This window comes from Streptomyces glomeratus, assembly GCF_021462825.1.
Lineage (GTDB): Bacteria > Actinomycetota > Actinomycetes > Streptomycetales > Streptomycetaceae > Streptomyces > Streptomyces glomeratus.
On sequence record NZ_JAKEEB010000039.1, the window covers coordinates 1 to 56,225 of the forward strand.

Below are 56,225 nucleotides of genomic sequence, written 5' to 3' on the forward strand. Positions count from 1 at the left end.
GGAAGCTCCTATAGATCGTCAAGCGGCTTGTGTGAGCTGTTCAGCGGTGATTTGAGGGCGGGGCAGGTGGCGGTAGACCTCACGGGCGACGAACCGTTTCAGGCAGCGGACGATGTCCTTCTTCGTCATGCCTTCGGCGGTGCGTCTGGCGACGTAGTCGCGGGTCCGCTGGTCGTAGCGCATGCGGACCAGCACGATGGTGTGCAGGGCCCGGTTGGCCTGCCGGTCGCCTCCCCGATTGAGCCTGTGCCGGTTGGTGCGGCCCGATGACGCCGGGATCGGGGCGGCGGCGCACAGGTGCGCGAAGGATGCCTCCGAGCGCAGGCGGTCGGGGTTGTCGCCCGCGGTGGTCAGCAGCTGGCCCGCGGTCTCGGGGCCGACGCCGGGCAGGGCAACCAGCCGTGGTGCGGCCTGGGTGACCAGCGGGCCCAGGTCTGCGTCGGCTTCGGCGATCTCCTCGCAAAGCCGCTGGTAGCGGCGGGCCAGGCGCCGCAGCGTGACCCTGGCCGCGTGCTGCGGATCGGCGAGGTCGCCGATGGGACGGGAACGGGCCAGCGTGTCGATCAGCTCGCTGGTGGCCAGACCTCGCAGCTTCTCGCGGACCGCCGCGGGCGCCGTCACGATGAGATTGCGGATCTGGTTGATGGTCTGGGTGCGGGCCTTGACCGCCGAGCTGCGGGCCACTCGCAGGGTGCGGATGGCCTCCACGATCCCGTTGCGGGTCTTCGGCGTGCCCGAGGCTCGGCCGGACAACACGGCGGTGGCAGCAGCATAGGCGTCAACCGGGTCGGACTTGCCGTTGTCCCGTCGGGCCTTGCGGTCGGGGCGGTCGACCTCGATGACAGCGACGCCGTTGGCGGTCAGGAAGCGGGCGACCTCGGCTCCGTAGGCGCCGGTGCCCTCCAGGCCCACCGCCAGTAGTTCGCCGTGCGAGCGCAGCCAGTCCAGCAAGTGCTGGTAGCCGTCCGGGGTGGTGGAGAACGCCTCGGTGGCCAGGTGCCGGCCGACCGTGTCGATCACCGCGGCCTGGTGGACGTCGGTGTGTGTGTCGATGCCGCCGATGACCGCTATCTCGTTGGCTGCCATGCTGGAGCCTGGTGTCCTTCCGTACGACGCGTGCAGGAGGGCACGCGCCGGTCGGGCAGACGGACAAGACAGTGATGGGACCTTTGGCCGGGCTCCTATGAAGTCACAGATGCCCGACCGGCCACGCGCGCTGTGGCTCCGCCCGGACGGCCGACGAATCCACCCAAGGACAGCCGAAGCGCCAGTCAGTCCTGGAGTCAGACCCCCGGCCGGAGCCACAGCAATCATCACTGTCAGTCCTGTGAGGGCGCGAGGCGGGCGGGGAAGCCGCCGGTCGCCACCGGGCCCCACCTCACCGGGGTGATCCGGATGATCGACTTGCCCTGCCTGACCATGGCCTCCCGGTACTCGTCCCAGTCCGGGTGCTCCCCCGCGACGGTGCGGTAGTACTCGACGAGCGGCTCGACGGAGTCCGGCGCGTCGATGACCTCGGCGGTGCCGTCGATCTGGACCCACGGGCCGTTCCAGTCGTCGCTGAGCACGATCACACCGACCCGCTCGTCCCTCTTGGCGTTGCGCGTCTTGGCCCGCTCCGGGTAGGTGGAGACCACGATCCGTCCCGAGCCGTCGACCCCGCAGGTCAGCGGGGAACCCTGGGGGCCTCCGTCGGCCCGCCGCGTCAGCAGGATCGCGCGGTGCCGGGGGCGGACGAAGTCCAGCAGCTCCTCCAGCGATACGGCCGTGTTCGTCGCGATGTTGGGTGCCATGGGACGGCAGCCTAGGCGTTCACGCGGCCCGGGAGGCCGACCCCGCCGTGTCTACGCCTGCGGGAGTGACCCGCCCTGCACCGCCTGGATGTCCAGCTCCACCCGCAGCGTCGTGCCGATCGCGGCGATGCCGGCCTGGAGGACCTGGTTGTAGTTCATCGCGAAGTCCTCGCGGCGCAGTTCGGCCGTGGCGCGGAAGGCCGCGCGGGTGCCGCCCCATGGGTCGGCTCCGGTGCCGAGGTAGGCGAGGTTCAGGTCTACCGGGCGGACGACGCCGCGCATGTGCAGCTCTCCGTGGACCGTCCAGCGGTCGGAGCCGGCGGCGGTCAGGCCGGTGGAACGGTAGGTGATCAGCGGGTACGTCCCGACGTCCAGGAAGTCGGCCGAGCGCAGGTGGTCGTCGCGCATGCCGTTGCCCGTGTCGATGGACGCGGCGCTGATGACCGCCTCGACGCGGGACTTCCGCAGCTCGTCCGGGGCGATCTCGATGCGCCCGGAGAACTCGGTGAACCGGCCGTGCACGCTGGAGATGCCCAGGTGCTGGGCGACCGCACCCACCGAGGAGTGCGCCGGGTCGATGGTCCACGGTCCGGGCGGCGGCAGCTCGGCGCCGCCCTGCCGGGCCAGCGTCACGGCCCCGATCTCGGCCCGGCCGCTCGCGGTGACGATCGCGCTGGAGGCGGCGGGCGCGTACCCGACCGCGGTCACGATCACCGTGTACGCGCCGGGTGCCAGTTCGGTCGTGTCCCGGACGGCCCCCTCCGTGTCGGCTTCGGCGCGCAGCACCTGCGTGCCGGTCATGTCGGTCACGGTGACGACCGCGTGCGACACGGCCCAGCCGTCCCGCGTACGGATCCGTGCGGTCAGTGCCATCGTGTGGTCTCCCTCTAAATCCTTGAAAATCCCCGTAGAAGGCTCAAAAAATCCGGCCCGTGGGGGCGCACCTCCGCTCAGGGCGCGCCCCCACGGGCCGGGGTCCGGCCTACTCGCCCGGGTGGGCGAGTTCGATGTCGTGGTCGTCGACGCCGCGGCCGCTCACCGTCACGGCCGTGGCCACCGGCGGGTAGCCCGTCGCGATGACGGTGTACTCGCCGCCGTTCAGGTCGGTGAAGGCGTACGCCCCGTCCGCGCCGGTCGTGGCCGTGCCGACCACGTTCCCGGCCGCGTCCACCAGGGTCACTCGGGCGTCCGCGAGCGGGCCGTGCGGGGCCCGTACGACGCCCTGGACCTGGGCCCCGGAGTCGAGGTCGACCTCGATCCGGGTGACCCCGGTGCCGCCCACCTCGACGGGCAGGGCCCGCGGCCGGAAGCCGGCGGCGTTCACCGCGACGGTGACGGAACCCGGCACCAGCTCGGCGAAGGAGAAGTCGCCCTGCTCGCCGGTGGTGGCGGTGGCCAGCAGATCACCGCGGACGTCCGTGACGATCACCATCGCGTCCTTGACCGGCAGTGCGGTCTCGGCGGCCCGGACGACACCGCTCAGGCCGCTGGTGCCGCTGAGCAGGATGTCGTACGCCACCGGCTCCTCGTTCACCACGATCGTGGACGCCTGCGGCTGGTGGCCGTCGGCGGAGGCGATCAGGACGTACGAGCCCGTGCCCGGCGCGTCCACGCCGTAGGAGCCGTCCGCCGCGGCGACCGACCGGCCCAGCTGGCGTCCCCCGAGGGAGATCAGCGTGACGGCTGCGTGCGGGACCGGGGCGCTCTCGGCGCCGCGGACGAAGCCGCGCACCGGGATGCCGCCGGACGCCGGGGACTCGCCGGGTGCGGCGAGGGTGGCGATGGTCGCGAGCTTCTGTGCGGCCGTGCCATCGGGAGCGGCCTCGGTGCTCGCCACGGCCCAGCTGGGAACCTTCTCCTCGGCCGGGGCGGGCGCCGCGGCGGCGGTCGCGGTGGCCGCCTCCTTGGCCACGGCCGCCGCGGCCTGCGCCAGGCCACCGCGGGTCTTCAGCGGGACCTCCTTGATGAACAGCGTGATCACGAAGGCGAGGAACGCCAGGCACGCGGCCACCAGGAAGACGTCGCCGATGGCGTGGCCGTACGAGCTCTCCATGAGGGTCCGCAGCGGGCGGGGCATCTTCGCCAGGTCCGGGATCGCGCCGTCGGAACCCGAGTGGGCCGCGAGCCTGCGGTACTTCGGGCTGAGGTCGGCGAGGCCGTCCATGAAGTAGTGGGTGATCCGGTGGGTCATGAAGGCGCCGAGCGCGGAGACGCCGATCGCACCGCCGAGGGACCGGAAGAAGGTCACCGTGGAGCTGGCCGAACCGAGGTCGGTCGGCGCCACCTGGTTCTGCGTGGACAGCACCAGGTTCTGCATCATCATGCCGATGCCGAGACCCATCAGCGCCATGAAGACGGCGGCCTTCCAGTAGGCCGTGTCGTAGCGCAGGGTGCCGAGCAGGCCCAGACCGGCCGTGACGAGCACGCCGCCGCTGACCAGCCATGCCTTCCACTTGCCGGTCTTGGTGATGACCTGGCCGGAGACCGTGGAGGAGACGAACAGGCCGCCGATCATCGGGATGGTCAGCACACCGGACATCGTCGGGGACTTGTCGCGGGCCAGCTGGAAGTACTGGGCGAAGAACACCGTGCCGGTGAACATCGCGACACCCACGAAGAGCGAGGCGAGGGACGACAGGGTGATGGTGCGGTTGCGGAACAGGCGCAGCGGGATGATCGGCTCGGCGGCCTTGGTCTCGACGAGCACGAAGACCAAGCCGAGGACGACGGCGCCCGCGACCATGGTGTACGTCTGCCACGACAGCCAGTCGTACTTGTCTCCGGCGAAGGTGACCCAGATCAGCAGCAGGGAGACGGCGGCGGAGATGAAGAGCGCGCCTGCCCAGTCGACCTTGACGTCCCGCTTCACCACGGGCAGGTGCAGGGTCTTCTGGAGCACGATCAGTGCGAGCACCGCGAAGGGCACGCCGACGTAGAAGCACCAGCGCCAGCCGAGCCAGGAGGTGTCGGTGATGACGCCGCCGATCAGCGGGCCGCCGACGGTGGCCACGGCGAAGGTGGCGCCGAGGTATCCCGAGTAACGGCCGCGCTCGCGCGGGGAGATCATCGCCGCCATGACGATCTGCGCCAGGGCGGACAGACCGCCGACGCCGATGCCCTGGACTACACGGCAGGCGATGAGCATGCCGGGGTTCTGTGCCAGACCCGCGGCCATCGAGCCCAGGACATAGATGACCAGGGCTATCTGGACGAGTGCCTTCTTGCTGTACAGGTCCGCGAGCTTGCCCCACAGCGGGGTGGTCGCGGTCATGGACAGCAGCGACGCGGTCACGACCCAGGTGTAGGCGGACTGGCCGCCGCCGAGGTCGCCGATGATGTGCGGCAGAGCGTTGGAGACGATCGTGGACGACAGGATCGCCACGAACATGCCGAGCAGGAGCCCGGACAGGGCCTCCATGATCTGCCGGTGCGTCATCGGAGCGCCGTCCGGGGAGCCTCCCCCGTGCTTGGCGTGAGCCCGCACACCGGCTGGTGTGGTCGTTGCCATGGGCTTCCTTTTCTTACGTCTATGCGGGTGTACGGGTGGTCCGGTCGGCAACGGGTTGCGCCGAGGGTTCCGACGTGGGGGCGGAGTGCGCGAGCCGAGGTGCGGAGCGGCAGTCGCCGAAGCTCTCCCGCAGCCGTGCCATCAGCTGGATGAGCCGGCCGATGTCGTCGTCCGGCCAGTCGCCGAGTCGCTCGGCCAGCAGTTCGGTGATGCGCCGGGACAGTTCGTCGAGCTGGGCCCTGCCGGCGTCGGTCAGGCGCAGGATGCGGGAGCGTTTGTCCACCGGGTCGGGGGAGCGCTCGATCCAGCCGCGCTCCGCGACGTGCGCGACATGGCGGCTGGTGACCGACATGTCGACGGCCAGCAGTTCCGCGAGCTTGCTCATGCGCATGTCGCCATGACGTCCGACCAGGGTCAGTACGGCGGCGGAGCCGCCCGGGCACTCGGGCGGCAGGATCCGCGCCAGGTCCCTCTTCACGGCACCGATGGCGCTGAGCTGACGCGCCAGCTCTTCGTACTGCGCTCGCCCGGCCATCACACCTCCCGATAATTCGTTGCCTGGAGCAACCGTAAGGATATTGGTTGCTGCAGGCAAATGAATCATGGGCCCGATGCGCAAAAAGTTGGCAAAGGCAAGTATTGGCGAATGTAAATCACGAGGTGAGAGCCGGGGAGGCGGACCCGCCCACCGGGCGCGGATCAGGCCGTTCCGCCCGAACCGGGCATGAGGACGGAGCCCCCCACTTGGGCGGCCACCGCGGATTCGCTAGGGTCTCGGGCCATGGCTAACACCCAGGGCCCCCAGGGCAACCACGATCCCGCCGGCAACACGCAGATGTTCCGCGCGTTCGTCGACGAGGCGCCGCAGGGCAGGCAGTCGGCCCCCGCTTCGGCAGGGCCGCGCATCGGCCTGATCGTCGGTGTCATCGCCGCCGTGGTGATCGTCGCCGCGGTCGCCTGGCTCGCGCTGAAGTAACCGGCCGGGAGCCGGACTCCGGACGGAGACGGCCCCCGGGCGCTCTCTCGAACAGGCCGAAGCGGCCGGCGAGCCGGGCTGACGTGCCGTCAACCAGGCCGCGGCCGACGGGACTAGTCCGAGATCAGGCCCTCCCGCAGCTGCGCCAGCGTGCGGGTGAGCAGCCGGGAGACATGCATCTGGGAGATGCCGACCTCCTCGCCGATCTGTGACTGCGTCATGTTCGCGAAGAAGCGCAGCATGATGATCTGCCGCTCACGGGGCGGCAGTTTGGCCAGCAGCGGCTTGAGGGACTCGCGGTACTCCACGCCCTCCAGCGCCGAGTCCTCGTAGCCGAGGCGGTCCGCGAGCGAGCCCTCGCCGCCGTCGTCCTCGGGCGCGGGCGAGTCCAGTGAAGAGGCCGTGTACGCGTTGCCGACGGCGAGGCCGTCGACGACGTCCTCCTCCGACACCCCGAGCACGGAGGCCAGTTCGGTGACCGTCGGCGAGCGGTCCAGCTTCTGCGACAGCTCGTCGCTGGCCTTGGTGAGAGCCAGGCGCAGCTCCTGGAGCCGGCGCGGCACCCGCACCGACCACGACGTGTCCCGGAAGAACCGCTTGATCTCACCGACCACCGTCGGCATCGCGAACGTCGGGAACTCCACGCCCCGTTCGCAGTCGAACCGGTCGATCGCCTTGATCAGACCGATCGTGCCGACCTGGACGATGTCCTCCATCGGCTCGTTGCGGCTGCGGAAGCGGGCTGCCGCGTAGCGCACGAGCGGGAGGTTCAGCTCGATGAGCGTGTCCCGGACGTAGGCGCGCTCCGGGCTGTGCTCGTCGAGGGTGGCGAGCCGCAGGAAGAGGGAGCGGGACAGGGTGCGGGTGTCGATGGCCTCCGAGGACGGAAGGTCCGGAGCCTCGGGAGCCGGAAGGATCTCGGCACCCGGGAGGTCCTGAGGGGCCTGAAGGTCCTGGAGCACGTCGGGCGCGGGGTCGCTCTGCATGAGCGTGAGCACCTTCGAGCTGCCCTGATCTGCGGACATGCCACCCCCTTTGGGTCGCGGGACGGTCGCGGCGGACGCTCCCGTCGTGAGGAACGCAGCCTCCGACTGAATACCGGCCACGAGGCTGCGGCAAACGCGCTCCCGGAAGAATGTCACATGTCGGCAACACGCTGTAGCGACATGTCGACATGTACGGGCTGAATGCGCCCTGGTTGGAAGGGTTCTGAGTGGCTTTCAGCGCAGAACTGTCGGGAAGATCCCTTGGGAATGATTCGCTCGCGCGAGTTAGGCATCGATCTTGTTTGCGGATCTCAGTCGCGCGAAGCTCCTGGCGAGGAGCCTTGACACATGCATCTGGGAGACCCCCAGTTCGGCGCTGATCTGCGACTGGGTGAGATTGCTGTAGTAGCGCAGCAGCAGGATCCGCTGTTCGCGCTCCGGCAGCTGGACGAGCAGATGCCGTACGAGGTCCCGGTGCTCGACCCCGTCGAGGGCCGGATCCTCGTAGCCGAGCCGGTCCAGGAGCCCCGGCAGCCCGTCGCCCTCCTGGGCGGCCTCCAGCGAGGTGGCGTGGTACGAGCGGCCCGCCTCGATACAGGCCACCACCTCCTCCTCGCTGATGCGCAGCCGCTCGGCGATCTCGGCGGTGGTCGGGGAGCGCCCGTGCGTCGTCGTCAGGTCCTCGGTGGCGCTGTTCACCTGCACCCACAGCTCGTGCAGCCGGCGCGGGACGTGGACCGTGCGGACGTTGTCGCGGAAGTAGCGCTTGATCTCGCCGACGACGGTCGGCATCGCGAAGGTCGGGAACTGAACGCCCCGGTCGGGGTCGAAGCGGTCGATGGCGTTGATCAGACCGATGGTGCCGACCTGGACGACGTCCTCCATGGGCTCGTTGCGGGAGCGGAAACGGGCGGCGGCGTAGCGCACCAGCGGGAGGTTCGCCTCGATCAGCGCCCCGCGCACGCGGTGGTGCTCCGGCGTGCCCGGCTCGAGGTCCTTCAGCTCCGCGAAGAGCACCTGGGTGAGGGCCCGGGTGTCGGCGCCGCGGCGCTTCGGGGCCGTGGTCGCCGAGGCGGGATCCAGAGGCGGGGAGGAGGTGCCGTCGGGGGGCTGGGGGTCGCTGGAGGGTGAGGGGGCGGTGTCGGGCGGCCGGGGGGCCGAAGGGGCGGTGGAGGCGTTGGGGGCGGAGGAGGCCGGTGTGGGGGTGCTGTCGGGTTCCCGGGGCTCCGGGGAGGTGGTGGCGGACTCCTGGGGTCGTGCGGGAGCCGTGGTGGCTGTCCGGTGCCGGCCGGGACTCGGGCGCGGAGCCTCCTCGTCCTGGGGTGGCGCAGTACTGGCCGACACGGTCAACGCCACCTCTTCGTCCACTAACGCCTCTGTCAACTCGCCGTCAAAAGCGGTCATAGCATCACAAGAAATGGACACACTGTGCAAGCACCGCATAACACCGTGTTGAGGGAGAGTTGGGGCACAAGACACAGGAGAGCCCCCCACCGTTCCGGTGGAGAGCTCCGTGAGGGGTGTCGCGCGGAATCCGTGCCCGCTGTCGCTCAGATTTCGTAGTCGGCGATCACCCAAGTGGCGAACTCGCGCCACAGCGCGACACCCGCCTGGTGCGCCGGGTGCTCGAGGTAGCGCCGCAGCGCGTCCGTGTCATCGACCGCCGAGTTGATCGCGAAGTCGTAGGCGATGGGCCGATCGGTGATGTTCCAGGCGCACTCCCAGAAGCGCAGCTCGTCGATCTGGTCGCCGAGGGCCTCGAAGGCGCGCACCCCGTCCACCACGCGCGGGTCGTCGCGCCGGACACCCTCGTTGAGCTTGAAGAGGACCAGGTGGCGGATCACGGGCGCTCCCAGGGGTGTGACGGTGGCCGCCCGGCCCGGGGGAACGTCACTTGGCTCCGTCGGCGATCCATGTCATGAAGTGGCCGATGGCCTTGGCGGCACTGGAGATGCCCTCGAACCCTATCTGGACGTAGCCCGCGGCCTTGGCGGGGTCGGTGATGATCACGTAGAGCACGAAGACCACGAGCGCGTACAGCGCGACCTTCTTTCCCTGCACCGCCACCGCGGCCTCCCCCGTCTGCTGCGCCTCGCAGGCCCGTTCGCCGGCGGTGAGTGTATCTCGGCCGGGTGTTCGCATCCCGCAAAAGATCACGAATGCACCAGGTCCTCACCCGACCCTTTCCCGGACGCACGAAGGGCCCCGTCTGTCGACGGGACCCTTCTCGAGCGGTAGCGGAGGGATTTGAACCCTCGGTGACTTGCGCCACACTCGCTTTCGAGGCGAGCTCCTTCGGCCGCTCGGACACGCTACCGAGGGAGACCCTACCCCAAGGTGGGCCGTGGTCCGAAATCCATATTCGGCGTTCGCCCGGGCCGGGGTCCTCAGCGGGCCCGGAAGAAATCCGTGAGGAGCCGGGCGCACCGGTCGGAGAGCACGCCGCCGACGACCTCGGGGCGATGGTTGAGGCGCCGGTCGCGCACCAGGTCCCACAGCGACCCGGCCGCGCCGGCCTTGTCGTCGCGCGCGCCGTAGACCAGCCGGTCCACCCGGGACTGCTGCACCGCGCCCGCGCACATCGTGCAGGGCTCCAGCGTGACGACGAGCGTGCAGCCGGACAGCCGCCACTCGCCGAGCGCGCTCGCGGCCCGGCGGAGCGCGAGGATCTCCGCGTGGGCCGTCGGATCGCCCGTCGCCTCGCGTTCGTTGTGACCGGTGGCCAGCACCGAGCCGTCCGCCGACAGCACAACGGCGCCGACGGGCACGTCACCGCCCTCGACGGCCTTGCCGGCCTCGTCCAGGGCGAGACGCATCGCGGCCCGCCACCGGTCGCGCACCGGATCGGGGGCCGGCGTCCCGTCCTCGGTCACCCGGAGCTCCTAGCGGACGGTCTCCAGGACCTCCGAGGCGCCCAGGGCCTCGGCGATCGAGCTGAGCGCGTCGTCGGCGTCCAGGGCGCGCAGCTCCTTCTCGCCGACGCCGAGGTCGTCGAGGATCTCGCTGTCGCCCACGGGTCCGTGCGGCACGGCGGTGTCCGAACCCGTCGCGTCATCGTCGTCCTCGGGCTCACCGTCCTCCGTGCCGTCGAGGTCGAGGGAGTCCAGGTCGGCGCCGTCGTCGCCGGGCTCCCTTCCGAGCAGTTCGTCGGTGAGCAGGATCTCGCCGTACGAGCTGCGGGCGGCGGCCGAGGCGTCCGAAACGTAGATACGAGGGTCCTCCTCGCCGTCCACGCGGACGACGCCGAACCACGCGTCCTCCTGCTCGATGAGTACGAGCACCGTGTCCTCGTCGACCGAGGCGTCGCGGGCCAGGTCGGTCAGATCCGACAGGGTCTCCACATCGTCGAGCTCTGTGTCGCTCGCTTCCCACCCGTCTTCGGTGCGCGCGAGCAGTGCGGCGAAGTACACCGTGACTCTCCCACTGGTCATAGGCGTGCCGGTTGGGGGTCCCCCCGGCGGAGGTTCTGGGCGGGGAGCGTTTTCTCCGAGCCCCACCCACTCGGAATCGTGGCAGAAACAAGGCGTTCAGGGGACGTCTTCGGCTCCCTGTGTCTGGCCGTTTCGATCGAGGATGCTCCGATCGAACACCCCGGTCGAAGCGGTCCACTCACCAGCGCACTCATTGCCGCCACCAGCGGATCGTACGCGGCCGGGGCCGTTGTGGCCGCACGGCCACCCCCGAGGCGGCCGCGTCGCTACCAGCGGAAGGTGCGCATGCGCATGACGTGACGCAGGCGCGCGGCCTTGGCACGGCGGGGCTGGACGCGGTCACGCAGCTCCCGGGCCTCCGCGAGTTCGCGCAGGAACCGGGACCGGCGCCGCCTGCGCTCGGCGTCCGTGTCCTGCGTTTCGGGCTCCTCCTGGGATTCCCCGTCGGGCATAGGCACACCACCCCCGTTCCGTCCCTCCCACTTTCCCCCTGATGGGGGGTTCGATGCCAGGGTGCGAGCGGTCCGCCGACGAGCCGCCGGCCGGGTGGCGGCGGTGCGGCGGTACGGCCGGGCGGCGGTCGCGGAAAGCCCGGTTACTGTTAGGGACATGCGTCTCCACGTCGTCGACCACCCCCTGGTCGCCCACAAGCTCACCACGTTGCGCGACCGCCGCACCGACTCCGCGACCTTCCGTCGGCTCGCCGACGAGCTCGTCACCCTGCTCGCCTACGAGGCCACGCGGGATGTGCGCACCGAGCAGATCGACGTCGAGACCCCGGTCGCCGCCACCACCGGCGTCAAGCTCTCCCGTCCCCGCCCGCTGGTCGTGCCGATCCTGCGGGCCGGCCTCGGCATGCTCGACGGCATGGTCCGGCTGCTGCCGACCGCCGAGGTGGGCTTCCTGGGCATGATCCGCAACGAGGAGACGCTCCAGGCCTCCACGTATGCGACGCGCATGCCGGAGGACCTGTCGGGGCGCCAGGTGTACGTCCTGGACCCGATGCTCGCGACCGGCGGCACGCTCGTCGCGGCGATCCAGGAGCTGATCAGGCGCGGGGCGCGCGATGTGACGGCCGTGGTGCTGCTCGCCGCCCCGGAGGGCGTCGAGGTGATGGAGCGCGAACTGGCGGGCACACCGGTCACGGTGGTCACGGCCGCCGTCGACGACCATCTCAACGAGCACGGCTACATCGTGCCGGGCCTCGGAGACGCGGGCGACCGGCTGTACGGGGCAGCGGAGTAGACGGCGCACGCCGGGCGGGGGTCGCCGATGGCGGCCGCGCCCGGTGACTTCCGTTCGCGTGGTGACGGGCATATCCGGTGCGGTGTACGTCCCGCCGCGGTGCTCGGTCCCCGGCCGCCGCGGCCGGCCGCTCAGCAGCTCTTCTTGGCGTTCTTGCCCGGGGACGGCGACGGGGCGGTCAGTGACGCCAGGGCCTTGTCCGCGTCCGGCTTGGCCGTCAGGGACTTGAAGCCGTCGCCCAGAATGAGGTCGACGGCCGTACCCGTGCGGGCGTCGGTACGGCGCTCGGCGTCCGCGAGCTGTGTGCCGAGCACCGGCAGCGCGGTGTCCAGGGCGGCCTTGGGGCCGAGCAGCACCCCGGTGCCCTTGACCTTCTTGTCGTAGTCCTGGCTTGCGTTGCCCACCGTGCCGATGCGGAAGCCGCGCTTCTTCAGCTCGTCCGCGGTCTCCTTCGCGAGGCCGGTGCGCGCCGTGGCGTTGAAAACGTTGACGGTGATCTGGCCCGGCTCGGGCAGGGCGCTGGCGGCCGTCGTGGGTGACGCGCTCTGCTTGATGGCGCAGCCCGTCTTCGAGCCGGCCGCCAACGTCCTGCCGCCGCCGGTGAAGACATCGATGAGCTGCAACGTCCCCCAGCCGATCAGGCCGACGGCGGCGACCGACGCGACGACGGCGAACACGAGCCTGCCGCGGCGTCGGGGCCGGCGCATCCTCGGATACTTGTCCCCCGTGATTCGGTACTGGCCGCCCATGCCTGGGGGAGTCAGCATGCTCATGGGCGCAGCGTAGTGCTCCCGGGCGGCAATGCCTACTAGATGATCATTGGACATCCCGGTCCAACCCGAACGGGTCACGGGAGGGGCGCGCCGCGTGAGCCGGAGCCCTCCGCACCAGGCGGGCGGGCTGCGGACATCAGCCGAGTTCGAGCACTCTCGCGTGCAGCACCTGCCGCTGTTGCAGCGCCGCGCGCACCGCGCGGTGGAGGCCGTCCTCCAGGTAGAGGTCGCCCTGCCACTTCACGACGTGCGCGAAGAGGTCGCCGTAGAAGGTCGAGTCCTCGGCGAGGAGAGTCTCCAGATCGAGCTGCTGCTTGGTCGTCACGAGCTGATCGAGGCGGACCGGGCGCGGCGCGACGTCCGCCCACTGCCGGGTGCTTTCCCGGCCGTGGTCGGGGTACGGCCGGCCGTTTCCGATGCGCTTGAAGATCACACGGAAAGCCTACCGGGCCAGACGTTCCGGGCGCAGCCATGGCGACGGAGTGCGACGCGGGAAATGACGCAGTAAACAGGTGCAAAACGGAAGCAGGGCTCGCGAGGAGCGACCGCCGGCCGGTGCACGGGACCATCGCGTCCGAGCCCCAGTGGAGTGCTCCAGGGCCTCTTCGGAGGCCCTGGAACAGCCTTCGGTCACGCATCGCGGGGTCGGCCCCGGAGCACCGCGCGGTGGCGCGGAGAGGGGCGGCCGCCCGGTGGGGCGGCCGCCGTGCGCTACTCGGGGTCACCCTCCCGGGTGCGGGCGGGCGGGGGTTCCTCCCCGGGTTCGGCTTCGGGTTCGGATTTCGGTCGCTGTTTCGTGCTGCGGAGGGCCTCGGCCCGCAGCAGGGCGATGAGGGCCGCGTACGGATCTCTGGGCATGACGTCGTCCTCGCGTTGCTGAGGTTGCCGGCCTTGGCGGCGGCGGGTGATGGTCCGGAGGCGGGACCGGTCAGCAGCGCAGGACGACGGTGCGCAGGGCGGACAGGGCGGGGAACAGGGGTGCGCTTGCGGGCGACGGGGCCGGGCCCGGCGGTTGGGACGGTCCGCCGGTCCCCCGTGGCACCGGCCGCAGCGGCGCCGGGGCACGGGGGCCCTGGGCGCTGGCCGGCCGCAGCGTCGCGACGAGCTCCTCGTGATCCGCGTCGCAGACCTGAACCGCGGACACCTCGTCGTTTTCGGCCGTCACGGCCTCGGCGTGCGCACCGACCGCGAGCAGCGCGAGGAGCACCAGGAGCACCCGCAGCCAGACACACCGACGAGCGGTGCGAGGGGGGTGCGGGGTGGTGCTCACAGGGGTCATCTGCCCGTCGACACGGCGCCGTTCATCGCATCGGCCGCGAGAATCGCCCGCTCGAGTGATGTGCGCGGTGTGCGGTTGACGTGGGTCACACGGTGCGCGGGATCCGCTCGGCGCGGCCGCGGATCCGGAACGCCGTGATCAGCTCGACGACACCGACCACGACCAGCCACCAGCCGGCGACCAGCACCAGAACGGCGATCGACTTGAACGGCGAGACGATCAGCACGATCCCGGCGACGAAGGTGACGATGCCGAGGAAGATCTGCCAGCCGCGCGCGGGCACCGAGGGGTCGTGTGCGGCCGCCACGGTCTGGGCGATTCCGCGGAACAGCCAGCCGATCCCGATCCACAGCGCGAGCAGCAGGATCGACTCCAGGGGGCCCCGGAAGCAGAACAGTCCCAGCACGATCGACAGGGCGCCGCTGAGGAACCCGAGGACCCGCAGCGAGGTGGCCCGGTGGGTGCCGAAGGCGGACGCCACCTGGAGCATGCCGCTGGCGATGAGGTAGATCCCGAACAGGACCCCCGCGGCGAGCAGGGACGGGCCCGGCCAGACCAGCACCAGGATCCCGAGGATCAGGGACGCGACCCCGGTGACCAGGACGGCCTGCCAAGCGGTGCGGGAGAGCAGGTGCAGAAGGCCCTCGACGGGTGGCTCCAGGCCGTCGGAGGGCCTCGGCGCGTGCGGATCGCGCGAGGCGTGGACGTGGCGGTCGTCGTACTCGGATCCCCACGGGGAACCGCTCGGTGCGTCGGTCATGGTCCATGCTTGGACCGGTCACGGACGACCCGCCACCGGGGCGGTCCGATCGACTGACCGGCGCGCACGGACCGGCGACTGCGTACCGGCCGTGAGTACGGGGGTTGCGGTGGGCGGCGACTGCGTGCGTTGCGGCCGGGCGACCGTGTGCGCGACGGCCGGCGGTTGCGTGCCGGGTGCCGGCGGTCGCGTGCGCGCCGGCCGGCGGTTACGTGCCCGCGGTCTTGGCCGCCTTGGCCGCCTTCGCCGCCGCCTTCATCTCCTGCTTGTGCGCGCGGACCTTCGCCAGCGAGTCGGGGCCGGTGATGTCGGCGACGGAACGGTGGGAGTCCGCCTCGCCGTACGGCCCCGCGGCCTCGCGCCAGCCCGGGGGCAGCACGCCCAGCTGCTTGCCGAGCAGTGCGAGGAAGATCTGCGCCTTCTGCTTGCCGAATCCGGGCAGCTCCTGGAGCCGCCTCAGCAGCTCCCGCCCGCTGTCGGCGTCCTTCCAGAGGGTCTCGGCGTCCCCGTCGTAGTGCTCGACGAGGTAGCGGCACAGCTGCTGGATGCGCCCCGCCATCGAGCCCGGGTAGCGGTGCACCGCGGGCTTCTCGGACAGCAGCGCGGCGAAGGCCTCCGGGTCGTACGCCGCGATCTCGTGCGCGTCGAGGTCGTCCGCACCGAGCCGCTGTGCGATGGTCCACGGCCCTTTGAACGCCCACTCCATCGGGATCTGCTGGTCCAGCAGCATCCCGGTCAGTGCGGCGAGCGGACTGCGCCCGAGGAGCGCGTCGGCCTCGGGGTCCTGGGCGAGGTGAAGCGTTGCATCCATGTCCCGATGATCGCCCCGCCGTACGGTGTCCGCACCCTTCGCGTACGATCCCCTGGATAATTAGGCAAGGCTTACCTAAATTCGAGGGGGACGCGGGTGACCGTCGAGACCTACCGCGACGCCTGGGGCATCCCGCACCTGCGCGCCGGCGATGCGCACGCGCTCGCCCGAGCCCAGGGCCGGGTCACCGCGCTGGACCGCGCCTGGCAGCTGGAGGTCGAGCGGCACCGCGCCCAAGGCACCTCGGCGTCCTTCCTCGGCCGTACCGCACTGGCCTGGGACCTCCTGGCGCGACGGGCCCGCCTCGACGACACGGCCAGACGCTGCTTCGCCACCCTGGAGAGACGGGACCCGGAGAGCGCCGACTGGGTGCGCGCCTACACCGACGGCGTGAACGAGGGGCTGGGCGAAGGCGCCCGCCGCACACCCGAGTTCGCGATCACGGGACTCGTCCCCGGCCCCTGGGAGCCCTGGCATCCGCTCGGCATCTGGCTCGCCACCCACCTCCTCTTCGCCGGGTTCCCCGCCAAGCTGTGGCGGGAGGAGGCCGTACGGCACCTCGGCGAGGAGGCCGTCGCCCTCTTCGCCACCGACGGCCCCGGCACCTCCGGCAGCAACGGATGGCTGACCGGCGGCGAGCGGACCACGACCGGACGGGCCGTCATCGCGGGCGACCCCCACCGCTTCATCGAGGCCCCGGGCGTCTACCAGCAGATCCGTCTGGCCTGCCCGGAGTTCGACGTCGTCGGCCTCGCCGTCCCCGGTGTCCCCGGCATCGCCCACTTCGGCCACACGGGCCCGGTCGCCTGGGCGATCACCAATGCGATGGCCGACTACCAGGACCTCTACCGGGAGCGGCTGCGCCGCACGGCGGACGGAGGCGTGGAGGCCCTGGACCCGGACGGACGGTGGCGCGCCGCGGCCCGTCACGTGGAGCGGGTCGAGGTGGCCGGGGCCGATCCGGTCGAGGTGGAGGTGATCGAGACGCCGAGGGGCCCGGTGATCAGCGGCGGCCCGCAGGACACCGGCACCGACACCCGCACCGACGCCCCCACGGGTCGGAACCCGGACACGACCACCCGCACAGGACAGGACACCCCGCTCGCCGTCGCCCTCCGCCACCCGGCCCGCGTCACCGGGGAGCTGGGCTTCGATGCCCTGCTGCCCCTGCTGCGGGCGCGGAGCGTCGCCGATGTGGACCGGGCGCTCGACCGGTGGGCCGAACCCGTCAACGTCGTCCTGGCGGCGGATGCCGACGGTGGTGTGCTGCATCGCGTCGCCGGTGCCGTGCCCCTGCGGGCCGAGGTCAACCGCATACGGCTCGTCCCCGCCTGGGAGCCCGGCCACGAGTGGCGGGGATGGCACCCGATGCCGCGCGGAACCGTCGACGACGGCATCGCCGTGATGGCGAACCAGCGCGGACCGGGCTCCGCGCTCGGCGTCGAGTTCGCTCCCGCGCACCGGGCGGACCGCATCCGTGCACTGCTGACCCGTAAGGCCGTCTGGTCCGCCGGGGACATGCCGGCCATCCATATGGACACCCATCTCGCCTCCGCCGCGCCCCTGCTGGACCGCCTCGCCGCTCTCGACGGCCTCACCCCCGCGGCGAGCGAGCTGCGCGGCCGTCTGCTGCGCTGGGACCGGCACATGGACGGCGGCAGCACGGACGCGGCGGTGTACGCGGCGGTGCGCGGCGCGGTCGTACGACGGCTGGCGGCGCACCCCGCCTTCGCCGCACTGGCCGCCCCGGCCGCCCACCCGGAGGTCTTCCACCCCTGGCTCGCGCTGCTGCCCCGGATCGCCCACGCCCTCGAACATCTGCTGAGGGCCGAGCGGCTGTACGGCGTCGACCGTGCCGCGCTGGTGCGGGAGGCCGTCGAGGAGGTCGCCGCGAACCCGCCGCGGGGCACCTGGGGGGACACCCACCGGCTGGCCCCGTGGCGGGCGCCGGCGGGGACACCGTACGACGAACCCGGGGACGGGGAACCGGGGGACGGGGAACCGCCGTACCGGGAACCGGGCCTGTCCGGCGACCACGACTGTGTCCTGTGCACCTCCACCGTCCCCGGGCTGACCGATCTGAGCGCGCGCGGCCCGGCGGCCCGTTACGTCTGGGATCTGGCCCGCCGCGACGACAGCCTCTGGGTGGTCCCCTTCGGCGCCTCGGGCGTGCCGGGCTCGCCCCACCACCGCGACCAACTCCCCTTGTGGCTCAAGGGGGACCTCGTCCCGGTCGTCACCGACTGGAAGCTGCTGACGAAGGAGAGCACCGATGGCCGCTGAGCCCCGTCTCCCCGCCCGCGAGGCCGTCCACGAACAGCTCGTCGACGGCTTCGGCATCGTGCGGATCCTGCGCCTGGACGCCTGGGCCGACCTGGACGTGGTCCATGCCTGGGTGAGCGGGGAACGCGCCTCGTTCTGGGGCATGAACGGGCTGCCGAGGCAGCGGGTGGGCGAGATCTACGCCCATCTGGACACGCTCGGCACCCACCATGCCTTCCTCGTTCTCAAGGACGGGGAACCGGCCGCGCTCCTTCAGACCTACGAGCCGTCGGCCGACCGGGTCGCCGAGTGCTACACCGTCGAGCCCGGCGACATCGGAGTCCACCTCCTCCTCGCGCCGGCCGGACCCCGCGGTCCCCGGCCGGGCTGGACGTCGGGGCTGCTGACCGCCGTCATCGCGTACGTCCTCACCGGCCTCGGCCGGCGGCGGATCGTCGTCGACCCCGACGAGCGCAACACGAAGGCCGTCGCCCGCTTCCTGCGCCAGGGCTTCGTCCCCGGCCCCGCCGTCGTACTGCCCGAGGTCGACCTCCCGGACGTGTACCTGCCGGAGAAACGCGCCCGGCTGGCATTCCTCGACCGCGAGGCGGCCCTCGGCGACGAGGCCCCCGGCAGGGCCTAGTCTGCGTGCCGTGACCCCTGACGACCTCATCGCGCACTACGGCCTGGAACCGATCCCGCGTGAGGGCGGGCGTTTCCGGCGGACCTGGGCGGGACCGGAGCGGCCCGACGGACGACCGGAAGGCACCGCGATCGTCGCCCTGCTGACCGCCGCACCGGACGACTACTCGGCGCTGCACCGCCTCCCGGCCGACGAGGTCTGGCACTTCTACCTCGGCGACCCGCTGGAACTGCTGCTCCTCGCCCCGGACGGCGGCGCCCGCACGGCCGTCCTCGGCCCGGACGTCCTCGGCGGCCAGCACGTCCAGCTCACCGTGCCCGCCGGCACCTGGATGGGCGGGCGGGTCGCCGAGGGCGGGGCGTGGACGCTCTTCGGGTGCACGATGGCCCCTGGGTTCACCGAGGAGGGCTACGAGCACGGCGACGCGGCCGCGCTGAGTGCCCGTCACCCCGCCGAGGCGGACCGGATCGCGGGGCTGTGCCGGCCGTGAGCGGGCTGCTGGCGGGGCAGGTGGCCCTGGTGACCGGGGCAGGCGGCGGCATCGGACGCGGTATCGCGCTGCGGTTCGCCGAGGAGGGCGCGGCGGTCGCACTCCACTGCCGCACCTCGGTGGAGGCGGCGCGGGAGGTGGCCGCGCGGATCCGCGGCATGGGTGGCCGGGCGGTCGTGCTGCGGGCCGATCTGACCGACGAGGACGCGGCCCGGCGCCTGGTGCGGGAGGCGGCCGAGTGGGGCGAGGGCCGGCTCACCGCGCTGGTCAACAACGCGGGTGTGCAGCCGACACGGGAACTGGCCGGGATGACGGCAGCCGAGTGGCGGGCCGTGGTCGACGCGAACCTCTCGAGTGTGTTCGTGTGCACCCAGGCGGCGGCGGAGGTCATGCGGGAGACCGGTGGCGGCAGCGTCACCCACATCGCCTCGATCGAGGCGACCCACCCGGCGCCCCAGCACGCCCACTACTGCGCCTCCAAGGCCGCCGTCGTCATGCACGCCCGGTCGGCGGCCCTGGAGTACGGACCGCACGGCATCCGTGTCAACACCGTCTCGCCCGGGCTGATCGACTTCCCGCGAGCTCTCGGCTCGGCTGGAGCAGGGGGGACCCCCATCGGCCTGGCCGAGGCCTGGCCGGAGGGCGTGCGGCGGTGGCAACGGGCCGTACCGGCGGGCCGGTTGGGGCGCCCGGAGGACGTCGGTGACGCCTGCGTGTTCCTGGCCTGCCCGCTCGCGTCCTGGATCACCGGCCACGATCTGGTGGTGGACGGCGGGGTGTCGGCCCGGCCCACGTGGTGACACGGCCGGCCGTCATGATGGCCTGATCCGCGTACGCATGCGTCGTGTCGCCCCGCTGCTGAGCACGGGGCGGGCCGTGTGCGTACGTAACGGGACCCGGGAACGGCGGATACGGGAGACATGACGTGGGCGCAGGACACGTGAGCGGGAGGACTGCTGGGGCGGTCGGGCGCCCGAGGCGGCTTCGGCACCTGGCCTTCCTGCTGGCCGTCGTCCCCCTGATGCTCCTCGCGGGAACCGTCTCCGCGTCCGCGCACGCCGCGCTGAAGGGCACCGATCCGGCGGACGGCAGCGTGCTGAAGACGGCACCGAAGGCGGTCACCCTCACCTTCACCGAGTCGGTCGGCCTGCTGGACAACTCCATTCGCGTCCTCGACCCGGGCAACCGCCGGGTGCACACGGGCAGGCAGGAACACGCCGACGGCCGGGCCGACACCGCACGGGTCACGCTCCCGCACCTCGCCGACGGCACCTACATCGTGGCCTGGCGGGTGGTGTCGGCCGACAGTCACCCGGCGTCCGGCGCCCTCACGTTCTCCGTCGGCAAGCCCTCCGTGACGACCGCGGTCGTGCCGGGCGACACGGCTCAGGACGCCGCCTCCACCACGCTCTACGACCTCGCCCGGTACGTCGCCTACGGCGGGCTGGCCCTGCTGCTCGGCATCACCGCGTTCGCGATGGCGACCGGCGTGAGCGGGGCCCGCGGCCTCCTGGTGGGCGGCTGGTGGACGCTGCTGGCCGCCACGTGCGCACTGCTGCTGCTCAGGGGCCCCTACGAGCGGGGCAGCAGCCCGGCGGCGGCCTTCGACCCCTCGGTGCTGCGGGACACGGTGACGAGCCGGCCGGGCCTCGCGCTGCTCGCGCGGCTGGTGCTGCTGGCGCTGGCGGTGGTCGCCGGGCGGGCCGGGACGGCGCCGCGCGGCCGGCTCCGGTTCGCGATCGTGAGCGTGCTGTCGGTCGCCCTGGCCGTCACCTGGGCGGTGTCCGAGCACGCCGCCGCCGGGATCCAGGTGCCGTTGGCCATGACGTCGGCGGTGCTCCATCTGCTGGCGATGGCGGTGTGGCTGGGCGGTCTCGCGGCCCTGCTCACGGCGCTGTACCGGGCGCCCGAGGAGCTTCCGGCCCGCGCGGTGGCCCGGTTCTCGCGGCTGGCCTTCACCGCGGTCGCCGTGCTGGTCGCCACCGGCGTCTACCAGTCCTGGCGCGGCCTCGGCTCCCTCGACGCGCTGACCTCCACGGATTACGGCAGGCTGCTGACCGCGAAGCTGGTCGCGGTGCTGCTCCTGCTGACGGCGGCGGTGTACTCGCGCCGCTGGACGGCGCGGCTCGCGGTGCCCGCGGCCGAGGTGCCGGTGCCCGAGCGGGTGCGGGAGGCGGTGACGGCCGGGACGGGACGGGCACCGGCCGCGGCGCGTCACGAGGACGCGGGGGACGCGGTGGGAGTGGACGCGGATGGGGACCGGCAACCGGACGCCGGGCCGCACCGGCGTGCCCTGCGCCGCTCGGTGCTGGCGGAGATCACGGTCGGGATCGTGGTGCTGGTGCTCACGACGCTGCTGACCGGTACGCAGCCGGGCCGGGCGGCGACGGAGACGGCGGCGTCCACGGCCGCGGCCGAACAGCCCCTCGGCTCCACCACGGTGCTCCCCTTCGACGTGGGCACGCCCGGCGGGCACGGCAAGGTGCAGATCGAACTGACGCCGGGCCGGGTGGGAGAGAACGCCGTCCAGGCGGTGATCTACGGGCCGGACGGCGGCATCGCCACCGTTCCCGAACTGCGCCTGACCTTCACGTTCAAGGAGCGCAGCCTCGGCCCCCTGGACGCGCGCCTGACCGACCGGGGCGGCTACTGGGCAGCGGACGCGCTCAACCTCCCGCTGCGGGGCACCTGGACCATGAAGGTGACCATCCGCACGACCGACATCGACCAGGTGACCGTGTCGAAGCCGGTGACGATCGGCTGATGAGGACGGCAACATACGGAACGTGATGTTCCGTCACCCCTCGGAATGAGTGGAACTGTTTGGTTCCGGGGGCTTCGACCGAGCGCCTGACCATGGATGACGCTCTGTCTCATCCCGATCGCTGCACGCCCGTTCCACGCCTTCTCCAGCTCGATTGCCGACGAAGGTGATCAAGGCTGTATCGATTACGTTTCCAAAACGGCCGTTGACAGCTCTTGACGCATGACCGGACCTGCGAGTGGGATGACGCCCACAATGTTCGGTCGAGTTGGTTTCTGATTGATTCTGACCCGCTCGCGGGGCCAGCCTGACCGACCCTGCCCCCAGGAGCCGTCATGCGCCACACTCCGTCCGGTCCCTCCCTTCCGAGCCCGAACCGCCGCTCCCTGCTGCGCGGCATCGGTGGTGCCGCCGTCCTCGCCGGCGCGGGCATACCCCTGCTGAGCGCCTGCGGCGGCAGCGCGGGATCCGGGGATCCCAAGACCGTCACACTCGGTTCCAACGCCTCGGACGCCGTGCCGAAGAAGGCGTTCGCCGAGATCTACACGGCCTACAAGAAGAAGTCCGGGATCACGGTCGATGTGAACACCAAGGACCACAACACGTTCCAGGAGCAGATCAACTCCTACCTCCAGGGAACGCCCGACGACGTGTTCAACTGGTTCGCCGGCTACCGCATGCAGTTCTTCGCCGCGAAGAAGCTCGCCACCCCGATCGACGACGTGTGGCAGACCATCGGGGGCAACTTCCCCGACGCGATGAAGTCCCTCAGCAAGGGCGAGGACGGCAAGTACTACTTCGTGCCGCTGTACACGTACCCCTGGGCGATCTTCTACCGGAAGAGCGTCTTCCGGCAGCACGGGTACGAAATCCCCACCACCTGGGACAAGTTCGTAGCCCTGTGCAAGCAGATGAAGAAGGACGGACTGATCCCGCTGGCCTTCGGCGACAAGGACGCCTGGCCCGCGCTCGGCACCTTCGACCAGATCAACTTCCGCACCAACGGCTACGACTTCCATGTGCAGCTGATGGCGGGCAAGGCGTCCTGGACCGACGCCAAGGTCCGCAAGGCCTTCGACCACTGGGCCGAGATCCTCCCCTACCACCAGGACGGTGCCATCGGCCGCACCTGGCAGGACGCCGCACAGGCCCTGGTGTCGAAGAAGGCGGGCATGTACCTGCTCGGCTCCTTCGTGGCCCAGCAGTTCACCGACAAGGCCGACCTGGACGACCTCGACTTCTTCGCCTTCCCCGAGATGGACCCGTCCTTCGGGCAGGACACCGTCGAGGCGCCCACCGACGGCTTCATGGTGAGCAAGGCCCCGAAGAACCACGCCGGCGTCGTCAAGCTCCTGGAGTTCCTGGGCACTCCGGAGGCAGAGCAGATCTACCTCACGTCCGACCCGAGCATGGTCGCCGCCTCCAGCAAGGCCGACACCTCCTCGTACACCGCCCTGCAGAAGAAGGCGTACGACATGATCTCCGGCGCCAAGCACCTCACCCAGTACATGGACCGCGACAGCCGGCCCGACTTCACCTCCACGGTGATGCAGCCCGCGATGCAGACGTTCATCCGCGACCCCAAGGGCGTCGACACCCTGCTCTCGTCCATCGAGCGCCAGAAGAAGTCGATCTTCGCGTCCGCATGAGCGCCGAGACCAGCACCCGCAACCCGGAGACGGCCGCCGCGCCGCCTCCGGGCGGCGCGCCCGTGAACGGCAAGCGCGCCCGGCAGCGGCACCGCCGCCTGCTCACCCGCCGCGACCGGCTCACCCTCGGACTGATGGCGGGTATCCCGACGGTCCTGCACATCGCGCTCGTATGGCTCACCGCCCTCGCCTCCATCGCCCTCGCCTTCACCACCTGGGACGGCATCGGCTTCGACTCGATCACCTGGGTCGGGCTGGACAACTTCAGGCAACTGTTCACCGACAACCCGCAGTTCTGGCCCGCCGTCCAGCACAACGTCGTCTGGTTCGTCGTCCTGATCCTGATCCCCACCCCGCTAGGCCTCTTCCTGGCCGTGCAGCTGGACAAGAGGATCCGGTTCAGCAGGGTCTACCAGACCGCCTTCTTCCTGCCCGTCGTGGTGTCCTTCGCGGTGATCGGCTTCGTCTGGCAGCTCGTCTACAACCCCGACACGGGCCTGATCAACAGCCTGATCGGGGCCAACAAGCCCGGCCACTACATCGACTGGATCGGCGACCCGGACCTCAACCTGTGGGCCGTCCTCATCGCCGCCTCCTGGCGGCACACGGGCTACATGATGATCCTGTACCTGGCCGGCCTCAAGGGCGTGGACCCTTCGCTGCGCGAGGCGTCGGCCCTGGACGGTGCCAACGAATGGCAGACGTTCAAGAACGTCATCTTCCCGACGCTGCGTCCCTCCAACACCATCGTCCTGGTGGTCACGATCATCGAGTCGCTGCGCGCCTTCGACCTGGTGTTCGTCTTCAACGGCGGAGCGCACGGCACCGAACTGCTGTCGATCCTGGTGACCGACAACATCATCGGCGAGTCCAGCCGCATCGGGTACGGGTCGGCGATCGCGGTGGTACTGCTGGTGACCTCGCTCGGCGTGATCATCCCCTACCTGGTGAGCACCTTCCGGAAGGAGCGCCGATCGTGAGCACCGTGACCGTGGCGAAGCGGCGGCCGCCCGTCCGTCCCGCCCGGGTGCTGCTGCACGTGTTTCTCGCCGGAACCGCGCTCGCCTGGCTGGCGCCGCTGCTCTGGGCGGTGTACGCGGCCCTGCGGCCGTACCCGGAGACCAACGCCAAGGGCTATGTGTCCTGGCCGGACAAGCTGAGCCTCGACAACTTCACCCACGCGTTCCGGCAGTCGGACATGACGCATTACTTCATGAACACGCTGCTGATCGCGGTTCCGGCGGTGCTGCTGACCCTGTTCCTGTCGTCCTGCGTGGCCTTCTACGTCAGCCGTTTCGACTTCCGCCTCAACCTGGCCCTGCTACTGGTCTTCACGGCGGGCAACCTGCTGCCGCAGCAGGTCGTCATCACCCCGCTGTACCGGCTCTATCTGCTCGTCGACCTTCCCGGCATCACGGTCAGCGGCAAGCTGTACGACTCCGCGCTCGGTCTGGTCCTCATCCATGTGGCGTTCCAGTCCGGCTTCTGCGCCTTCGTGCTCAGCAACTACATGCGGATGCTTCCCCACGAGCTCACCGAGGCGGCACTGGTCGACGGCGCGTCGGTGTGGCGGATGTACTGGCAGATCGTGCTGCCGCTGTGCCGCCCCGCCATGGCGGCCCTCGCCACCCTGCTGTCCATCTGGATCTACAACGACTTCTTCTGGGCCATCGTCCTGATCTCCACCGGAGAGAACATGCCGATCACCTCCGCCCTGAAGAACCTGGCCGGGGAGTACTTCACCGACCCGAACCTGGTCGCCGCGGGCGCCCTGCTCACCGCGATCCCGACGCTGATCGTCTACTTCGCGCTCCAGCGCCAGTTCGTGAGCGGCCTGACCCTGGGCGCCAACAAGGGCTGACCCGGCCCCGGCATCCCGTGCCGGGGCGGGGCAGGCCCTCTTGATGGCCGTTTCCGCGGCTCCTACCCTGCTGCCCTTGCGGCACCGTCGGCGAGGGGACGCGGCTGTTGGCGAAGGAACCGTCCACGGAGGAGATACTCCAGGCCGTCGAGCTGCACGTCGCCCGGCACGGGATCACCGCGCGTCTGAGCTCGCCCGGCACAGCCGACCTCAGCCGCCAGCCGCTGCTCGACTGCCGCATCGTCCGCAGTATCGAGAAGCGGGAGGAAGGCCGAAGGAGGGTCCCCGGCCGGCCGGCCGACGTCGCCGGTCGCGAGACGTACACGGACCTGGCCACGCACCCCCTGGACCCGCCGTCCGACCCCTCGACGGCGCGGAAGGTGGAACTCGTCCTCGAGGGTTCGCTGGGGGAGGCCCCGTGCGACGGCTGTGACGGCGGCCGGACGGACTGCGAGCGGTGCGCGGGGCGCGGCCGGCTGGAGTGCGAACCCTTTGTGGAGTGCGAGGGCTGCGAGGGCGGCATCGACGCCTGCTGGGAGTGCGAGGGCTCGGGCCGGCCCCGGCCGCGCGGACGCCGGACGGACCCTCGCCCCGCGGACGTCCGGCAGCGGGTCCGCTGCGTACGCTGCCGCCGCCCTGACGCGGCCTGCCCCGCGTGTCTCGGCCGGGGCCGCACCAAGTGCGCCGACTGCAAGGGGACGGGTTCCGTCCAGTGCCCGGGCTGCAAGGGCGCGAGACGGCTGAGACATGCGGAGTGCGCGGGCACGGGCGTGTTCACCACCTGGACCGGCGCGGTCATCAGCCACACCCCGGAGGTGCGCAGGGTGGAACAGTCCGCCCCGCTCCACCTCCGCCAGCCGACGGACGGTGCGGGCCAGTGGCGCAGAACGGTTCTGACGACGGCGACGGAGAAACTCCCGGACGACCTCGATCCCCGGCACCGCGAGCTGATCCTCCCTCACCTCGCCCTGGCGGACGGCGAGGTGGGCCGCCGGGTGACCGTCCGCCGGCTTCCCCTGGCCAGGGTGACGGCGCATGCCGACCCGGACCGCGTCTACTTCGCCTTCCCGTCCCACACCGGCATCAAGGTCGTCGAACGGCCTTCCAGGCAACGGGTCGTCCGCTTCACGGCCGTCGCCTCCACGACGCTGGCGGTCGCCGTGCTCGTTCTGGTCCTGGTGCTCGTCGTACTGGGCTGAGTCACAGGGCGACGTCGTCGAACTGTTCGAGGAGAGCGTCGGCCGGCCGCTGCGCGTCGGTGGCCGCGCCTCCGTGCAGGGACAGTTCCGCCCAGATGACCTTGCCGCGGGTGGTGTACCGCGTTCCCCAGCGCTGCGCGAACTGCGCCACCAGGAACATCCCGCGCCCGCCCTCGTCGGTGGTCGCCGCCCGGCGCAGCCGCGGTGAGGTGCTGCTGCCGTCCGCCACCTCGCAGACCAGACAGCGCCCGTACAGCAGCCGCACCTTCACCGGCGGCGAACCGTACCGGATCGCGTTGGTGACCAACTCGCTGACCAGCAGCTCCGTGGTGAACGCGGTCTCCTCCAGTCCCCACTCCTGCAGCTTCTCCCGGCACCGCGCCCGCACCGAGGGCACCACCGCCGGGTCCGAGGGCACCTCCCATTCGGCCACGCACGAGGACGGGAACAGCCGGGTGCGCGCCACCAGCAGGGCGATGTCGTCGCAGGGATGGGCCGGCTTCAGCGCATCGAGCACCGCCCGGCACGCCTCCTCCGGAGTGCGCCCTCCGGCCCTGGTCAGGGCCCGGCGCAGCGCGTCCAGCCCGGCGTCGATGTCACGGTGGCGGTCCGCCACCAGGCCGTCGGTGTACAGCACCAGTTCCGACCCCTCGGGCAGGGGCACCTGTACGGTCTCGAAGGGGTAGCCTCCCAGCCCGAGCGGGGCCGAGGCCGGCACATCGGGGAAGCAGACGGCCCCGTCCGGGGACACCACCAGCGGGTCGGGGTGCCCGGCACGGGCCATCGTGCACGCCCCCGTCACCGGGTCGTAGATCGCGTAGAGACAGGTCGCCCCCGTCACCCCCTCTCCCTCGTGGCCGTCCCCGGCACCGTCCGCGCGCTCCTCGTTGTCCATGCGCACGACCAGGTCGTCCAGGTTCCCCAGCACCTCGTCCACCGGGAGGTCCAGCGTGGAGAAGTTGTGCACCGCCGTGCGCAGCCGCCCCATCGTCGCGGCCGCGTGCAGCCCATGTCCGACGACGTCCCCCATCACCAGCGCCACGCGCCCGCCCGACAACGGAATGACGTCGAACCAGTCCCCGCCCACCCCGGCCTCCGCCGGCAGATACCGCCAGGCCACCTCGAGCGCGTCCTGCTCCGGCTGCCCCCGCGGCAGCAGGCTGCGCTGGAGCGTCACCGCCATCGCGTGCTCCCGGGTGAACCTCCGGGCGTTGTCGATGGCCACCGCCGCCCGCGCGGCCAGCTCCTCCGCGAACGACAGGTCCTCCGGCTCGTACCCCGGGGATTTCTCCGTCCGGTAGAAGTTCGCCACGCCCAGCGGCACCCCCCGGGCCTGGAGCGGCACGGCCACCAGCGAATGCAGCCCGTGCTCCAGGGCCCTGCGGGCACGCTCGGGGTCCTGCGCCCGCCAGCCGCGCGCCTGCCGCAGGTCCGGCTCCACCACCCCCCGCCCCTGCTGCAACGTCTTCATCTGCGGAGTCTCCGGCGAGAGAGTGATCAGTTCGCCGACCGGATACACCGGCATCGTCACGTCCTCGCCGCTGATCGCCGCGCGCCGCAGCTGCCGCCATCCCTCGGTCGTCGGCTCCCACCCCCGCAGCACCGAGTCCAGCAGGTCCACCGTGACGAGGTCGGCGAACCGGGGCACCGCCACCTCGGTCAGTTCCTCGGCGGTACGCACCACATCCAGGGTCGTCCCGATCCGCACGCCGGCCTCGTACAGCAGCTTCAGCCGCTCCCGCGCCACCTCCGCCCGCCCTGTGATCGCCGCCAGCTCCGTGGTGTCCCGCAACGTCACCACGCTGCCGCCGCGCACCCCGTCCGGGAAGGTGGGCCGCTTGTTCACCGCCAGCAGACGGTCTCCCACCAGATGCACCTCATCGGTGACCGACTCCCGCGACGCGAGCAGACAGGCGAGGGACTCCGGCAGTCCCAGCTCCCACACGAAGCGCCTCCGTGCGTGCCTCGGCAGGTCGAGCAGCCGCTGTGCCTCGTCGTTGGCCAGCAGCAGCCGCCCGTCGGCGTCGGTGATCAGCACGCCTTCCCGCACGGAGTGCAGGACCGCGTCGTGGTGCTCGTACAACCGTGCGAGCTCCGCCGGGCCCAGGCCGTGGGTCAGCTGCCGCAGCCGCCGGGCCGCCAGCGCGTTCCCGACCGTCACCACCACCAGCGAGCCCGCGCCGACAGCCAGGATCACCGGCAGCTGCGGCATCCACAGCCGGGCCACGTTCTTGACCGTGATCCCGGCCGAGACGAGGCCCACGACCTTGCCCTGCGCGTCGGTCACCGGGACCACCGACTGCACGGCCGTTCCCTTGCCCGCGGGCAAGGGCGGTCCGCCGGCCTGTTCGATGACGGTACGACCCTGCAGTGCGGGCTGGATGTTGCCGACGAACTTCTTGCCGATCTCGGCCGGGTAGGGATACGTGTAGCGGATCCCCTCGGTGCTCAGGGCCACCACGAAGTCCACGCCCGTCTTCTTCCGCGCCTCCTCGGTCCTCGGCTGCAGCACCGCGGTCGGGTCAGGGCTGCGGAACGCCTCGGCCACGCCGGGGGCGCTCGCGAACGACTGCGCCGCGACGACGGACTCCCGCCTCCCCTGCTGCACAGCGTCCCGGGCCGCCTGCATCACCACGGCCGCCACCGCGGCCAGGACCAGCAGCAGCACGATCGCGAACTGGGCAAGGAACACCTGCCCGGCCGCACTGCGCAAGTTCAGCAGGGAGACGCGACGACCAGCGCGCGGCCGGTGGGCAGCAGACACGAAGGGCTCCGATGTCGCCGGAACTACACCTCCATGGTCCCCTCATACCAGTTCCGGGCAAAGCGGGACTAAACGTCCGGAAACAGGCAGGCCGGAATCATGCGTGCGTGGGGGCTCGGGGCCCGGTGCGCCTATTGATCCGAATCCGCCGCTGCGGTCGTGTCGGATCGGGGAACGGCTGCAGGCGGCGGAGCAGGCCCTCACTATGCCAGTGATCACGAAGCGAGACGCCGGGTCGTCTCCTCCCGAGACACGCATCGTCGCCGGCCGCAGGTCGATGGTCTTCTACGGAGGGGCGACCGGGCTGCTCCTGGGCGGCGCGATCCTGCCTGTCACCGTGATGCTGCGGCGTCGGAGGGCGGCACCCGCGGGACGGCCGTCCCGACGACGCTCGTCCTGATGACCCGCGTCCTATGACGTTCGTCCTGATGACGCTCGTCAACCGCCGAGGCTCGGCGGTTGACGAGACGGAGAAAAGCCGGAGGGTCGGACCACCTTCGTGGCCCGGCACTCCGGCGCTCGCGGCATTCACGTCGGCGACGGAGCACGCGCGCCGCGCCTCCCGGCCGCGCACCGGCCGGCGGACCGGGGGCTGTAGCGCTCGTTCTGGTCGCGGGCATCGCCTCTATCCCAGGGGGAACCCGGGAAAAGAAGGGGGTGTGGTGGCCTGAGGCATTTTCTCCACTGACGGGAGGCAGGCCATGACGGGATCGGGCAGTCCTCAGGAAACGGTCGCCAGGGCCCTCAACGCGCTTGGCGCGGGTGCTTACCTGGCGGACGAGCAGGGCTCGATCATCGCCGTCAACACGCGCGGCGAACAACTCCTGGCCCGCCCCGCCTCAGGTCTGGTCGGCCAGGACGCCCACGACCTGCTGCACCGCACCAACTCCGGGGAACCCCTGCCGAGGGCACAGTGCCGGATACGGCAGAGCACTCTCGGCGGGCGCACCGAGCAGGGTGAGGACGAGTGGCTCGAGCGCGGCGACGGCACGCTGCTGCCGGTGGTTTGGCTGGCCACTCCCTGCGACATCGGTAGCCGCCCGTCAGCCACGCTCGTCCTCTTCCACCTCGCAGGACGCCCCGGGCGCCAGGCCGAGCGGCCACCGGCCGGCGGACGGCTCTCCGAACTGGAGCGGCTCGCCCTGCTCGCCGAGACGACCACCGTGCTCACCTCCACCCTGGACATCCACGAGGCGCTGCGCCGCTTGATCAACCTCGTCGTGCCCCGCCTCGCCGACTGGGCCGTCATCGACCTGATCAGCGAGCGGAACGAGGTATCGCGCTTCGCCGCCGCCCATGCCGAGGGCGGCACCGTGGTCTTCCGGGAGGACCTCCAGGGGCCCATGCCGCCGGTGCCGCAGGAGTCCCCGATGCCCCTGTCCCGCGCCCTGCGCGGCGTCGCGTCCTCCCTCGCCGGTCCCGAGACCTATCAGGGACCGCCCGACTCCGACATTGCGGTGGAGCAGCGGCGCCTGTTCGAGGCGACCGGCATGCACTCGGCAATCGTGGTCCCACTCCGCAGCCTGCACGACGTACTGGGCGCGCTCACCCTCGGCCGTGCCGACCAGCCCGAGCGGTTCACCGGCGCCGACACCGCCCTGCTGGAGGACATCGCCCGCCGCGCCAGCTTCGCCTTGGAAAACGCCCGCCTCTACCAGCGCCAGCGCAAGGTCGCCGAGACCATGCAGCTCCATCTGCTGCCGAAGCTCCCCCTTACGCCCGGGCGCAGTATGACCGCCCGCTACCTGCCCGCGCCGGACGCCTCCCATGTCGGCGGCGACTGGTACGACGCTTTCACATTGGCGGACGGCGCCACCGCCCTCGTCGTCGGCGACGTCGTCGGCCACGACCTGGAGGCGGCGGCCGGCATGGCCCAGCTGCGCAACATGCTCCGGGCGTACGCCCTGTCCCAGCAGAAGCCGCCGAGCAGGATCGTGGAATGGCTCGACCAGGCGATCCTGGCCGTCGCCGAGGCCCCCATGGCCACGCTGGTCTTCGCCCGTATGACGGAGAACGCCGCCGGCCAGTGCGAGCTGTCCTGGACCAACGCGGGCCATCCACCTCCGCTGCTGGTCACCAACGAGGGCGTGGCCCGCTATCTCACCGACGGCCACGGGATCCTGCTGGGCGTGGCGCCCGACCAGGTCCGCCCCGACGCGACGGTGGAACTGCCGCCCGGGGCGACTCTTCTCCTCTACACCGACGGCCTGATCGAGTCCCCCGGTCACGCGCTGGACGAGGGCCTGAACCGCCTGCGCCGCCATGCCGCGTCCTTGGCCCACCGCCCCCTGGAATCCTTCACGGACCAGTTGCTGGCACGGGCGCGCCCACCCGACAACGACGACGACGTGGCCCTGCTGGCCGTGCGGCACATTCCCGGCTCGTCTTAGTGGCGGCCGGTATCGACCACTCATGGTCGGTGGGGTTGCTGCTGTGCTTCGCTGCTGTACCGCACGGTGCCTTGCCCGCCGGGGGCGAAGAGCGCCGTTGCCGGCTCGTTGCAGTCCGTCGGGCCGGTGGTGCGGGTATGGTGCGGCGGCGCGGTCCGGCGTGCTCGTCGTCGCCGCGGGGGCGGGGGGAACGGCCGTTTGCGGGCCCGGGCCGGCAGTGGGCCGAGTGGGCTGCGTGGCACCTGGGAGAAGCCGGTTACGCGGTCGAGCTCGATGTGTGGCACTGGCGTGCCGGCGACGACTTCGTGAAGAGGATGAGCACACGTCGGCAAGCGACCGCGCGTCGTCGCTCACGCCTTCCCGCACACAGGCACGTCCCGACCAACGCGGCGGAGATCGCCAAGGCGCCCCGGCTCGAAGAGGAGGACATCGAGCCGCACACACAAGTCCGCCGCCCTCAGCCACCCGGCTCCGAGGAAAAAACCGACCGAGACGGAAACCGAGACGGACAACGTCGAAGGGCCCCACCGCGAACGGTGGGGCCCTTCGACATCGTGCCCGGTGAGGCACTGGCGGAGGATACGAGATTCGAACTCGTGAGGGGTTGCCCCCAACACGCTTTCCAAGTGTGCTTGTGCCGGTCGGGCGGCCGTGTGGCGTCGTTCACCTGTGTGCATGTACGGCCGGCGCCTTGGATCTCGGCTCGCCCTGGTACTCCTCCGGACGAGGCGGTACTCGTGTGAATGAGACCAGAACTGAGACCACGACCGATGCCGGCCGACTGGAGGCACGCCAGTTACTCCGCGTAGTTTGGCCCCTGCATGGAGGCGCGACGGCTCTGAACAGCGGTACGCACCTTCTCGGCAGCGACCTCAGGGTCCTCATGCTCCCACACACGAATCACAACCCAGCCTGCCTCTTGAAGGCGTCGGTTTGTGTCCGCGTCGCGCTCTTTGTTGCGGGCCACCTTCTCAGCCCAGAACGCGCTGTTTCGTTTAGCTACTGTGTGGTGAGTCGGACAACCATGCCAGAAGCAGCCGTCCAAAAAGACGGCGACTTTGACGCGTGTGAACACCAGGTCGGCTGTCCTTCGGACGCTAGGCAGCGGTCGAACTGTCACACGGTAGCGGAGCCCCAAGCGGTGCACGGCTTGGCGCAGTGCCAGCTCAGGACGGGTATCACGCCCTCGGTTCGCTCGCATGCTGGCACGCGTCCCGCTGCTTGAGGCCCACGACTCTTGAGGTTCCACAGAAGCGACAGTAACCCGGAGAATCAGCGGACTGCCGGGTCAGTCGAGCCCGAGGCCGGGACTGCAGCTCAACGGCCATGCGAGCCCGCCTTTGGAACGGATCTAGGGCAAGTAGACGCACAACTCTGTACCCCAGTGAATCGATATCTATCGCTGCAAATCAGTGTATATCACCCCAAAGCTCAGACGGTGGTTGTCTTAACTCTGGCCTGCTCTGTCAGACCCATATGACAGGATCTCCACCGTGAGTAAAGAGGTAGATGAGAGCCAGAAGCCCCTACGAGTCGCGGGTCTCTTCGCGGGCGTAGGTGGTCTGGAGCTCGGTCTGGAGCAAGCTGGGCTAGAGACCGCTCTGCTCTGCGAAGTCTGGCCCCCGGCCCAAGCCGTTCTCACTAAGCAGTTCCCCAATACCCCTCTTGAGCCGGACGTCCAGCACCTCAAGGGCTTGCCCGGTGACGTTGACGTTGTCACCGCTGGTTTTCCCTGTCAGGACCTTTCACAGGCTGGGCGCACAGCCGGCATCGCGGGTGAGCAATCGGGGCTTGTCTCTCATGTCTTCCGTCTCCTTGGCAAGCACCACCCACGGTGGCTCGTGCTTGAGAACGTGCGAAACATGCTTTTCCTCGACAAGGGCAAGGCAATGCACCATCTGGTGCAGGAGCTGGAAGCCCTGGGATACGCGTGGGCTTACCGGCTGGTGGACTCACGCTTTACCGGTGTCCCGCAGCGTCGGCAGCGGGTTCTCTTCGTGGCTAGCCTCACCGAAGATCCACGCACCGTCCTCTTCGCTGATGACGTCGGCGAGCCGAGTGGCGACGAACTGGGCACCGATGCTTACGGCTTCTACTGGACTGAGGGGCTCACGGGTCTGGGGTGGGCCCGAGACGCAGTGCCCACGGTTAAGGGAGGCTCGGCGCTGAGCATTCCATCCCCGCCGGCCATCTGGATCCCGAGCAACCCTGCGGGGCACCGGATCGTGACGCCATCGATCACGGACGCTGAGCAATTGCAAGGCTTCGCCTCGGATTGGACCCTGACCGAGACCACGGCTGGCAAGAAGGCGGGTCGTGATCGGTGGAAGCTAGTCGGCAACGCCGTCACCGTCGGCGTTTCAAAGTGGTTGGGCGAGCGACTCTTGGAACCGGGTGAGTTCGACGAGGCAGAGTTCGACTTGCTGTCGACCGATGCTCGGTGGCCTACTGCTGCCTGGGGCAGCAAGGGCAAGAGGTGGCGCTCCTACGCCTCTATGTGGCCCGAGCGCAGGGAGTACACGCACCTCCTGGATCTAGTCGACCGAAGCGGTCTGGCTCCTCTCAGTCACCGCGCCGCTGCAGGGTTTTACTCGCGAACCCAGAGAGCGAAGCTGAAGTTCGACGAGGCGTTCCTCCTTGACGTGAAGGAGCACGTCGAGCTGACAGATCCGTCCAACGTGGCGGCAGCAACTAGCAGTTCGGGCCGATAGGATCCTCCCCGAAAGGGGGGCGACTTGGACGCCGTAGACATCCTCGTCAGGACTCTGAGCAAGCCTGTGAAGAGGAAGAACGACGAAGTTCAGTACCACCCTCGCAGCGATCGACACTCGAAGGTCGCGTGTTGGGGGATCATGTTCGACCTGCTGCAGACCAGTGGGCTCTTGAGGTCTCACGTCGAGGCGGGGAAGGTAGCCTTCGGTATAAACCATCAAATGGTCGACTTTGTCAACCATAAAGAAAAAGACCTCGACCTCGTCCTGTGCCGGCCCGGGTCTGGCGCCAGCAGCAAGCGGAAGCCGTACACGCTAGCATCGCTTGCGACTAAATGGGGCATTGAGCTCACGGAAGATCAGCAGACTCGCCTCGAAGGCCTCCCTGAACTGAAGGAGGCCCCGGTAGGTCATGTCCTTGTGGCACTTGAGGCAAAGGCTTGCATGACGGAACATGGCAAGGCTGGCCCGCGTCTCTATGACGAACTCAATTCTAGTCACCAAATCGTCCACGGAGCATCCAGCCAGGCTTTGGCCGTTGGATTCTGCATGGTGAACGCGGCGGACACATTTTACAGTCCCACCAACCAGCACAATGGACCAAAAGCCAATGTGCACAAGCAGCCTCAAGCGGCTCAAAAGGCAATCGAAGCTGTGAGTCGACTTCCGCGTCGCAGTGGCAGCAGCGATCGTGGTTACGACGGTCTCGGCATTGTGGTGATAGACCTCGTTAATGACGGCACGCCGGCGAAATTGGTTACTGGCCCTCCGGCACCATCAACGGGCAATATCTTCCACTATGACTCGATGCTTAACCGTGTGGCGCACGAGTACGACACGAACTTCCGGAGCATCTGAATTTCTTCAGTTGCCCATTCTTCCGAGGTCAGGCCTGATAGCGCACTCACGGTGATCTCTGCGCCGGCCACAGCAGCAAGATCACGATCTACAGCTGCAGTTAGGTAGCGGCGTTCGAGCGATGGCGAGCGGTGCCCGCTGCGACCGCCGTGGCAGGCTATGCCCATGCTTCGAGAACCCGTGCAACTGACTATCAACGATGACGGCTCGATCCAACTTCCCCTTGGCCTCCTGGCAGAGGCTGGCCTAGGTTGCGGCTCCGAAATCACCGCCTACTGCCTGGGGGACGGTCGAATCACTCTTCGCCGAGCCGAAGACGCGATCAACGAACTGCTGTCCACGGGAGATCTCACATAGACGATGGCGCACCAGGAAGATGGCGGTCGACCAAGTAGTCCCATCTCCGGCTAAACCGACTTGGTCCGTGATTTCGCGCTGATTCATGACTGTTGGACGAAACACTGGCATTGAGACCGGTAGGCCAGTGTCCCTATACGGTGGCCACCTCAGCGGGGGCCTGCTGGGGAAACGTGGGGGCCGGCGCCTGCACGCGGTGCATATCCCAGTGCTTGCTCAGCCACTTGAGATGATCGTCTGTCACGGGCACGGTCAACGGGGAGCCGTTCAACTTTGCGTAGTCCGGGTACGCCTTGAGAGCATCGGCCACGTGCAGGGTCTTGGTCTGGGGGCTGACGGCGATCAGCCCGAGATCGAAGAGCCGGTGCAGGTCACGGCGCAACAGCAGACCACCGCCCTTGTGGTGCTTGCCGTTGGCCGCGTAGCTGTACAGGTGCGCCGCCTCCAACGCCTGGACCGGGGCCGGCCCGGTGAACGCGCATACCTCGCCGAACACGTCCAGCAGGTGCTTACGGAAGGTGGGCTGCCCTTTACGTACGCGGATGGTCGCGGTGCCATGTCCTTCGGCGATCACCTGCTGGGTCGTGTCGATGACGCCCAGCGGCAGCGGCATGCCGCCGTGAGTGAGGGCGTGCTGGAAGTCGTCCCAGCGCAGTTCACGCAGGCTGTTCTGAGACGCGGGTTGCACGCACAGCGCGCGCAGCTCCGGCGCGGTCAGGGTGCCGCGTGAGTCAATCCAGCCGGCCTCATGCCGGCTGCGGTAGGTGGTGACCTGCTTGCGCTTCCAGCCGGCCTGGTCGGATTCGTACTTGCATTTCTGGTTCCAGCACACGAACCGGGGCAGCTTCTTCTTTCGCTCGGCCACATCGGCCCTGCCGCACTTGAGGCAGTACGGGGTTTCCTTCTCGGCCTGCCCGACCTCGATGTCCTCGACTACCGACAGACCCAGCAGCTCGGTGGCGTCCCACAATGCGATCACGTCACCGACCTTCAGCTTGGCGTGGTTGTTCACCGTGTTGTCCCAGCTGTAGTGGGTGGCGGGGTTGTCGTCGTAGCCCTCGCTTACCCGCTTGCTTCCAGCCTTCGCCAGTACCAGCCACGCCGTCATTAAGCCCTCCCCAAACACATGGAACCAAGATGTTCCCACGCGGGGCATGTGCTGGTGCGGCGACCTTGTTTGACACCTGGGTTCGGTGCAGCCATAATGCAGCTACGCCTACTTCAGTGATCTTGTTCCTGTGTAGGTCGAGGTGGAGTGCTGGGCATTGCGTAGCCCTACTGTACTTTTTGGCCACATTCGACTACACCCCGTTCCATCAAAGGGTGTAGTCCGTGTTTTTCGAGATCGTGGCCCTTCTGGGCGTTCTGCTCCTCCCCATGGTGCGTCTAGTGATCGGTATCGTCGCGCTTCGTCGGTGCGACAGCTGTGACGTGCCGGAGGTCGTGAAGGCTCTCGCCTTCGGCAAGAGGGGCAAGTAGCGGCAAGGTCTGAAGCCCTGTCCTCGATGGTTCAGGGCTTCAATTCTTCCCGCGTAAGACGCACCGCAGCCTCTTCCCACCACTCACCCCAGCTCCCATCCCGTCCGCCGTCGACCCACACACCGTGGAGCGGGCGTGGTCCCTGGCGTCCAGGTGGAGCGCGCCACTGTACGAACGACCTGGACGCCAGGGGCCGCGTCTGCTCGGCTCTGCCTGGGTCGATGGTGTGCGGGATGGGAGCCCCCAGCATCCGCCACGACGGACCCGCGGTCGGCGATGGCGCCCCTCCATCCCGGTGCCGGCCGATCCCCCGCCGGAGGCTCTGTTCTGACCGCAGCCGCAGACGGGTTCTCCCTCTCTCATGGCCGCTCCTGCCGTCCGGCCGGTGGCCTGGTGCGGGATCAGCGGGCCGTACGAACGCCTGCGCGTCTGGCAGCGTCGGCCCGCATGCCGCCGCCACCACGATCCGGCCTCTTGCGGTAATACAAAGCGTCTTTGACCTGCACTTTTGGGGATCACCGTTCGCCCCCGTGCCCGTGTTGGAATGTGGCCGCTGCGTGCGGCGACGGACGGGCGGCGACGTGCGGCCGGTGGCGAAGACAAGTGAGGCGGCGCGGCGGCGACCGGCCGGCGCCGCCGCGCTTGGCGCGGCCCCTCGGGACTTGATCCGATCTACTGGTGTAGGCAACCGGGTGGAAAGGGATGCGCGGTGGCCCCAGTAGCGGGGCGTTGGGTCGAGCTGCTGTTGCGTCTTCCCCTTCCTGAGGCCGGATCGTGGTGGCGGTGGTGTGGGGGCCGGGAGCGGCCGTTGATGCGCTTGGGCGGAGGGTGCGGCGGTCGGGTTGGCGATGATCCAAGAGCGCCGTTGGCCGCCGGACCAGCGAGCGAAGCGAGCCTTGATGATGTAGGGAAACTCCCACCGCACAACTGATCGTCTCTGTCGGCGGTCAGGCTCGACGGCTACGCTGTTGTGTCGGCCGACATAACACGACGGGAGCGTGCTCAGCGGATGGGACCGAAGTCGGAGCGGGTGTACCGCACGATTCGTGAGTGGATCTCGGCGGGCAAGTACCTGCCGGGTGCAAAGCTCCCTTCCGAGCGAACCCTCTCTGAGGAGCTGGAGATCGGCCGTACGGCGTTGCGGCAGGTGCTGGCGAGGCTCGTTGCCGAACGCGTCATCGAGGTGCACGGCCGAAGCTCCTATCGCGTGCCGGATCGCTCGGTTAGCACTGAGGCGCCCAGGGACCTGGAGCCATGGCAAATCCACGGTGAGCGGACGTTGTATGACAACCGGTGGGTGAAGCTAAGCCTCGTCGACGTAGAGCCCCCGGGCGTCGAGCGGTTCGAACATCACGTAGTCCGGCTGCATCACGTGGCGATCGCCGCTGTCCTGGACGACCAAGACCGTGTGCTCATGCTCTGGCGCTATCGCTTCGTCCCCGAGTCGTTTGGCTGGGAGCTTCCGGGCGGCATCGTGGATGACGGAGAAGACTCCGCCGCGGCTGCCCTCCGTGAGGTTGAGGAAGAGACGGGCTGGCGGCCGGATGCGCTGGAGCACATCGTGACCTATCAGCCCATGGTGGGCATGGTCGACTCGCCGCACGAGATCTTCGTAGGCCGTGGAGCCAGGCGTGTCGGTGACCCAACCGACGTCGAGGAGTCCGGTCACGTTGCATGGGTGCCGCTCGCCGACATCCCCGGACTCATGGAACGGGGCGAGTTGCTGGGCTCAGGAACGCTCGTTGCGCTTCTCCACGTTCTCGCCTCGCGTGCCGCGGGGTCGTCGCCTACAGCCGCTGCGTGAGCTGTTCGATACGCCGACGGTGACGCACTGATCCGGTCCGGCTGGCCAGCAGTCGGGCCTCTCGCAGATGTTCATGGGCCTGGTCGTACTCGCCGCGCGCGAGATGGGCCTGGGCTAGATCACATCGCAATCCGGCTGTTGCCCGGACGAATGTCGGGTCTGCGGAGTCCAGTGCGACGTACAAGTTCTCCACCGCGTCGGCGTCCCCGAGCTGTGCAAGCACGTTCCCGCGCCACCGGGCCAAATGGCCTTCGTTCAGGAAGATGCTCAGCATGTCGGGGTCCCGAGCCTCTTGGCCCTGTGGCAGCAGCCGCGCCGCGTTTTCCAGCGCCCGCCGGCAGTCGTCGGGCATCCCAGCCTTGGCACAGATCTCAGCCTCGGCCGCATACAACCACGCTTGGAGCCGTGGCGACGTCATCTTGCCCCCGACGCGCTGAGCGTCGCGAACAAGCTGGACCGCGATCGCAGGGCGGCCAGCATCACACAGCACGTAAGCCTGTTCAGCCGTAGCGTGCGCGAGGTACATCGGCTCGCCGGCCTCGTTGGCTGCCCGCTTGCCCAGCTCGTAGTGACGCCAAGCGCGTTCCACCGCTCCTACGTCGAGGGCCTGCCAGGCTGCCAGCGTCGCCGCGCCCGCTAACGCGCGAGCAACAGGGCGGCGGGTCTCCGGAAGCACGGCAAAGGTCAGCGCGTCTTCCAACGTCGACAGGTGACCGGTCATCTGATCGACGAGGCTTGCGGCGCCCATCTGCCGATCGACGGTCCGCAACAGCTCCGTCTGATCCATGAAGGTCTTGACCATGGTCAGGCTGACGCTCCGCGCCGCATCGATCCGGGTCACAAGCTCGTCGTATCCGTCGGCCTGGATCGGTTCGGCAGGGGCTGTGTGCCTGTCGAAAAGCTCGTCATCTGTGGCGCCCAGGAGGGCCCGAAGGATCTTCGCGTACCGGTCGCTGATCTGCCTCTTGCCGTTCTCCCACTCCGAGACGTAGACCCGCAGGCTCGCCGTGGACGCGACCGTGAGCATGTGCTTTCGGGCGTACTGCTCTATCTCGCGAACCAACCGTTCTTGCGACCATTCGCGTGCAGTCCGCACCGCCCGGAGTCCGCCAGCCACGTGCACCGCCCTGCGTGTGATTCCTGATCCCTAACAGCAGCATGCATCACATTGACGCAGGTCGGGAGGGGTTAACCCCGACCTTAACTGTGCTGCCGTGAACCTCTGTTGGCTACCGATGTGTTGAGCTGCGGAGTTCCCTAGAAGTGTCGCAAGAAGGCGAGTTGAAGAAGCCGGACAGCGGCGTCGCTTGACATCTGGTGCGCACCAGATGCAACCTGTTGGTGCGCACCAGTTGGAAGCCCAACTACCCAAGCGCCTGAGCGCTTTGGCTCAACGTCAGCACAGGAGCGGCGACCCACCGCCAAGCAAGTACGCCGCTCCCGCCCCTCGAAGGGAACTCCATCATGCGTCAGATCCCCGTCGACACGAACGGCGCGACCCTCATGGTCGCTCAGCCTCCGCAGACGAAGATGCGCGATAAGCGCAACGGTGTGATCGCCACTGACCGGGACACTGGTCACACGCTCGTGACCGTGGACGTGCTGTTCGTGATGAACGGCAACGCGGAGGTCATCACGGTCACCGTGGCCGAGCCGGACATCTCCGGTGAGCTGGCCATGGGCAGCTCGATCGCGGTGACCGGTCTGGTCGCCGTGCCGTGGGAGAACGAGTTCAACGGCCAGAAGCGGCACGGGATCAGCTTCCGCGCCGTCGCGGTCACCTCGCTGGCTGCCGGTGCCTCGAAGCCGAAGGCGGCTTGAGCCATGACCTGGCTGGCCATCGCCCTGGTGCTGGTTGTCGTCACCGCAGGTCTCCTGCGGTGGCGGCGCCCCACCTGGTACTGGATGACCTTCGGGGCCACCCTCGCGGCACTGCGGGTCCTGGTCCGCTACGGCTCCGTGATGGACGCCTGCGGCCTGACGGTCCCGCCGTCGCGCTGGCGTCTGGCCCTGGCACGGGCCACGAACCGGCCTGTCCCTGGCCCGCGGGCTCCTCGCATCCTGCGGATACGGCCGACCCGTACGGGCCTGGTTCTGCGGCTCAAGCTCCGCCCTGGTCAGGATGCCTTCGATGTCGCCGCCTCGTGTGACCGGTTACGGCACTCCTTCGCGATGTACGGCGTCACCTCGCGTGAGCTGCGCTCGGGTGTGGTGGAGGTGCGGATGACCGGCTACGACGTGCTCAAGCGGGTGCAGATGCCCGCCAAGACCGACACCCGCTCCATGCACGTCCCGGTTGCCCTGCGTGAGGATGGCTCGGTCCACTACCGGGACTACCGGGCCGTGCCCCACGCGCTCACGGTCGGCGCCACCGAGTCTGGCAAGTCCGTCTATCAGCGCACCCTCGTCGCCGCGCTCGCCCCGCAGCACGTGGCCCTGGTCGGGATCGACTGCAAGCAGGGAGTCGAACTCTTCCCGCTGGCCCGTCGGTTCTCCGGGCTGGCCGACAACCCGGATACCGCGGCCGAACTCCTGGAAGCGCTCGTTGCGCACATGCAGGACGTGTATCAGCTCATCCGTGCCGAGCAGCGGATCACCGCTGACGTCCCGGATGCCGAGATCGCCGCCGACATCTGGAGCCTGCCCGAACATCTGCGGCCGGTGCCGATCGTGGTTCTGGTCGATGAGGTCGCTGAGCTGGCCCTGTTCGCTACGAAGGAGGAGGAGAAGCGCCGGGACCGGATCATCACCGCATTGACCCGGCTGGCTCAGCTCGGCCGTGCTGCCGGCATCTACCTGGAGATCTGCGGGCAGCGCTTCGGCTCCGAACTCGGCAAGGGCATCACCATGCTCCGCGCCCAGCTCACCGGCCGGACCGCCCACCGCGTCAACGACGAAACCTCGGCGAACATGGCCTTCGGCGACATCGCCCCGGATGCCGTACTCACCGCCGTTCAGATCCCCACCGATATGCCCGGCGTAGCCATCGCCGCAGACTCCACCGGCGGCTGGAGCCGCATCCGCGCCCCGCACACCTCGCTCCGTCAGGCCGTGAACACCTGCAACCGGCACGCCGACCTGACCCCGGACTTGCCCGCTCTGGCCCCGTTCCGGCCCGCCCTCGACGGCCCCGCGCCGGTTGACGCCCCGGCCGTCGAGTCCATCCCGGCCACTGCCTGATCATTCCGGCTCCACGGTCGGCGCGACCGCTTCGCGCCAGGTCCTACCCGAGCCATGCCCGAAGGAGGAGATCACCCGCCATGTGCCCTAACTGCGAAGACTTCGCCCGCACCGTGGTGATGCTCGGCCAACTCGCCCTCTACGCCGACACCACCGGCGCCGACCAGGACTTCATCGACGCTGTAGGTCCCTGCTTGGCGGCCTCGCTGCCGGAGCCCCCGCCCGGGATCTTCCCGCCCGGCTACGACCCCAACGACGGCCCCCAATACCCCGGCCAGGGGGCGTGACCGTGGCCACCGCGAAACGGCCCGCCGCCCGTCGCAAGACTGCCAAACCTGCGCCCGCCAAGTGCCCGGACTGCGACGGCAACGGCGAGATCACCGAAGCCGTCCGGGTCGGCGCCCGCAAGAGCCGGATCACTGACGACCACCAGACCGGCCTGTGCCTGACCTGCTGGGGCACCGGCGAAGCCCTCACCGACTGAACACCCGCCAGGGATGGGGCGGCCGGACGCCGATCCTCGCCCCACCCCGGCCCCAACCCCGCTGGAAGGAGGACCCGCGATGCGCCCCGCACTGCGCCCGGATGCCGTGCTTGTACAGGCCGTGATCGCCGGAGCCCTGTCCTTCGCTCACCTCCATGACCTCGCCTCCGCAGCCGGACAGTCCGGCTGGAAAGCCTGGGCCTACCCCATCTCGGTTGACCTGCTCCTGGTCGCTGCCTGGCGACGACTCCGCGCCGACGGGCCGTCCCGGCTGGCCTGGTGCTGGTTCCTAGTCGCCCTGGTCGCCTCGCTCGGTGCCAACGTCGCCACCGCCGGATTCCTTGACCTTGCCCATCCGCCCGCGCTGCTCCGCCTCGGCGTCGCCGGATGGCCCGCCCTTGCCTTCCTCGGTGGCACCCTCCTCGCCCACTCGCCGACACCGGCCCGGGACCGGGTGCCGGTTCCGCCGCAACCCGCAGCCCCCGAACCCGACAGGGAGCCGAACCCCGAACCTGCTCCCGCCCCGGCCGCCAACGGCGCTCCGGCCCTGCCCGCCGCCGACCCGGACCAGGTTCCGACGGTGCCGGTCCCGGCCGCGCTGGTCGCCCACGCGCGCAAGGTCGCCGCCGACCATCAGGCCCGTACCGGCTCCCCGATCGATACCGACACCCTGCGCGCCCGCCTCGGCGTCCCGCCCCACCTCGCCGACGCGATCGCCGTTCAACTCACCTGACAGACAAGGAGTTCAGCCATGCCCATGCGCGACTTCTTCCACTCCGTGATGCAGATCGGCCCGGTCCAGATCGGTACCCACCGCGACCGCCACGGCCAGACCAAGCACGCCGCCGTGTGTACCTCCGACGACTGCGGTTGGTCCGCCGACTACTCCAGCCAGTCCGCCGCCCAGCTCGCCGCCCGCACCCACCGCTGCCGCGTCCGCTAGGAGACCCGGTCATGCAGGTCCCGCTCTGGTTCGCGCTGCTCGTCGTCGGCTACCTCGGCGTCAAGCTCATCCGCCCGCCGGCCTGGCTCGTCGCGGTGCTCCTGCTCGGCGGGTTCCTCCTCGCCGACAGCGTTCTCGCCCCGGCCATCAACGGCCTGATCAAGTAACCCCGCTCGGAAGGGAGTCCCATCATGCTCCGCCCGAAGATCCCGACCATGCCCACCCCGACCGGGCACGTCACCCCGCCCACGGTCATCGAGCCGTCCGCCGTCGTCCCCGGCGTCCAGACCCCGCCGGTCGCCCCGACCATTCCGGCGTCGTCCCGGCCGGTGGTGCAGCTCACCCCCGGCACCGTGCTCGCCCTCGTCGGCGGTGGCACCGCCGTCGTCCTGGTCGTCGGCGCCGTCCTCGTCTCCATGCTCCTGGCGGTCGCCATCACCGGCGTCTCGGTCGCCGTGGTCGCCGTCGTCCTGCGCTCGCTGCTCGCCTCCGAGACCAAGCGGCGCTGACCGGCCCCCGGAGCGGCCTCGGTCGCCAAACTTCCGCCGCTCCGGGCGCCTTCCCCTTCCCGATCCACGGACCAGAAAGGCACCGCCCATCATGCCTCAGAGCAACCCGAGCATGCCGATCTGCTGCGACTGCGACGGCTTCGCCTCCGTCGCCATCGACACCGGCACCCGCCACGCCGATGGCACCCGCGTCACCCTCCGCGTCGACTGCCCCACCTGCAAGGGCACCGGCCACACCCGCCCCGCCGCCTCGCTCGCACGGACCGGGAGGTGACGACATGAGGACCCTCACCACCTCGGCGCATCTGGAACCCGACACCACCATGCGCGTGAACGTGTTCGCCCCCACGCCCGACGATGACGGCTTCGTCAGCCTCCGTATCGGCGGCGACTTCATTGACGTGGCGCTGATTGCTCCACCGGGATCCGCTGACGCCCTGCGCGCCCTGGCCCGCGCCGCTGAGGAAGCCGCCATGGCCCTGGACCACATCACCGAAACCACCTCGGAGGGAGCCGCGTGAGCGACACCGCGACCTTCGCGGGCCTGGACCCGGACACCCTGGGGGACCTCCTCCAGGTGGCCGGGGCCCCGGGCTTCGACCGCTGGCAAGACCAGGTCAAGCGCACCGGCGGCTGTGCCGACCCCATCCACCTGCGCGGCTGGATCGTCCACAAGGACAAGACCACCGGCGAGACCCTGCACCACTACAGCACTGATAACGAACCCGGCGGACGGCTCCGCGTCGCCTGCGGCAACCGCCGCGCCTCCCGCTGCCCCGCCTGCGCCTGGACCTACGCCGGCGACACCTTCCACCTGATCCGCGCCGGGCTCGCTGGTAACCCGGACAAGGACATCCCCGCCACCGTCCGGGAGCACCCGCGGGTGTTCGCCACCTTCACCGCCCCCTCGTTCGGCCCCGTCCACAACCGGCCCGACCGTGGCGTCTGCCGCTGCGGGGCACGGCACGCCCCGGAAGACTCGGCTCTCGGTACGCCACTCGATCCGGCCTCCTACGACTACGCGGCTGCCGTGCTCTTCAATAACCACGCCGGGGAACTGTGGGTGCGCTTCGTCAACCGGCTCCGCCGTGAGATCGCCAAGCGGGCCGGGCTGACGCAGCGCGAACTCGCCGAGGTCTGCCGCGTCTCCTACGGCAAGGTCGCTGAGTTCCAGAAGCGTGGCGCCGTCCACTTCCATGCCGTGATCCGCCTCGACGGACCGGACGGATCCGACTCGCCGCCGCCGTCCTGGGCCAGTACCGACCTGCTCACCGACGCGATCCGGGCTGCTGCCGAGCACCCGTACACCACGATCACGGTGCCCCCCAACGAAGAGGCTGGATATGTCAACGGCTGGCGTCTGCGCTGGGGCCGACAGCTCGATGTCCGACCCGTGAAGGCGTTCGGCGACGGCTCCGAGATCACGGAACAAGCCGTGGCCTCCTACGTCGCCAAGTACGCCACCAAAGCCGCGGAGAACACCGGCACCCCTGACACGGCCGTCTACTGCCGCTCGTGCCGGGGAACGGGCCGATCCCGCCTGTACGACCGCGCTGGTTCACCCCTCAGCCGCTGTGTCACCTGCCACGGCACCGGCCTAGGCGAAGACCTCGCCCGGCTGGACGTCCCCGATCACGCCCGCCGCCTCATGGCTGCCTGCGTCGAGCTGCAGCCGCTCTACCCCGACCGTCACCTTGCTCGCTGGGCCCACATGCTCGGCTTCCGCGGCCACTTCAGCTCCAAGTCGCGCCGCTACTCCACCACCCTCGGTGCCCTCCGCCAGGCACGCGCCGACTACCGCGCCGCCCAGGAACGTGGCGCCCTCGGCCTGGACGACGTCGAGCCGGACACCGTCCTCGTGCTCGCTGACTGGCAGTACGCCGGACACGGTCACACGCCCGGTGAGTCGGTCCTTGCCGCCTCGATCGCCCGTGATCTCCAGCTCAACCGCCAAACCGCCCGTGAAGAACTGGCCGCCTCAGGAGGAGCCGACCATGCGTGAACGCTTGCGGCGGGTGCCGGGATCGGACTGCCAAGTGTGCCGCGAACTTCCTTGCACCGATTGTGCCGCTTGCTGGACTGCCTTCATGGCCAACGAGTGGACCGCCTGTCTGGAGTGCGGCGGCTCCGGGCGTCACTCCACTGAGTCCCGCTTCCCGTGCCCCGTCTGCGGCGGCTCAACGCTCGTGCCGGCCCGCCCCATTTTGATCTTGCTCGGCCTGGATTCTAAGGGGGAGAAATGACCACAGTCGCAGCCACACTCGACCCGACGACCGCTGATCCGACGCTTCTTCTCCTCACGGTCGAAGAAGCTGCCCGCCGACTGGGCATCGGCCGCACAACGTGCTTCGCTCTTATCGCCTCGGGTGAACTGGAGTCAGTCAAGGTCGGCAGCCTGCGGCGCATCCCCGTAGACGCCCTCGTCGCGTACGTCGGCCGTCTCCGTGGCGCCTCCGCCTCTTCCATGGGTGATGCGTGATGGTGAAGCGGACCCGGGAGCCGAACGGCGCGGCCTCGATCTACAAGGGCGCCGATGGCCGATGGCACGGCCGTGTGACCGTAGGTATCCGTCCAGACGGCAAACCCGACCGGCGGCACGTCGGCCGTAAGACCAAGGCGGAAGTCGTCAAAGCCGTTAGGGACATCGAGCGCAAGCGCGACTCTGGGAACCTCAGCAAGCCGGGTGAGAAGTGGACGCTTGGCAGCTGGCTGGAGCACTGGGTGTACGAGATCGCGAAGAAGTACGTCTCCGAGAACACGTACGCCGGGTACGAGGTGGACGTACGGGTACACCTGGTTCCGGGCATCGGCGCTCACCGCCTCGACCGCCTGGAGCCGGAACATCTGGAAGCCTTCTACGCCAAGATGCAGCGCGAGGGCAGCAAAGCCGGGACGGCACATCACGTGCACCGCACTGTGCGGGTGGCGCTCGCCGAGGCCAGGCGGCGCGGGCACGTCTCTCGCAACGTCGCCGAGATCGCCCGGGCTCCCCGGCTCGAAGAGGAGGAAGTGGAGCCGTACACCATCGAGGAGGTACAGAGCCTGCTCCTGGAAGCGTCCAAGCTCCGCAACAGCGCACGCTGGGTCGTGGCCCTCGCGCTCGGCCTCCGACAGGGAGAAGCCCTCGCGCTCCAGTGGGATGACGTGGACCTGGACGCCGGGTACCTCCGCATTCGGCGGAACCGGCTCCGGCCGAGGTACCAGCATGGCTGCGGAGACGAGCCGTGCGGCAGGAAGCCCGGGTACTGCCCCAAGCGCGAGCAGATCCGGCGCGAGCACAAGAACACCAAGTCACGTTCCGGCCGCCGGACGGTTGGCCTGCCTGACCCACTGATCAAGCTGCTCCGCAAGCACAAGGAAGAGCAGGACCGGGAGCGCACGGAGGCCGGAGCCGACTGGGAAGACAAGGGCTACGTCTTCACGTCGCCGACTGGTGGTCCGCTGAGCCCGAACACCGACTACCACGTGTGGAAACGGCTCCTCCGGGACGCGGGCGTGCGGGACGGGCGCCTCCATGACGCCCGCCACACGGCGGCCACGGTCCTCCTCGTGCTCGGTGTCCCGGACGTCATCGTGGACGCGATCATGGGCTGGGAGCCGGGTGGCGCCGCGCGGATGCGGGCTCGCTACATGCATGTGACCGGGCTCATGCTCCGGAAGGTCGCGGATCAGGTCGGCGAGAAGCTGTGGGGCTCCTTCGGAGGCGAATGAGACCAAAACTGAGACCACGCACGTCGAAGGGCCCCACCGCGAACGGTGGGGCCCTTCGACATCGTGCCCGGTGAGGCACTGGCGGAGGATACGAGATTCGAACTCGTGAGGGGTTGCCCCCAACACGCTTTCCAAGCGTGCGCCCTAGGCCTCTAGGCGAATCCTCCGCCGGAAACATTACATGACGCCGGGGAGTGCTAGCGAACTCGTTCGGGACCCGGTCGATCGGGTAGGCTGGGGCTCAGCCCCTCACGCGGCGCTATCTGACTGAACTCCCCCAGGGCCGGAAGGCAGCAAGGGTAGGTCGGCTCTGGCGGGTGCGTGAGGGGTCTTCTGTGTTTCCGGGGGAGGAAGCGCCTTCCCGGAAGGGGCGGGCGGCCTCGCGGGGGAGCGGCTCGAGGCGGGGCGTGTTGTCGGTGGGCGCCTATAACCTCGTAAGCGTGTCGTCTCTCGCGCTGTACCGCCGCTATCGCCCGGAGTCCTTCGCCGAGGTCATCGGGCAGGAGCATGTCACCGACCCGCTGCAGCAGGCGCTGCGGAACAACCGGGTCAATCACGCGTACCTGTTCAGCGGGCCCCGCGGCTGCGGCAAGACGACCAGCGCACGCATCCTGGCACGCTGCCTGAACTGCGAGAAGGGCCCGACGCCGACTCCGTGCGGCGAGTGCCAGTCCTGCCGCGACCTGGCCAGGACGGGACCGGGCTCCATCGACGTCATCGAGATCGACGCCGCGTCGCACGGTGGTGTGGACGACGCCCGTGACCTGCGTGAGAAGGCCTTTTTCGGACCCGCGAGCAGCCGGTACAAGATCTACATCATCGACGAGGCCCACATGGTCACGTCGGCCGGTTTCAACGCGCTGCTGAAGGTCGTCGAGGAGCCGCCCGAGCACCTCAAGTTCATCTTCGCCACCACCGAGCCGGAGAAGGTAATCGGGACCATCCGCTCGCGCACCCATCACTACCCCTTCCGGCTCGTCCCGCCGGGCACCCTGCGGGAGTACCTCGGCGAGGTGTGCCGGAAGGAGGCCATCCCCGTCGAGGACGGAGTTCTGCCGCTCGTCGTGCGCGCGGGCGCGGGGTCCGTGCGCGACTCCATGTCCGTCATGGATCAGCTGCTGGCCGGTGCGGGCGCCGAGGGTGTGACGTACGCCATGGCCACCTCGCTTCTCGGATACACGGACGGCTCGCTCCTCGACTCCGTCGTCGAGGCCTTCGCGTCCGGGGACGGGGCCGCCGCCTTCGAGGTCGTGGACCGGGTCATCGAGGGGGGCAACGATCCCCGTCGGTTCGTCGCCGACCTGCTGGAGCGGCTGCGGGACCTGGTGATCCTCGCCGCGGTGCCCGACGCCGCCGAGAAGGGGCTCATCGACGCCCCCGCCGACGTACTGGAGCGGATGCAGGCCCAGGCGGGCGTGTTCGGCCCGGCCGAGCTCAGCCGCGCCGCCGACCTCGTCAACGAGGGGCTCACCGAGATGCGGGGTGCGACCTCGCCCCGGCTCCAGCTCGAGCTGATCTGCGCGCGTGTGCTGCTCCCCGCCGCCTACGGGGACGAGCGGTCGGTCATGGCCCGGCTGGACCGCCTGGAGCGGGGCGTCGACTTCTCCGGCGGCGGCGTGGGCCCCGCCATGGGTTACGTCCCGGGCCCCGGGGCGCACGGCGCGACGGCCGGGGGGCCGGTGCCGCAGGACGCGGCGCCCGTCCCGCCCGGCGGGGGTGCCGCGGCGGCCCGGGCGGCGGTGCGGACCGGCGGAACCGGCGGTGCGGCGGCACCCGGCACGGGCGCGGGTCCGCACGGGGCCGGGGGACCCGGTGGCCACGACAGTGGGCCGCCCCCCGTCGCGGCTCCGCCTTCCGCACCCCGGGATACGGCCCCCGCCGCCTCGGCTGAGGAGCCTCCGGCCGCCGCCCCCGCTCCGCCCCGGGCTCCGGCGGGCGCCGCCACTCCCGGTGCCTGGCCCACCGCTTCCGCCACCGGCGGCCGACGGCCCGGCGGATGGCCTACGGCGACGCCCGCGGGCGGGGGCCAGCCTCAAGGTCGGCCTCCGGCGCCACCGTCCGGCCCCGCGGCCGCCCCGGCTCCCACCGCACCCGCTCCGGCCGCCTCTTCCGCACCGGCCGGGGGTTCCGCCCCGGCTTCCGGCGGCCTCGACCCCCGCATGCTCTGGCCGAACATCCTGGAGGCGGTGAAGAACCGTCGCCGCTTCACCTGGATCCTGCTGAGCCAGAACGCACAGGTGGCGGGCTTCGACGGGACGACGTTGCAGCTCGGCTTCGTGAACGCGGGCGCCCGGGACAACTTCCTGAGCAGCGGCAGCGAGGACGTCCTGCGACAGTCCCTGGCCGAGCAGTTCAATGTGCAGTGGAAGATCGAGGCGATCGTCGACCCGTCCGGCGGCGCGGCCTCTCCGGCCTCCTCGGGCTCAGGCTCCGGCTTCGGCGGCGGCTCCCACTCCGGCGGAGGCGGTGGCTACGGCGGAGGCGCACCGGCGGCGCCGCGTCCCGCCCCTCAGCAGTCGGCACCGCCGGCGCGTCCGGCCGCACCGGCGGCCCCGGCCGGTCCTGCCTCCGCGCCGTCCCCGGCGGCGCCCGCCGCCCCGGCGCGGCACGCGGTCGCCCCCGAGGACGACATGCCGGAGGACGACGACCCCGACCTCGACGAGTCGGCCCTCTCCGGCCATGAACTGATCGTCCGGGAGCTGGGCGCGACCGTGGTGGAGGAGTTCTCCAACGAATGAGGAGACTCCGGCGAATGAAATGAGGAGTCTCCGCCGAATGAGGAGTATCCGACCGACAGGGCACGGTCGGTAACGCCGGACCTGTGTAAAGCCACAAACCCCTGCCCGGCCCCCCTTCGGCGGCCCCGACAAGGTCACCGCCCCGCGACCGTTAGGCTGACCCCCGTGAACGTCCTCGTCATCGGTAGCGGTGCCCGCGAACACGCCCTGTGCCGTTCTCTGTCCCTCGACCCCCAGGTCACCGCGCTGCACTGTGCCCCCGGCAACGCGGGCATCGCCGAGGTGGCCCAGCTGCACCAGGTCGACGCCCTCGACGGGGGCGCCGTGGCCGCACTGGCCACGGAGCTCGGTGCCGGACTGGTCGTGGTGGGTCCGGAGGCACCGCTCGTCGCGGGTGTCGCGGACGCCGTGCGCGCGGCCGGGATCCCCGTCTTCGGCCCCTCCAGGGAGGCCGCGCAGCTGGAGGGCTCCAAGGCGTTCGCCAAGGACGTGATGGCGGCGGCGGGCGTGCCCACCGCACGTTCGTACGTCTGCACCACCGCCGACGAGATCGAGGAGGCGCTCGACGCCTTCGGCGCCCCGTACGTCGTGAAGGACGACGGCCTCGCCGCCGGCAAGGGCGTCGTCGTCACCGCCGATATCGACGCCGCGCGGGCGCACGCGGCCCTCTGCGAGCGCGTCGTCATCGAGGAGTTCCTGGACGGCCCCGAGGTGTCCCTGTTCGCCGTCACCGACGGCGAGACGGTCCTGCCGCTCCAGCCCGCGCAGGACTTCAAGCGCGCCCTGGACGGCGACGAGGGGCCGAACACCGGCGGCATGGGCGCGTACTCGCCGCTTCCCTGGGCCGACCCGAAGCTGGTCGAGGAAGTCCTGCGGACCGTTCTGCAGCCGACCGTCGACGAGATGCGCCGCCGCGGCACCCCCTTCTCCGGTCTGCTGTACGCGGGCCTGGCGATCACCTCGCGCGGGGTGCGCGTCATCGAGTTCAACGCCCGTTTCGGCGACCCGGAGACCCAGGTCGTCCTCGCCCGGCTGCAGACCCCGCTCGCCGGTGTGCTGCTGGCCGCGGCGAACGGCACCCTGGCCGACGTCGGCCCCCTGCGCTGGAGCGATGAGGCGGCCGTCACCGTGGTCGTGGCCTCGCACAACTACCCGGGCACCCCGCGCACCGGAGACCCGGTCACCGGCCTCGACGAGGTGGCGGCCGAGGACGCGCCGCAGGCGTATGTCCTGCACGCGGGCACCAGGCGCGAGGGCGACGCGGTGGTGAGCGCGGGCGGCCGCGTGCTGTCCGTCACGGCGACCGGCGCGGACCTCGCCGAGGCGCGCCGGCGGGCGTACACGGCGGTGGACCGCATCCGGCTCGAGGGCTCCCAGCACCGTACGGACATCGCGGCGAAGGCCGCGGAGGCCGCCGCCCGGGCCTGAGCCCGCGCCCGACGCCCGATGAACCCCATGGGCCCCGAATCCGTCTCCGGATTCGGGGCCCGTACCGTGTGCGGGGAGGACGCGAACCGGGGCCTGGTCCTCGCCCTGCGTCACCCACCTTTCCCCAAAGCCATTCCATCGAGTGAGCGGTGACCCATCCGGCTGACGAGGGCCGGGGCCCCAACTAGGGTGCGGCGCAGGCGGTTCCGGCACTTGGCCCACTTGCATTGCGATGTCAGTGACGGGTGCCACAGTGGGGGAGTGAGCAACGCACGGGTGTCCGGCGGCGAGCACGGCGAAGGACACGGCGGAAACCGTCACGGCGCAGGGAGCGCCGGACGCAGGCGGGCTGCACAGAGCCGGGACAGAGGGGGTGACGTCCGGTCGTGACCGGTATGGGTGTGGAGGCGGGCGCGCAGGCAGCGCGCTCACGGGCCCTTGCCGTGCTGCGGATCCGCGGCAGGGCACTGGCCGTCGCACTGCTGCCCGCCGCCGTCGCCGTCGTGCTCCTGGTCGGCGGCTCCACCGGCCACATCAGAGGCCGGAACTGGGGGATCGCCGGCTGGGTGGTGACCGCCGTCGCCGCTGTCGTCCTGCTCTCCGCCGCCGGTATCGCCCTGGTCGTCGCCCGCGCCCGCCCCGCCGTCAGCCCGACGGTCCCGATCGCGGAGGCGGCGGCCCCCGACCTGTACCGGATGGTCCGGGACCTGGCCGACCGGCTGGACGTCCCCGCGCCGTCCGCGATAGCGCTCACTCCCGACTGCGACAGCTGGCTGGAGGACCGAACGCACCGGGCCCACGGCCCGCCGTCCCGCAGCGGGGAGGAGATATCCGCGGCTCGGGGAATACGCGGCCTGTCGTCCCCGCGGCCCCACCGGGCCCCGACCGCGCCCGTGCTCGTCATAGGCTCGCCGTTCCTGTGGTGGATGCGGGTGGGCGAGCTGCGCGCGGTCCTCGCCCCCGTCGTGGCCGGTACGGGACCGTCGGCGCACCCGGACATAGCGGCGGCCCGCCGTTTCGTACGGGGGCTGGACGCCGCCGTCGCCGTGACGTCCGCAGCCGAGCACGGCGCCCTGGCGCGTTGGGCGCTGGCCGGAGTCGGCTGGGTGGCCCGCCTGCTGCTGCGGAGCTGCCGGGGGCATGCGGCGGAGATGGAGCGGGGGGTGGCGGCGGCCGCGGCCGAGCGTGCACAGGCTGTGGACTACGGTCTGCGGATCGTCGCGCAGGAGCAGGTGGGGCTGGCGTACGCGGGCTGGGATCGCCTGCTGACCCGGGTCGCACTGCCGGCCTGGCGGATGGGCCGTTGGCCCTCGCGACTGGACGCGGGGGTGGTGGCGGCGCTGACGGAGCTGTCGCGACGGGACCGGCTGGCCGAGGGCTTCGCCTCCCGGCTGGGCGAGCGACCGGCCTGCGACCTGCTCGAGGAGCCGGGCCTTGTCGACGAGGCTGCCTCGCTGCTCGCGGCCCGGCTCTTCCACGGAGGCCCGACCGAGCCAGGCCCGGAGTGGGCTCCGGTGGCCTGGCAGGAGTATCCGGAGGAGGTCGTCGACCGCAAGTGGCGCACCGACGCGGCCCGTCTCCAGCGCGTCCTGGACGCCCTGGGCGTCCACCAGCCCCTGCCCTCTGCGGTGCCCGGTGCGAACGGCCCGACGCTGGAGCGGGTGCTGCAGTACCTGACGGTCCGGGCGCCGGGGACCGAGCACGATGTTCCGGCGGCCGCCGCCCCGGATGACGACGGCGTGGTCGCCAGTGTGCGGGCCGCCGCCCTGGTCGCGGGGCTCAGCGCCGCGATGGAGCGCGAGGAGGCGGCCGCCGGCCGGACACCGGGCGGCGGGGAAACGGGGCAGCCGCCGGGACCGGACCCGGCGCTGTGGGACGAGGCGGTGCTCCCGCTGTTCCCGCTCCAGCCGCCCCGCACCGGCCGGGAGCTGCTCGTGGACCACGTCACCGCGATGGTGTGCTGCGCCGCGACGGACACGGCCGGGGCGGCACCGGGGCTCGACTGGCTGGACGGCCCCTCCCTTCTGGTCAGGGGCCAACGCGCGGCAGACCTGGGCCCCCGGGTCCTCACCCTGGTCGAGGAGGGCGACCCGGCCCCGCTGCGCACCTGGCTGCAGGACCTGGGCGTGCGTCCGGAGAAGCCGGTCCGGTTGGTCTGACATCCGGCCACACGGCACCGGCGCCCCCTCCAGCCCGAACCGGCCCGCACTCCGCTCCCGCCCGCACCCGTCGCACCCGTCGGCCCTCCCGCCCCGCCCACCTGCGGAGACATCAAGTGCGCCGAATCCGCAAGCCCGACCCCTGGCCGCAGAATCCCATTCCGTTCACGTCAATTCACGACGAACGGTGACGGAGTGCGTGCGTAATGTGATGTGCTGGGATCGAACGCGCACGAGGCACATGCCAGGGCAAGAGCTGACGAGGGCTCACGGGGGACGAGGGAGGGGACATCACATGGGGTCGGAGCACATCCGCCGCTGGGAGTCGGGCGCTCTCGCGCATGCCGTGACGGATCCTTTCGGCCAGGGCCCCGTTCCCTGGCTCCGGGGAAGTGAGACGTACTTCGACGACACCGGCCAGGTGGTCCCGTGGTACGTGGATCCGGCACCGGCCCACATTCCGGCCCAGGGGCCCAAAGGTGCCCGTGTCCCGGCGCCCCGCACCAGTGGCCCGCGCTCAGCAGACGACGTACACCGCCAGATCAAGGGCTTCGCGTCGACGGGCGCGGTCGCGCCGGGCGACGCCATCGACTTCCACATCACCGTCGACCCGCCCCAGGAGTTCGCCGTCGACGTGTATCGGATCGGGCACTACGACGGCGACGGGGCGTCGAAGATCACCACCAGCCCCCGTCTGTCCGGCATCGTCCAGCCACCCCCGCTCACCGCCGACCGCACGGTCTCCTGCCACCACTGGTGGCTTTCGTGGCGGCTGCAGATCCCCTCGTACTGGAGCATCGGCGCGTATGTCGCCGTCCTCACCACCGCCGACGGCTACCGCTCCCATGTGCCCTTCACCGTCCGCGACGGCCGCCCGGCGGATCTGCTCCTGCTGCTGCCCGACATCACCTGGCAGGCGTACAACCTCTATCCGGAGGACGGGCGCACCGGCGCCAGCCTCTACCACGCCTGGGACGAGAACGGCCGGCTGCTCGGCGAGGCCGACGCAGCCACCACGGTCTCCTTCGACCGCCCGTACGCGGGCGCCGGCCTGCCCCTGCATGTGGGCCACGCCTACGACTTCATCCGCTGGGCCGAACGTTACGGCTATGACATCGCCTACGCCGACGCCCGCGATCTGCATGCGGGCCGCGTCGATCCCACCCGTTACCGCGGCCTGGTCTTCCCCGGACACGATGAGTACTGGTCGGCGCACATGCGCCGCACCGTGGAGCTCGCCCGCGAGCACGGCACCTCGCTGGTGTTCCTGTCCGCCAACACCATGTACTGGCAGGTGGAGCTGGGCCCCTCCCCTTCCGGGGTGCCGGACCGGCTGCTCACCTGCAGGAAGCGCCGCGGGCCGGGCAAGCCCGCGCTGTGGCGGGAGGTCGACCGTCCCGAGCAGGAGATGATCGGCATCCAGTACGCGGGACGGGTCCCCGAGCCCCACCCCCTCGTCGTCCGTAACGCCGAGCACTGGCTGTGGGAGTCGACCGGCGCCCACGACGGTGACGAACTGGACGGGATGGTCGCCGGGGAGGCGGACCGTTACTTCCCCCGGGCGCCGCTGCCCGAGCATCAGGGCCGCATCCTGCTCGCTCACTCCCCGTACCGGGACGGCGAGGGTGTTCTGCGTCATCAGGAGACCTCCCTGTACCGGGCGCCGTCGGGAGCCCTGGTCTTCGCGTCGGGAACGTTCGCCTGGTCTCCCGCGCTGGACCGCCCGGGCCACACGGACGCCCGTATCCAGCAGGCGACGGCGAACCTCCTGGACCGCATCTGCAAGCGGGACTGACCTCCCCCGGCCCGTCCCGCACCACTTTCCGACCCATCCGCCCCCAATTCCCGCAGCTCCCGACCCGTCCGCCCCCGGTCTGCGGCCGGTCGGCCCTGATTCCGGGCCCGTCCCGTATCGGCTCCCAGCCTGTCGGCCCCTGGCCCTGGGCCCGTCCGCCCGCGCTCTTTGGCCTATCCGCTCCTGACCTCGGGCCGTCCCGTATCGGCACCCGACCCGTCCGGCCCTGGTCTGCGGCCTGTCCGCCCTAGTTCCGGGCCCGTCCCGTATCGGCTCCCGGCCTGTCGGCCCCTGGCCCTGGGCCCGTCCCGTACCGCCTTCCGACCCGTCCGCCCGCGCTCTTTGGCCTATCCGCTCCTGACCCCGGGCCCGTCCCGTACCGCCTTCCGACCCGTCCACCCCCGGTCCCCGCAGCTCCTGGCCCGTCCCGTAGCGGCTCTCGGCTTGTCGGCCCCTGCTCCGGGGCCCGTCCCGTATCGCTTTCC

Annotated in this window: 55 protein-coding genes, 2 tRNA genes and 1 other RNA gene; 34 read left to right on the forward strand and 24 right to left on the reverse strand. The window is 70.3% G+C overall.

The features are described from left to right. Positions 1–18: 18 nt before the first annotated feature. The 5 genes from LZ604_RS30225 to LZ604_RS30245 all read right to left on the reverse strand — a co-directional run bounded on the left by LZ604_RS30225 (position 19) and on the right by LZ604_RS30245 (position 5,836). The gene (locus LZ604_RS30225; RefSeq protein WP_234519018.1) at positions 19–1,086 is read right to left on the reverse strand and encodes an IS110 family RNA-guided transposase; all 1,068 of its coding nucleotides are present in this window, start codon (positions 1,084–1,086) and stop codon (positions 19–21) included. A 233-nt stretch (positions 1,087–1,319) separates the two neighbouring features. Then, entirely contained in the window at positions 1,320–1,793 is a 474-nt protein-coding gene (locus LZ604_RS30230) for a PPOX class F420-dependent oxidoreductase (RefSeq protein WP_234519019.1), read from the reverse strand. 51 nt (positions 1,794–1,844) lie between these two features. After that, positions 1,845–2,666, reverse strand: coding sequence for a YceI family protein (locus LZ604_RS30235; protein WP_234519020.1), 822 nt, complete (start codon positions 2,664–2,666; stop codon positions 1,845–1,847). A 109-nt stretch (positions 2,667–2,775) separates the two neighbouring features. Beyond that, positions 2,776–5,229 (reverse strand): MFS transporter, encoded by a 2,454-nt coding sequence (locus LZ604_RS30240; RefSeq protein WP_486388715.1) that lies wholly within the window; start codon positions 5,227–5,229, stop codon positions 2,776–2,778. 91 nt (positions 5,230–5,320) lie between these two features. Continuing rightward, the gene (locus LZ604_RS30245; RefSeq protein ID WP_234519022.1) at positions 5,321–5,836 is read right to left on the reverse strand and encodes a MarR family winged helix-turn-helix transcriptional regulator; all 516 of its coding nucleotides are present in this window, start codon (positions 5,834–5,836) and stop codon (positions 5,321–5,323) included. A gap of 246 nt (positions 5,837–6,082) precedes the next feature. On the opposite strand from LZ604_RS30245, the gene LZ604_RS30250 reads away from it, so the two are divergent. Then, a complete protein-coding gene (locus LZ604_RS30250; RefSeq protein ID WP_234519023.1) occupies positions 6,083–6,277 on the forward strand; it encodes a hypothetical protein in 195 nt (64 codons plus the stop codon). Positions 6,278–6,390: 113 nt separating this feature from the next. On the opposite strand, the gene LZ604_RS30255 is transcribed toward LZ604_RS30250, so the two are convergent. From LZ604_RS30255 to LZ604_RS30290, 8 genes are all read right to left on the reverse strand, one after another. After that, on the reverse strand, positions 6,391–7,302 hold the full coding sequence (locus LZ604_RS30255; protein WP_234519025.1) for an RNA polymerase sigma factor SigF: 912 nt from the start codon (positions 7,300–7,302) through the stop codon (positions 6,391–6,393). A gap of 246 nt (positions 7,303–7,548) precedes the next feature. Beyond that, positions 7,549–8,667, reverse strand: a complete 1,119-nt coding sequence (locus tag LZ604_RS30260; RefSeq protein ID WP_234519027.1) for a SigB/SigF/SigG family RNA polymerase sigma factor — start codon at positions 8,665–8,667, stop codon at positions 7,549–7,551. 146 nt (positions 8,668–8,813) lie between these two features. Further along, on the reverse strand, positions 8,814–9,107 hold the full coding sequence (locus tag LZ604_RS30265) for a Dabb family protein (RefSeq protein WP_234519029.1): 294 nt from the start codon (positions 9,105–9,107) through the stop codon (positions 8,814–8,816). Between the two features lie 46 nt (positions 9,108–9,153). Next, the gene (locus LZ604_RS30270) at positions 9,154–9,330 is read right to left on the reverse strand and encodes a hypothetical protein (protein ID WP_234519031.1); all 177 of its coding nucleotides are present in this window, start codon (positions 9,328–9,330) and stop codon (positions 9,154–9,156) included. Between the two features lie 165 nt (positions 9,331–9,495). After that, a tRNA-Ser gene (locus LZ604_RS30275) sits at positions 9,496–9,580 on the reverse strand. Positions 9,581–9,650: 70 nt separating this feature from the next. After that, positions 9,651–10,079 (reverse strand): tRNA adenosine(34) deaminase TadA, encoded by a 429-nt coding sequence (gene tadA / locus LZ604_RS30280; RefSeq protein ID WP_234519132.1) that lies wholly within the window; start codon positions 10,077–10,079, stop codon positions 9,651–9,653. A gap of 66 nt (positions 10,080–10,145) precedes the next feature. Continuing rightward, the gene (locus tag LZ604_RS30285; protein WP_234519134.1) at positions 10,146–10,673 is read right to left on the reverse strand and encodes a tRNA adenosine deaminase-associated protein; all 528 of its coding nucleotides are present in this window, start codon (positions 10,671–10,673) and stop codon (positions 10,146–10,148) included. 287 nt (positions 10,674–10,960) lie between these two features. Beyond that, positions 10,961–11,146: a hypothetical protein gene (locus LZ604_RS30290; protein WP_234519033.1), complete on the reverse strand. Its 186-nt coding sequence runs from the start codon at positions 11,144–11,146 to the stop codon at positions 10,961–10,963. 157 nt (positions 11,147–11,303) lie between these two features. Between LZ604_RS30290 and upp the strand changes: the two genes are divergently transcribed. Continuing rightward, positions 11,304–11,939, forward strand: a complete 636-nt coding sequence (gene upp, locus LZ604_RS30295) for a uracil phosphoribosyltransferase (protein ID WP_234519035.1) — start codon at positions 11,304–11,306, stop codon at positions 11,937–11,939. A gap of 131 nt (positions 11,940–12,070) precedes the next feature. Here the strand turns inward: upp and LZ604_RS30300 are convergent, their stop codons facing one another. From LZ604_RS30300 to LZ604_RS30325, 6 genes are all read right to left on the reverse strand, one after another. Beyond that, positions 12,071–12,712, reverse strand: a complete 642-nt coding sequence (locus LZ604_RS30300; protein WP_234519037.1) for a LytR C-terminal domain-containing protein — start codon at positions 12,710–12,712, stop codon at positions 12,071–12,073. A 136-nt stretch (positions 12,713–12,848) separates the two neighbouring features. Next, complete coding sequence (locus LZ604_RS30305) at positions 12,849–13,145, reverse strand: type II toxin-antitoxin system VapB family antitoxin (protein ID WP_003986294.1); 297 nt, start codon at positions 13,143–13,145, stop codon at positions 12,849–12,851. 278 nt (positions 13,146–13,423) lie between these two features. Then, positions 13,424–13,570, reverse strand: coding sequence for a hypothetical protein (locus LZ604_RS30310; protein WP_234519040.1), 147 nt, complete (start codon positions 13,568–13,570; stop codon positions 13,424–13,426). A gap of 70 nt (positions 13,571–13,640) precedes the next feature. Further along, positions 13,641–13,982 carry a hypothetical protein gene (locus tag LZ604_RS30315; protein WP_234519042.1) on the reverse strand — a complete coding sequence of 114 codons (342 nt, stop codon included), beginning with the start codon at positions 13,980–13,982 and terminating at the stop codon, positions 13,641–13,643. Positions 13,983–14,076: 94 nt separating this feature from the next. Next, positions 14,077–14,751 carry an HdeD family acid-resistance protein gene (locus LZ604_RS30320; RefSeq protein ID WP_234519044.1) on the reverse strand — a complete coding sequence of 225 codons (675 nt, stop codon included), beginning with the start codon at positions 14,749–14,751 and terminating at the stop codon, positions 14,077–14,079. 208 nt (positions 14,752–14,959) lie between these two features. Further along, entirely contained in the window at positions 14,960–15,562 is a 603-nt protein-coding gene (locus LZ604_RS30325; RefSeq protein ID WP_234519046.1) for an HhH-GPD-type base excision DNA repair protein, read from the reverse strand. Between the two features lie 96 nt (positions 15,563–15,658). Here LZ604_RS30325 and LZ604_RS30330 point away from each other — a divergent pair, with 96 nt between their 5' ends. The 9 genes from LZ604_RS30330 to LZ604_RS30370 all read left to right on the forward strand — a co-directional run bounded on the left by LZ604_RS30330 (position 15,659) and on the right by LZ604_RS30370 (position 26,430). After that, on the forward strand, positions 15,659–17,845 hold the full coding sequence (locus tag LZ604_RS30330; RefSeq protein ID WP_234519047.1) for a penicillin acylase family protein: 2,187 nt from the start codon (positions 15,659–15,661) through the stop codon (positions 17,843–17,845). Then, positions 17,835–18,467: a GNAT family N-acetyltransferase gene (locus tag LZ604_RS30335; RefSeq protein WP_234519048.1), complete on the forward strand. Its 633-nt coding sequence runs from the start codon at positions 17,835–17,837 to the stop codon at positions 18,465–18,467. The genes LZ604_RS30330 and LZ604_RS30335 overlap by 11 nt, the downstream gene beginning before the upstream one ends. A 10-nt stretch (positions 18,468–18,477) precedes the next feature. Next, positions 18,478–18,957, forward strand: a complete 480-nt coding sequence (locus LZ604_RS30340) for a cupin domain-containing protein (RefSeq protein WP_234519049.1) — start codon at positions 18,478–18,480, stop codon at positions 18,955–18,957. After that, positions 18,945–19,757, forward strand: coding sequence for an SDR family NAD(P)-dependent oxidoreductase (locus LZ604_RS30345; RefSeq protein WP_234519050.1), 813 nt, complete (start codon positions 18,945–18,947; stop codon positions 19,755–19,757). Before LZ604_RS30340 ends, LZ604_RS30345 begins: the two co-directional genes overlap by 13 nt. Before the next feature lie 125 nt (positions 19,758–19,882). After that, the gene (locus LZ604_RS30350; protein ID WP_372482234.1) at positions 19,883–21,721 is read left to right on the forward strand and encodes a copper resistance CopC/CopD family protein; all 1,839 of its coding nucleotides are present in this window, start codon (positions 19,883–19,885) and stop codon (positions 21,719–21,721) included. 335 nt (positions 21,722–22,056) lie between these two features. Beyond that, complete coding sequence (locus LZ604_RS30355; protein WP_234519051.1) at positions 22,057–23,370, forward strand: ABC transporter substrate-binding protein; 1,314 nt, start codon at positions 22,057–22,059, stop codon at positions 23,368–23,370. Next, the gene (locus LZ604_RS30360; protein WP_234519052.1) at positions 23,367–24,350 is read left to right on the forward strand and encodes a carbohydrate ABC transporter permease; all 984 of its coding nucleotides are present in this window, start codon (positions 23,367–23,369) and stop codon (positions 24,348–24,350) included. The genes LZ604_RS30355 and LZ604_RS30360 overlap by 4 nt, the downstream gene beginning before the upstream one ends. Continuing rightward, entirely contained in the window at positions 24,347–25,231 is an 885-nt protein-coding gene (locus tag LZ604_RS30365; protein ID WP_234519053.1) for a carbohydrate ABC transporter permease, read from the forward strand. The genes LZ604_RS30360 and LZ604_RS30365 overlap by 4 nt, the downstream gene beginning before the upstream one ends. Positions 25,232–25,338: 107 nt before the next feature. Then, positions 25,339–26,430, forward strand: a complete 1,092-nt coding sequence (locus LZ604_RS30370; RefSeq protein WP_234519055.1) for a hypothetical protein — start codon at positions 25,339–25,341, stop codon at positions 26,428–26,430. 1 nt (position 26,431) lies between these two features. Here the strand turns inward: LZ604_RS30370 and LZ604_RS30375 are convergent, their stop codons facing one another. Continuing rightward, on the reverse strand, positions 26,432–29,122 hold the full coding sequence (locus LZ604_RS30375; RefSeq protein WP_234519138.1) for a SpoIIE family protein phosphatase: 2,691 nt from the start codon (positions 29,120–29,122) through the stop codon (positions 26,432–26,434). A gap of 773 nt (positions 29,123–29,895) precedes the next feature. Between LZ604_RS30375 and LZ604_RS30380 the strand changes: the two genes are divergently transcribed. Together LZ604_RS30380 and LZ604_RS36430 are read left to right on the forward strand one after the other, a co-directional pair. Then, positions 29,896–31,584, forward strand: coding sequence for a SpoIIE family protein phosphatase (locus tag LZ604_RS30380; RefSeq protein WP_234519058.1), 1,689 nt, complete (start codon positions 29,896–29,898; stop codon positions 31,582–31,584). A gap of 137 nt (positions 31,585–31,721) precedes the next feature. Beyond that, complete coding sequence (locus LZ604_RS36430) at positions 31,722–32,327, forward strand: toll/interleukin-1 receptor domain-containing protein (protein WP_344414785.1); 606 nt, start codon at positions 31,722–31,724, stop codon at positions 32,325–32,327. A gap of 53 nt (positions 32,328–32,380) precedes the next feature. On the opposite strand, the gene LZ604_RS30385 is transcribed toward LZ604_RS36430, so the two are convergent. Further along, positions 32,381–32,833: a very short patch repair endonuclease gene (locus tag LZ604_RS30385; RefSeq protein ID WP_308283692.1), complete on the reverse strand. Its 453-nt coding sequence runs from the start codon at positions 32,831–32,833 to the stop codon at positions 32,381–32,383. Positions 32,834–33,077: 244 nt separating this feature from the next. On the opposite strand from LZ604_RS30385, the gene LZ604_RS30390 reads away from it, so the two are divergent. Next, positions 33,078–34,295, forward strand: a complete 1,218-nt coding sequence (locus LZ604_RS30390; protein ID WP_234519062.1) for a DNA cytosine methyltransferase — start codon at positions 33,078–33,080, stop codon at positions 34,293–34,295. A gap of 141 nt (positions 34,296–34,436) precedes the next feature. Continuing rightward, a complete protein-coding gene (locus LZ604_RS30395) occupies positions 34,437–35,153 on the forward strand; it encodes a hypothetical protein (RefSeq protein ID WP_234519064.1) in 717 nt (238 codons plus the stop codon). Positions 35,154–35,643: 490 nt separating this feature from the next. On the opposite strand, the gene LZ604_RS30400 is transcribed toward LZ604_RS30395, so the two are convergent. Beyond that, entirely contained in the window at positions 35,644–36,618 is a 975-nt protein-coding gene (locus tag LZ604_RS30400; protein ID WP_234519065.1) for an HNH endonuclease, read from the reverse strand. A gap of 1,380 nt (positions 36,619–37,998) precedes the next feature. Between LZ604_RS30400 and LZ604_RS30405 the strand changes: the two genes are divergently transcribed. Continuing rightward, entirely contained in the window at positions 37,999–38,793 is a 795-nt protein-coding gene (locus LZ604_RS30405) for an NUDIX domain-containing protein (protein WP_234519066.1), read from the forward strand. On the opposite strand, the gene LZ604_RS30410 is transcribed toward LZ604_RS30405, so the two are convergent. Continuing rightward, entirely contained in the window at positions 38,777–39,820 is a 1,044-nt protein-coding gene (locus tag LZ604_RS30410; RefSeq protein WP_234519139.1) for an NsdA family TPR-like regulatory protein, read from the reverse strand. The two genes, LZ604_RS30405 and LZ604_RS30410, sit on opposite strands and share 17 nt — an antisense overlap. A 437-nt stretch (positions 39,821–40,257) precedes the next feature. On the opposite strand from LZ604_RS30410, the gene LZ604_RS30415 reads away from it, so the two are divergent. From LZ604_RS30415 to LZ604_RS30475, 13 genes are all read left to right on the forward strand, one after another. Continuing rightward, complete coding sequence (locus LZ604_RS30415; RefSeq protein ID WP_234519067.1) at positions 40,258–40,614, forward strand: SCO3933 family regulatory protein; 357 nt, start codon at positions 40,258–40,260, stop codon at positions 40,612–40,614. A gap of 3 nt (positions 40,615–40,617) precedes the next feature. Beyond that, the gene (locus LZ604_RS30420) at positions 40,618–41,973 is read left to right on the forward strand and encodes an FtsK/SpoIIIE domain-containing protein (RefSeq protein WP_234519068.1); all 1,356 of its coding nucleotides are present in this window, start codon (positions 40,618–40,620) and stop codon (positions 41,971–41,973) included. 80 nt (positions 41,974–42,053) lie between these two features. After that, positions 42,054–42,260, forward strand: a complete 207-nt coding sequence (locus LZ604_RS30425) for a hypothetical protein (RefSeq protein WP_234519069.1) — start codon at positions 42,054–42,056, stop codon at positions 42,258–42,260. A gap of 2 nt (positions 42,261–42,262) precedes the next feature. Further along, a complete protein-coding gene (locus tag LZ604_RS30430; protein ID WP_234519070.1) occupies positions 42,263–42,457 on the forward strand; it encodes a hypothetical protein in 195 nt (64 codons plus the stop codon). 79 nt (positions 42,458–42,536) lie between these two features. Continuing rightward, positions 42,537–43,190 (forward strand): DUF2637 domain-containing protein, encoded by a 654-nt coding sequence (locus LZ604_RS30435; protein ID WP_234519071.1) that lies wholly within the window; start codon positions 42,537–42,539, stop codon positions 43,188–43,190. An 18-nt stretch (positions 43,191–43,208) separates the two neighbouring features. Continuing rightward, positions 43,209–43,400 carry a mobile element transfer protein gene (locus LZ604_RS30440; protein WP_030610028.1) on the forward strand — a complete coding sequence of 64 codons (192 nt, stop codon included), beginning with the start codon at positions 43,209–43,211 and terminating at the stop codon, positions 43,398–43,400. Between the two features lie 11 nt (positions 43,401–43,411). Continuing rightward, positions 43,412–43,567 (forward strand): hypothetical protein, encoded by a 156-nt coding sequence (locus tag LZ604_RS30445; RefSeq protein ID WP_189708730.1) that lies wholly within the window; start codon positions 43,412–43,414, stop codon positions 43,565–43,567. A 24-nt stretch (positions 43,568–43,591) separates the two neighbouring features. Then, positions 43,592–43,909: a SpdD-like protein gene (locus LZ604_RS30450; RefSeq protein WP_234519072.1), complete on the forward strand. Its 318-nt coding sequence runs from the start codon at positions 43,592–43,594 to the stop codon at positions 43,907–43,909. Between the two features lie 91 nt (positions 43,910–44,000). Next, complete coding sequence (locus LZ604_RS30455) at positions 44,001–44,183, forward strand: hypothetical protein (RefSeq protein WP_234519074.1); 183 nt, start codon at positions 44,001–44,003, stop codon at positions 44,181–44,183. Positions 44,184–44,187: 4 nt separating this feature from the next. Beyond that, positions 44,188–44,430 (forward strand): hypothetical protein, encoded by a 243-nt coding sequence (locus LZ604_RS30460; RefSeq protein WP_234519075.1) that lies wholly within the window; start codon positions 44,188–44,190, stop codon positions 44,428–44,430. Beyond that, positions 44,427–45,911 (forward strand): replication initiator, encoded by a 1,485-nt coding sequence (locus LZ604_RS30465; protein ID WP_234519076.1) that lies wholly within the window; start codon positions 44,427–44,429, stop codon positions 45,909–45,911. The genes LZ604_RS30460 and LZ604_RS30465 overlap by 4 nt, the downstream gene beginning before the upstream one ends. A gap of 237 nt (positions 45,912–46,148) precedes the next feature. Continuing rightward, entirely contained in the window at positions 46,149–46,388 is a 240-nt protein-coding gene (locus LZ604_RS30470) for a helix-turn-helix domain-containing protein (protein ID WP_234519077.1), read from the forward strand. After that, a complete protein-coding gene (locus tag LZ604_RS30475; RefSeq protein ID WP_234519078.1) occupies positions 46,388–47,620 on the forward strand; it encodes a tyrosine-type recombinase/integrase in 1,233 nt (410 codons plus the stop codon). The genes LZ604_RS30470 and LZ604_RS30475 overlap by 1 nt, the downstream gene beginning before the upstream one ends. Positions 47,621–47,699: 79 nt before the next feature. On the opposite strand, the gene LZ604_RS30480 is transcribed toward LZ604_RS30475, so the two are convergent. After that, positions 47,700–47,787: transfer RNA gene (locus LZ604_RS30480), tRNA-Ser, on the reverse strand. A gap of 73 nt (positions 47,788–47,860) precedes the next feature. Between LZ604_RS30480 and ffs the strand changes: the two genes are divergently transcribed. The 5 genes from ffs (at position 47,861) to LZ604_RS30505 (ending at position 55,740) form a co-directional block, all read left to right on the forward strand. Next, positions 47,861–47,957: signal recognition particle sRNA small type (gene ffs, locus LZ604_RS30485), an RNA gene on the forward strand. 103 nt (positions 47,958–48,060) lie between these two features. Next, a complete protein-coding gene (locus LZ604_RS30490; protein ID WP_234519079.1) occupies positions 48,061–50,358 on the forward strand; it encodes a DNA polymerase III subunit gamma and tau in 2,298 nt (765 codons plus the stop codon). 165 nt (positions 50,359–50,523) lie between these two features. Continuing rightward, positions 50,524–51,786, forward strand: coding sequence for a phosphoribosylamine--glycine ligase (gene purD / locus LZ604_RS30495; RefSeq protein WP_234519080.1), 1,263 nt, complete (start codon positions 50,524–50,526; stop codon positions 51,784–51,786). A gap of 395 nt (positions 51,787–52,181) precedes the next feature. Continuing rightward, positions 52,182–53,945 carry a M48 family metalloprotease gene (locus LZ604_RS30500; RefSeq protein WP_234519140.1) on the forward strand — a complete coding sequence of 588 codons (1,764 nt, stop codon included), beginning with the start codon at positions 52,182–52,184 and terminating at the stop codon, positions 53,943–53,945. 295 nt (positions 53,946–54,240) lie between these two features. Beyond that, entirely contained in the window at positions 54,241–55,740 is a 1,500-nt protein-coding gene (locus tag LZ604_RS30505) for a N,N-dimethylformamidase beta subunit family domain-containing protein (protein ID WP_234519081.1), read from the forward strand. Positions 55,741–56,225: the final 485 nt, after the last annotated feature.

Bases quoted from the DNA above. Each gene is read 5' to 3' on its own strand.
- LZ604_RS30225 (WP_234519018.1), bottom strand. From the start codon at position 1,086: ATGGCAGCCAACGAGATAGCGGTCATCGGCGGCATCGACACACACACC.
- LZ604_RS30230 (WP_234519019.1), bottom strand. From the start codon at position 1,793: ATGGCACCCAACATCGCGACGAACACGGCCGTATCGCTGGAGGAGCTG.
- LZ604_RS30235 (WP_234519020.1), bottom strand. From the start codon at position 2,666: ATGGCACTGACCGCACGGATCCGTACGCGGGACGGCTGGGCCGTGTCG.
- LZ604_RS30240 (WP_486388715.1), bottom strand. From the start codon at position 5,229: ATGACGCACCGGCAGATCATGGAGGCCCTGTCCGGGCTCCTGCTCGGC.
- LZ604_RS30245 (WP_234519022.1), bottom strand. From the start codon at position 5,836: ATGGCCGGGCGAGCGCAGTACGAAGAGCTGGCGCGTCAGCTCAGCGCC.
- LZ604_RS30250 (WP_234519023.1), top strand. From the start codon at position 6,083: ATGGCTAACACCCAGGGCCCCCAGGGCAACCACGATCCCGCCGGCAAC.
- LZ604_RS30255 (WP_234519025.1), bottom strand. From the start codon at position 7,302: ATGTCCGCAGATCAGGGCAGCTCGAAGGTGCTCACGCTCATGCAGAGC.
- LZ604_RS30260 (WP_234519027.1), bottom strand. From the start codon at position 8,667: ATGACCGCTTTTGACGGCGAGTTGACAGAGGCGTTAGTGGACGAAGAG.
- tadA (WP_234519132.1), bottom strand. From the start codon at position 10,079: ATGCGTCTCGCCCTGGACGAGGCCGGCAAGGCCGTCGAGGGCGGTGAC.
- LZ604_RS30290 (WP_234519033.1), bottom strand. From the start codon at position 11,146: ATGCCCGACGGGGAATCCCAGGAGGAGCCCGAAACGCAGGACACGGAC.
- upp (WP_234519035.1), top strand. From the start codon at position 11,304: ATGCGTCTCCACGTCGTCGACCACCCCCTGGTCGCCCACAAGCTCACC.
- LZ604_RS30300 (WP_234519037.1), bottom strand. From the start codon at position 12,712: ATGAGCATGCTGACTCCCCCAGGCATGGGCGGCCAGTACCGAATCACG.
- LZ604_RS30310 (WP_234519040.1), bottom strand. From the start codon at position 13,570: ATGCCCAGAGATCCGTACGCGGCCCTCATCGCCCTGCTGCGGGCCGAG.
- LZ604_RS30320 (WP_234519044.1), bottom strand. From the start codon at position 14,751: ATGACCGACGCACCGAGCGGTTCCCCGTGGGGATCCGAGTACGACGAC.
- LZ604_RS30325 (WP_234519046.1), bottom strand. From the start codon at position 15,562: ATGGATGCAACGCTTCACCTCGCCCAGGACCCCGAGGCCGACGCGCTC.
- LZ604_RS30335 (WP_234519048.1), top strand. From the start codon at position 17,835: ATGGCCGCTGAGCCCCGTCTCCCCGCCCGCGAGGCCGTCCACGAACAG.
- LZ604_RS30355 (WP_234519051.1), top strand. From the start codon at position 22,057: ATGCGCCACACTCCGTCCGGTCCCTCCCTTCCGAGCCCGAACCGCCGC.
- LZ604_RS30360 (WP_234519052.1), top strand. From the start codon at position 23,367: ATGAGCGCCGAGACCAGCACCCGCAACCCGGAGACGGCCGCCGCGCCG.
- LZ604_RS30380 (WP_234519058.1), top strand. From the start codon at position 29,896: ATGACGGGATCGGGCAGTCCTCAGGAAACGGTCGCCAGGGCCCTCAAC.
- LZ604_RS36430 (WP_344414785.1), top strand. From the start codon at position 31,722: ATGGTGCGGCGGCGCGGTCCGGCGTGCTCGTCGTCGCCGCGGGGGCGG.
- LZ604_RS30395 (WP_234519064.1), top strand. From the start codon at position 34,437: ATGTTCGACCTGCTGCAGACCAGTGGGCTCTTGAGGTCTCACGTCGAG.
- LZ604_RS30400 (WP_234519065.1), bottom strand. From the start codon at position 36,618: ATGACGGCGTGGCTGGTACTGGCGAAGGCTGGAAGCAAGCGGGTAAGC.
- LZ604_RS30405 (WP_234519066.1), top strand. From the start codon at position 37,999: ATGGGACCGAAGTCGGAGCGGGTGTACCGCACGATTCGTGAGTGGATC.
- LZ604_RS30410 (WP_234519139.1), bottom strand. From the start codon at position 39,820: ATGCTCACGGTCGCGTCCACGGCGAGCCTGCGGGTCTACGTCTCGGAG.
- LZ604_RS30415 (WP_234519067.1), top strand. From the start codon at position 40,258: ATGCGTCAGATCCCCGTCGACACGAACGGCGCGACCCTCATGGTCGCT.
- LZ604_RS30420 (WP_234519068.1), top strand. From the start codon at position 40,618: ATGACCTGGCTGGCCATCGCCCTGGTGCTGGTTGTCGTCACCGCAGGT.
- LZ604_RS30425 (WP_234519069.1), top strand. From the start codon at position 42,054: ATGTGCCCTAACTGCGAAGACTTCGCCCGCACCGTGGTGATGCTCGGC.
- LZ604_RS30435 (WP_234519071.1), top strand. From the start codon at position 42,537: ATGCGCCCCGCACTGCGCCCGGATGCCGTGCTTGTACAGGCCGTGATC.
- LZ604_RS30440 (WP_030610028.1), top strand. From the start codon at position 43,209: ATGCCCATGCGCGACTTCTTCCACTCCGTGATGCAGATCGGCCCGGTC.
- LZ604_RS30445 (WP_189708730.1), top strand. From the start codon at position 43,412: ATGCAGGTCCCGCTCTGGTTCGCGCTGCTCGTCGTCGGCTACCTCGGC.
- LZ604_RS30450 (WP_234519072.1), top strand. From the start codon at position 43,592: ATGCTCCGCCCGAAGATCCCGACCATGCCCACCCCGACCGGGCACGTC.
- LZ604_RS30455 (WP_234519074.1), top strand. From the start codon at position 44,001: ATGCCTCAGAGCAACCCGAGCATGCCGATCTGCTGCGACTGCGACGGC.
- LZ604_RS30460 (WP_234519075.1), top strand. From the start codon at position 44,188: ATGAGGACCCTCACCACCTCGGCGCATCTGGAACCCGACACCACCATG.
- LZ604_RS30470 (WP_234519077.1), top strand. From the start codon at position 46,149: ATGACCACAGTCGCAGCCACACTCGACCCGACGACCGCTGATCCGACG.
- LZ604_RS30475 (WP_234519078.1), top strand. From the start codon at position 46,388: ATGGTGAAGCGGACCCGGGAGCCGAACGGCGCGGCCTCGATCTACAAG.
- LZ604_RS30500 (WP_234519140.1), top strand. From the start codon at position 52,182: ATGGGTGTGGAGGCGGGCGCGCAGGCAGCGCGCTCACGGGCCCTTGCC.
- LZ604_RS30505 (WP_234519081.1), top strand. From the start codon at position 54,241: ATGGGGTCGGAGCACATCCGCCGCTGGGAGTCGGGCGCTCTCGCGCAT.